Source organism: Nonomuraea sp. NPDC049504, from assembly GCF_040676845.1.
In the GTDB taxonomy this organism is placed as follows: Bacteria; Actinomycetota; Actinomycetes; order Streptosporangiales; family Streptosporangiaceae; genus Nonomuraea; species Nonomuraea salmonea.
Genome location: NZ_JBFAPT010000051.1, coordinates 1 through 43,036, shown reverse-complemented (window position 1 = coordinate 43,036; position 43,036 = coordinate 1). Strand labels below are relative to the sequence as shown.

The 43,036-nt window shown below is 72.0% G+C and carries 34 protein-coding genes; 18 read left to right on the top strand and 16 right to left on the bottom strand.

What is annotated here, in order from left to right; translation table 11 throughout:
• The first annotated feature begins 139 nt into the window (after positions 1–139).
• The 6 genes from AB0K28_RS49250 to AB0K28_RS49225 all read left to right on the top strand — a co-directional run bounded on the left by AB0K28_RS49250 (position 140) and on the right by AB0K28_RS49225 (position 8,453).
• On the top strand, positions 140–2,851 hold the full coding sequence (locus AB0K28_RS49250) for a sugar-binding protein (protein WP_364384911.1): 2,712 nt from the start codon (positions 140–142) through the stop codon (positions 2,849–2,851).
• Between the two features lie 128 nt (positions 2,852–2,979).
• A complete protein-coding gene (locus AB0K28_RS49245) occupies positions 2,980–3,906 on the top strand; it encodes a zinc metalloprotease (RefSeq protein ID WP_364384908.1) in 927 nt (308 codons plus the stop codon).
• 86 nt (positions 3,907–3,992) lie between these two features.
• Entirely contained in the window at positions 3,993–5,249 is a 1,257-nt protein-coding gene (locus AB0K28_RS49240; protein WP_364384905.1) for an FAD-dependent oxidoreductase, read from the top strand.
• A gap of 102 nt (positions 5,250–5,351) precedes the next feature.
• Positions 5,352–6,056 carry a DUF3152 domain-containing protein gene (locus AB0K28_RS49235; protein ID WP_364384902.1) on the top strand — a complete coding sequence of 235 codons (705 nt, stop codon included), beginning with the start codon at positions 5,352–5,354 and terminating at the stop codon, positions 6,054–6,056.
• 268 nt (positions 6,057–6,324) lie between these two features.
• A complete protein-coding gene (locus AB0K28_RS49230; protein ID WP_364384899.1) occupies positions 6,325–7,446 on the top strand; it encodes an MBL fold metallo-hydrolase in 1,122 nt (373 codons plus the stop codon).
• A gap of 38 nt (positions 7,447–7,484) precedes the next feature.
• Positions 7,485–8,453 (top strand): pirin family protein, encoded by a 969-nt coding sequence (locus tag AB0K28_RS49225; protein WP_364384896.1) that lies wholly within the window; start codon positions 7,485–7,487, stop codon positions 8,451–8,453.
• A 22-nt stretch (positions 8,454–8,475) separates the two neighbouring features.
• Here AB0K28_RS49225 and AB0K28_RS49220 read toward each other — a convergent pair whose 3' ends face one another.
• The 5 genes from AB0K28_RS49220 to AB0K28_RS49200 form a co-directional block, all read right to left on the bottom strand.
• On the bottom strand, positions 8,476–9,429 hold the full coding sequence (locus AB0K28_RS49220) for an ABC transporter permease (protein ID WP_345403258.1): 954 nt from the start codon (positions 9,427–9,429) through the stop codon (positions 8,476–8,478).
• Entirely contained in the window at positions 9,426–10,397 is a 972-nt protein-coding gene (locus AB0K28_RS49215; protein WP_364384893.1) for an ABC transporter permease, read from the bottom strand. Before AB0K28_RS49215 ends, AB0K28_RS49220 begins: the two co-directional genes overlap by 4 nt.
• Entirely contained in the window at positions 10,390–11,910 is a 1,521-nt protein-coding gene (locus tag AB0K28_RS49210) for a sugar ABC transporter ATP-binding protein (RefSeq protein ID WP_364384890.1), read from the bottom strand. The genes AB0K28_RS49215 and AB0K28_RS49210 overlap by 8 nt, the downstream gene beginning before the upstream one ends.
• A gap of 1 nt (position 11,911) precedes the next feature.
• On the bottom strand, positions 11,912–12,979 hold the full coding sequence (locus tag AB0K28_RS49205; RefSeq protein WP_364384887.1) for an ABC transporter substrate-binding protein: 1,068 nt from the start codon (positions 12,977–12,979) through the stop codon (positions 11,912–11,914).
• Between the two features lie 73 nt (positions 12,980–13,052).
• Positions 13,053–15,578, bottom strand: coding sequence for a PA14 domain-containing protein (locus AB0K28_RS49200; RefSeq protein ID WP_364384884.1), 2,526 nt, complete (start codon positions 15,576–15,578; stop codon positions 13,053–13,055).
• A 165-nt stretch (positions 15,579–15,743) separates the two neighbouring features.
• Between AB0K28_RS49200 and AB0K28_RS49195 the strand changes: the two genes are divergently transcribed.
• Together AB0K28_RS49195 and AB0K28_RS49190 are read left to right on the top strand one after the other, a co-directional pair.
• Positions 15,744–16,544, top strand: coding sequence for a DeoR/GlpR family DNA-binding transcription regulator (locus AB0K28_RS49195; protein WP_345403237.1), 801 nt, complete (start codon positions 15,744–15,746; stop codon positions 16,542–16,544).
• 77 nt (positions 16,545–16,621) lie between these two features.
• Positions 16,622–18,112, top strand: coding sequence for a sugar ABC transporter ATP-binding protein (locus tag AB0K28_RS49190; RefSeq protein ID WP_364384880.1), 1,491 nt, complete (start codon positions 16,622–16,624; stop codon positions 18,110–18,112).
• Positions 18,113–18,138: 26 nt separating this feature from the next.
• Here the strand turns inward: AB0K28_RS49190 and AB0K28_RS49185 are convergent, their stop codons facing one another.
• From AB0K28_RS49185 to AB0K28_RS49160, 6 genes are all read right to left on the bottom strand, one after another.
• The gene (locus AB0K28_RS49185; protein WP_345403234.1) at positions 18,139–19,128 is read right to left on the bottom strand and encodes a hypothetical protein; all 990 of its coding nucleotides are present in this window, start codon (positions 19,126–19,128) and stop codon (positions 18,139–18,141) included.
• Between the two features lie 112 nt (positions 19,129–19,240).
• On the bottom strand, positions 19,241–20,938 hold the full coding sequence (locus AB0K28_RS49180) for a serine/threonine-protein kinase (RefSeq protein ID WP_364384875.1): 1,698 nt from the start codon (positions 20,936–20,938) through the stop codon (positions 19,241–19,243).
• Between the two features lie 264 nt (positions 20,939–21,202).
• Positions 21,203–22,594, bottom strand: a complete 1,392-nt coding sequence (locus AB0K28_RS49175) for a DJ-1/PfpI family protein (RefSeq protein ID WP_364384873.1) — start codon at positions 22,592–22,594, stop codon at positions 21,203–21,205.
• Positions 22,595–22,706: 112 nt separating this feature from the next.
• Positions 22,707–23,864: an FAD-dependent oxidoreductase gene (locus AB0K28_RS49170; protein ID WP_364384870.1), complete on the bottom strand. Its 1,158-nt coding sequence runs from the start codon at positions 23,862–23,864 to the stop codon at positions 22,707–22,709.
• A 357-nt stretch (positions 23,865–24,221) separates the two neighbouring features.
• On the bottom strand, positions 24,222–25,244 hold the full coding sequence (locus AB0K28_RS49165; RefSeq protein ID WP_364384867.1) for a substrate-binding domain-containing protein: 1,023 nt from the start codon (positions 25,242–25,244) through the stop codon (positions 24,222–24,224).
• Positions 25,228–27,675: a glycoside hydrolase family 3 N-terminal domain-containing protein gene (locus tag AB0K28_RS49160; RefSeq protein WP_364384864.1), complete on the bottom strand. Its 2,448-nt coding sequence runs from the start codon at positions 27,673–27,675 to the stop codon at positions 25,228–25,230. Before AB0K28_RS49160 ends, AB0K28_RS49165 begins: the two co-directional genes overlap by 17 nt.
• A gap of 411 nt (positions 27,676–28,086) precedes the next feature.
• On the opposite strand from AB0K28_RS49160, the gene AB0K28_RS49155 reads away from it, so the two are divergent.
• Genes AB0K28_RS49155 through AB0K28_RS49145 form a run of 3 tightly spaced genes read left to right on the top strand, consistent with a single transcriptional unit; the run spans position 28,087 to position 31,220 of the window.
• Positions 28,087–29,409 carry an extracellular solute-binding protein gene (locus AB0K28_RS49155; protein ID WP_364384861.1) on the top strand — a complete coding sequence of 441 codons (1,323 nt, stop codon included), beginning with the start codon at positions 28,087–28,089 and terminating at the stop codon, positions 29,407–29,409.
• Between the two features lie 8 nt (positions 29,410–29,417).
• Entirely contained in the window at positions 29,418–30,317 is a 900-nt protein-coding gene (locus AB0K28_RS49150) for a sugar ABC transporter permease (protein ID WP_364384858.1), read from the top strand.
• 3 nt (positions 30,318–30,320) lie between these two features.
• Positions 30,321–31,220 carry a carbohydrate ABC transporter permease gene (locus AB0K28_RS49145; RefSeq protein ID WP_364384855.1) on the top strand — a complete coding sequence of 300 codons (900 nt, stop codon included), beginning with the start codon at positions 30,321–30,323 and terminating at the stop codon, positions 31,218–31,220.
• An 18-nt stretch (positions 31,221–31,238) separates the two neighbouring features.
• On the opposite strand, the gene AB0K28_RS49140 is transcribed toward AB0K28_RS49145, so the two are convergent.
• A complete protein-coding gene (locus AB0K28_RS49140; RefSeq protein ID WP_364384852.1) occupies positions 31,239–31,436 on the bottom strand; it encodes a hypothetical protein in 198 nt (65 codons plus the stop codon).
• Positions 31,437–31,550: 114 nt separating this feature from the next.
• Between AB0K28_RS49140 and AB0K28_RS49135 the strand changes: the two genes are divergently transcribed.
• Complete coding sequence (locus tag AB0K28_RS49135; protein WP_364384849.1) at positions 31,551–32,264, top strand: response regulator transcription factor; 714 nt, start codon at positions 31,551–31,553, stop codon at positions 32,262–32,264.
• Between the two features lie 59 nt (positions 32,265–32,323).
• Positions 32,324–33,901, top strand: a complete 1,578-nt coding sequence (locus tag AB0K28_RS49130; RefSeq protein ID WP_364384846.1) for an ATP-binding protein — start codon at positions 32,324–32,326, stop codon at positions 33,899–33,901.
• Here AB0K28_RS49130 and AB0K28_RS49125 read toward each other — a convergent pair.
• The gene (locus tag AB0K28_RS49125) at positions 33,856–34,494 is read right to left on the bottom strand and encodes a DNA alkylation repair protein (protein WP_364384914.1); all 639 of its coding nucleotides are present in this window, start codon (positions 34,492–34,494) and stop codon (positions 33,856–33,858) included. The two genes, AB0K28_RS49130 and AB0K28_RS49125, sit on opposite strands and share 46 nt — an antisense overlap.
• A gap of 145 nt (positions 34,495–34,639) precedes the next feature.
• Here AB0K28_RS49125 and AB0K28_RS49120 point away from each other — a divergent pair, with 145 nt between their 5' ends.
• Genes AB0K28_RS49120 through AB0K28_RS49110 form a run of 3 tightly spaced genes read left to right on the top strand, consistent with a single transcriptional unit; the run spans position 34,640 to position 37,814 of the window.
• Positions 34,640–35,536 (top strand): polyphosphate polymerase domain-containing protein, encoded by an 897-nt coding sequence (locus AB0K28_RS49120; RefSeq protein WP_364384843.1) that lies wholly within the window; start codon positions 34,640–34,642, stop codon positions 35,534–35,536.
• Between the two features lie 6 nt (positions 35,537–35,542).
• The gene (locus AB0K28_RS49115) at positions 35,543–36,220 is read left to right on the top strand and encodes a DUF4956 domain-containing protein (protein WP_364384840.1); all 678 of its coding nucleotides are present in this window, start codon (positions 35,543–35,545) and stop codon (positions 36,218–36,220) included.
• Positions 36,221–36,230: 10 nt separating this feature from the next.
• Positions 36,231–37,814 carry a CotH kinase family protein gene (locus AB0K28_RS49110; protein ID WP_364384837.1) on the top strand — a complete coding sequence of 528 codons (1,584 nt, stop codon included), beginning with the start codon at positions 36,231–36,233 and terminating at the stop codon, positions 37,812–37,814.
• 47 nt (positions 37,815–37,861) lie between these two features.
• Here AB0K28_RS49110 and AB0K28_RS49105 read toward each other — a convergent pair whose 3' ends face one another.
• Positions 37,862–38,788 carry a hypothetical protein gene (locus AB0K28_RS49105; protein ID WP_364384835.1) on the bottom strand — a complete coding sequence of 309 codons (927 nt, stop codon included), beginning with the start codon at positions 38,786–38,788 and terminating at the stop codon, positions 37,862–37,864.
• Between the two features lie 2 nt (positions 38,789–38,790).
• The gene (locus AB0K28_RS49100) at positions 38,791–39,555 is read right to left on the bottom strand and encodes a hypothetical protein (RefSeq protein ID WP_364384833.1); all 765 of its coding nucleotides are present in this window, start codon (positions 39,553–39,555) and stop codon (positions 38,791–38,793) included.
• 642 nt (positions 39,556–40,197) lie between these two features.
• Here AB0K28_RS49100 and AB0K28_RS49095 point away from each other — a divergent pair.
• Complete coding sequence (locus AB0K28_RS49095; protein ID WP_364384831.1) at positions 40,198–40,542, top strand: hypothetical protein; 345 nt, start codon at positions 40,198–40,200, stop codon at positions 40,540–40,542.
• Positions 40,543–40,603: 61 nt separating this feature from the next.
• Here the strand turns inward: AB0K28_RS49095 and AB0K28_RS49090 are convergent, their stop codons facing one another.
• Complete coding sequence (locus AB0K28_RS49090) at positions 40,604–41,242, bottom strand: Lrp/AsnC family transcriptional regulator (protein ID WP_345409755.1); 639 nt, start codon at positions 41,240–41,242, stop codon at positions 40,604–40,606.
• A 110-nt stretch (positions 41,243–41,352) separates the two neighbouring features.
• Here AB0K28_RS49090 and AB0K28_RS49085 point away from each other — a divergent pair, with 110 nt between their 5' ends.
• Positions 41,353–42,936, top strand: coding sequence for an ABC transporter substrate-binding protein (locus AB0K28_RS49085; RefSeq protein ID WP_345403172.1), 1,584 nt, complete (start codon positions 41,353–41,355; stop codon positions 42,934–42,936).
• Positions 42,937–43,036 lie beyond the last annotated feature (100 nt).

Below are 43,036 nucleotides of genomic sequence, written 5' to 3'. Positions count from 1 at the left end.
CGGGCCCACTGCCAGGCGGTCTGGTAGTGGACGCCGTTCCGCCTGGCCCACTCAGAGAGCTTCACACACTGATGACCTCACATAAAGACTGATGACAACTGATGATTCAGCTGACAGCTGAGAGCCCCCCGGAGGTTCGATGCCCATCAACGTATCCGCCGCGCGGCGGAGCGCGGCTCCGCTGGCCGCCGCCGTGCTCGTCCTCGGTCTTCTCCCCGCCCTTCCAGCGAGCGCCCTTCCGGCGAGCGCCGCGCCGGCTCCCGTCGATCTCGACGCGCTGTTCGTCGGCGCGCATCCCGACGACGAGTCGGGCACGCTGTCCACGCTCGGCCAGTGGAACGAGGACCACGGCGTGCGCGCCGGCGTGGTGACCGTGACCAGGGGCGAGGGCGGCGGCAACGCCGTCGGCCCCGAGGAGGGGCCCGCGCTCGGGCTGCTGCGCGAGTCGGAGGAGCGCGCGGCCGTCGGCAAGGCGGGCGTGCGCGAGGTGTTCAACCTCGACGACGTCGACTTCTACTACACGGTGAGCGCGCCGCTGACCGACCAGGTGTGGGGCGGCGACACGCTGGAGAAGGTGGTCAGGGTCGTCCGCCAGACCCGGCCGGAGATCATCCTCACCATGGATCCGGCTCCGACGCCGGGCAACCACGGCAACCACCAGGAGGCGGCCAGGCTGGCGGTCGCGGCGTTCTACGCGGCGGCCGACCCGAAGGCGTTCCCCGGCCAGATCACGAAGGAGGGGCTGCGGCCGTTCGCTCCGGCCCGGCTGTTCACCGGCGGGGCGCGCGGCACCGGGCAGGTCGGGCCGTCGTGCTCCTCGACGTACAAGCCGAACAATCCCGCGCAGAACGTGTTCGGCGTCTGGAGCGGGCGCACCTCGCCCAGCAGGGGCAGGACGTGGGCCGCCGTCGAGCGTGAGGCGCAGCGCACGTACGCCTCGCAGGGCTGGGCCGGCTTCCCCGACGTGCCGTCCGACCCCGCGCAGCTCGGCTGCGACTTCTTCACCCAGGTGGACGCGCGGGTGCCGTTCCCCGAGCCGGGCAGCCCGGCCGCCGCCGCGCCCACGAACATCCTCGACGGCGCGCTGACCAGGGCCAAGGGCGGCGTTCCGGTCGGCACGCGGTTCGCCCTGCGCACGGGCGAGTTCGACGTGCGGCCGGGGGCGGCGTTCACGGTCGAGGCCGAGGTGAGCGCGCCGCCGAAGGAGGAGCTCGGCCGCTCCGAGGTGGCGCTGCGGGTGCCGGACGGCTGGCAGGTCAGCGGCTCCGGCGACCTCGGCAGGCTGCGGGCCGGGCGCTCCGGGAAGGCCGCCTTCAAGGTGACGCCTCCCGCGCAGGCCGCGCCCGGCCGGGTACGCCTGGCCGCCACCCTCACCACCGAGCGCGGCGGCGGCTACACCGACCGGCAGGTCGAGGTGAGCCCGCCGGTCCGCGCCGCGCAGCAGCCGCTCCCCCAGGTCGCCCAGTACGAGAAGTGGACGGCCGAGGTGGGCGTGCCGCAGCTCGGCGGCATCGTCCCGCCCGTGCTCACGCTCCCCTCCGGCGGCGGCCGCGAGGTGGGCGTGGTCGTCACCAACGTCAGCGGGGAGACGCGGTCCGGCACCGTACGGCTCGGCCTGCCCGGCGGGTTCACCGCCGAGCAGACCGAGGCGCCCTTCGAGGATCTCGCCGCGGGCGAGTCCACGACCGTGCCGTTCGAGGTGACCAACTCCGACCCGTCGCTGAAGACGTCCAACGAGGGCGGCGACTACGCGTACACGATCACCACGACCGTCGACGGCGGCGGCTCCGCCACTGCCAGGCCCGCGCTCGAACTCGTGCCCGCCACCACGGTGCCGCAGGCCGAGACCGCGCCGGCGGTGGACGGCGCCGAGGGCGACGGCGAGTACGCCGGCGACCCGATCGACATCTCCCGCCTGTGGGAGGGCAGCGCGTGCGCGTCGGCGGCCGACTGCTCGGGCACGGCCCGGGCCGCCTGGCACGACGACACGCTCTACCTGCTGGTGCACGTGAAGGACGACGTGCTCGGCACGCCGCTCGCCGCCTCCGACTGCAAGCGGCACTGGCGTACCGACGCGGTGGAGGTCACCCTCGACCCGCGCGGCACGTCCGAGAACACCTCCACCACCTTCAAGGCCGCGGTCCTGCCGGTCACCGCCGAGGGGCCGCCGTGCTTCCTGCGCGACGCCGACAACCGCCAGGGCCCCGGCGAGGAGACCGCGCCCGGCATGAAGGTGGCGTCCACGACGGGCGACGGCGGGTACACGGTGGAGCTGTCCATCCCGATGGAGGTGCTGCCGGGCGCGGTCGATCCCGCGCACCTCGGGCTGAACATCCTCGTGTACGACTCCGACACCCAGGACAAGACCGGTCAGACCCGGATCGGCTGGTCCACGTGGGGCGGGGTGCAGGGTGACCCGTACCGGTGGGGCGTGGCCACGCTGCCCGGCTACCAGCCGCCCGCCGACCGGCCCACGACGCCGCCCGACCCGGTGATCCCCGACACGGCGCTGTCCTCCCTGGACTCGCCGCAGACGCTGGAGCAGGCGGTGCGCGTGCACGTGCCGCCCGCGGGCGCGCCGGCCGCCTCCTCGGCCGCGCGGGTACTGACCGCCTCGGCCGGGGGCGACGCCGTACGGGTGCGGCTGCAGGCCGGTGGGCCCGGCAAGGCGCACCTGTTCGTCCGTGACGCCGAGGGCACGGCCGGCAGCAAGGTCGTGACCGTCTCCCGCAAGGGCGTCACCACCGTCACCGTGCCGGTGACCCGCGCCCCGGGCGAGGGCGCGAACGTCCTGGCCGGATGGGAGGACCGCGGCGGCGGCACGGCCGCCTCGTCCGTCACGGTGCGCTGAGCGCAAGGGGGACGAAAGGCTCCTGTCATCACTCAGAGTGATTGTTCGACTACATTCTGGGTAGATGTGCAGGAGCCAACCGTCCCCCCTGTGCGGCTCTCCGCCGCGCGCACCGAAAGGGAACCCCCGTGCCCGACACCGACCGTTGCGCCACCATGCCCGTCCATCGCCGCCTGCTCGCCTCCTCGCCCCGCTACGCGCTGGCGCTGGCCGCGATCGAGAACGAGACGTTCGCCAGGAGGACCGCCAGGGCCGCCGCCCGGGACGAGGTCGTCACCATCCCCGTGGTGGTGCACGTCGTCCACCGCACCCCCGAGCAGGACATCGGCCAGGAGCAGATCGACAGCCAGCTCAAGGTGCTGAACGCCGACTTCCGCAAGGCCAACCCCGACGTGAGCAAGGTGCCGCAGGTGTGGCGGAACGTCGTGGCCGACGCCCGGCTGGAGTTCCGGCTGGCCTCGACCGGGCCCGACGGCGAGCCCACCTCCGGCGTCGTCCGCGTCTCCACCGATGCCGCCGGGTTCAGCACCGACGACAGGGTCAAGTTCAGCGCGCAGGGCGGCTCCGACGCCTGGCCCGCCGACCGCTACCTGAATGTCTGGGTGTGCGAGCTGACGGACGCGCTCGGGTACGCCGCCTTCCCCGGCGGGCCGCCCGAGCTCGACGGGGTGGTCATCCGGCACAGCGCGTTCGGCACCACCGGGACGGCGGCCGCCCCGTACGACGGGGGCCGGACCGCCACCCACGAGGTCGGCCACTGGCTGAACCTGCGCCACATCTGGGGCGACGACGGCGACGGCTGCTCGGGCAGCGACTTCGTCGACGACACCCCCAACCAGGCGGGGCCCAACCGCGGCTCCCCGTCCTTCCCGGCGGTGAGCTGCGGCAACGCGCCGAACGGCGACATGTTCATGAACTACATGGACTATGTCGAGGACGCCGCCATGTACATGTTCACCCTCGGCCAGGCCGAGCGCATGGACGCGGCCCTGGCCGGCCCTCGCTCGTCGTTCCTGACGCCGCAACTGCGGCAGAGCATGCGCGCCTCCGTGTAACGCCGGCCCAGACCCCGGCCCAGACGCCGGCCCAGACCCCGGCCCGGTCATCGGCCCTGCTCACCCCGGCTGCGAACATGGGGAGCATGCGTGTTGTGGTGATCGGAAGCGGCATCGTGGGGGCCGGCGCGGCCTACCACCTGAGCCGCAGGGGCGCGGCGGTGACCGTCGTGGACGGCGGCTACCCGGGCGAGGCGACGCAGGCGGGGGCCGGCATCGTCTGCCCGTGGGTGGACCACCCCGAGGACGACGACTGGTACCGCCTGACCCGCGAGGGCGCCCGCCACTACCCCGGCCTGGTGGAGGAGCTGGGCGAGGACATCGGCTACGCCAAGGTGGGCGCGCTGCTGGTGGCCGAGGACCCGGTGGACCTGGAGCCGGTGCGGGCGCTGCTGCGCCGCCGCTACGCCGGTGCGCCCGAGATGGGCGAGGTCGTGGACGTGGCGACCCCTGCCGAGCTGTTCCCGCCGCTGTCCGACACGCTGAGCGCGCTGCTGGTGCCGGGCGCGGCCAGGGTGGACGGCCGCTCGGTGCGCGACGCCCTGCTCGCGGCGGCGGTGGCGAGGGGCGCCGAGGTCCGTACGGGCACCGCCACCCTGACCCAGGACGGCCAGGTCCTCCTCCACCCCGCCGACCACCCGGAGACCTCGGCCCCCACCCCTCCCCCGCCCGCCCCCGCCGTCTCCGGAACGGCCCCCGCCGGGACCGGCTCCTCCGCGGCGGTCCCGGCCGGGGATGCCTCGTGGCGGCAGGCGGCGCCGCTTCACCCTGATGCGCCGGCGATGCCCGGCGTCCAGCAAGAGCCCATGGGTGAGGGGGTGCCGCTCGAGGCGGACGCGGTCATCGTGGCGGCCGGTGCGTGGACGGGTGAGGTGTGCCGGCCGCTGGGCGTCGAGCTGCCGGTCTTCCCCCGCCGGGGCCAGATCCTGCACGCCACGCTGGAGGGCGTGGACACCGCGTGGTGGCCGATCATCCTGCCCCGCATGGGGCCGTACCTGCTGGGCTTCCCCGACTCGCGGGTGGTGGTCGGCGCGACGGTCGAGGACGTCGGGTTCGCGCCGCGCGTCACCGTGGGCGGGCTCGACGAGGTCATCGAGGCCGGGCTGCGGGTGGCGCCGGGGCTGGCCAGCGCGACGGTCTCGGAGACGCGGGTCGGCCTGCGCCCGGTCTACGCTCCGGGCTCCGCCCTCATCGGGCCGGTGACGGACCGCGTGGTGGTGGCGACGGGGCTGAGCGCGTACGGGCTGACGGCGGGCCCGTTCACCGGTGAGCTCGCCGCCGCGCTGGCGCTCGGGGAGCGGCCGCCCATCGACCTCGCCCCGTACCGGCCGCCCACCGGCTGAATTCGGGCACCGAGCGCGATAAGCCACCCTGGCCGTCAAGTGCGACAAGCGGCAACGTAAGATCGGATACCTCCCCACCGGTGACGTCGTGGGGAGGCCGTCTTGCCGCTGCTCGCACTGCTCCTGCTGCTGCTCGCGGCGCTGGCCGGCTGCGCGGACCCGGAGGCCACCGCGCCCCCTTCCCCCTCGATCACACCTCCGCCCTCGCCTGCCCCCAGGCCGCTGGCGCCCCGCCACCGCGAGGAGGCGCCCGAGCAGGAGGAGGTACGGGTGCCGAACGCCGCCTCCGGCCGCTACGCGATCGTCCCAGGCTCGGCCCCCGCCAGGCCCGGCCGTGGCGCGGCGGTGCGGTACCTGGTGGAGGTGGAGCGCGGGCTGCCGTTCGAGCCGCGCGCGTTCGCCGCCGAGGTGCACAGGACGCTCAACGACGTCCGCGGCTGGGCCCGCTTCCACCGCGTGGACCACGGCCCCGTACGGGTGCGCGTCGCACTGTCCAGCCCGCGCATGACCATCCGCCAGTGCCTGCCGCTGCGCACCGGCGGCGAACTGTCCTGCTGGAACGGCCGCCGCTCGGTCATCAACGCCCTGCGCTGGGCGAAGGGCGTCCCCCAGTACGACGGCGACCTGGTGGCGTACCGGCACTACCTGATCAACCACGAGGTCGGCCACGCCCTCGGACACGACCACCGCCACTGCCCGGGCCACGGCCGCCTGGCCCCCGTCATGGTCCAGCAGTCGAAGTCCCTCGGCCGCTGCCGCCCGAACCCATGGCCCCACCCCCACCGCGGCCGCGACCAACGCCGCTGACGCGGACGATGGGGGTGGCGTTCCGGGGGTTCGGGGCGACCGATAGGTTTCCTTCAACCGGACGAGGTCGCCGCTTCGGTGACGGGGCCCGGCATCGCCGCGCACGCCGCCCCTACGCGGGCGCGCCCCGGCGGTGGCCGGATTCGGTCAACGCCGGTGGAGCGATCACGCCCGTCTGACCTATCGCGATATATCGTAGGTGTAGAACACCGGGGAGTCCCGTTCACACCGATCGGGACGTGAGAGATCTTCCAGGGGAGTGTGAGCGATGGCAGGGATGCGGACGGCACGGCGGATCCTCGCGGGCGGCGCGGTCCTGGCCGCGGCCGGCTGGGCGCTGCGCGAGGTTCCCGCCGAGCTGGGCATGCGGCCGCTGCGGTCGGGGCCCGACCGGGTGGCGCGGATCAGGCGCTCGGCGCAGTTCAGGGACGGCGCGTTCGTCAATCCGATGCCCGGGGCGGCGACCGTGCCGTCCGGGCCGCCCGTCAGCATGCTCGGCGAGTTCGCCCAGGACCGCGAGCAGCGGCACCCGGCAGGTCCCATCCCGCTGCGCATCCCGCCGGCCGACGCGCCGCCCGCCGACGGCGTGCGCGCGGTCTGGTACGGCCACGCCTCCACGCTGGTGGAGATCGAGGGCAGGCGGGTGCTGTTCGACCCGGTGTGGAGCCGCCGGGTCTCCCCCACGCGGTTCGTCGGCCCCAAGCGGCACCACCCGGTGCCGGTGGAGCTGAACGAGCTGCCCGAGGTGGACGCGATCGCCATCTCCCACGACCACTACGACCACCTCGACATGGAGACCGTGCGCAGGCTCAACAGGACGCAGAAGGCGCCGTTCATCGTGCCGCTGGGCATCGGGGCGCACCTGGAGCGGTGGGGCGTGGCGGCGTACCGCATCATCGAGCTGGACTGGGACGAGGAGGCCGAGGTGGCGGGGCTGCGCTTCGCCGCCACGGCGGCCCGCCACTTCTCCGGCCGCACCCTGAGCCGCAACGACACGCTGTGGGGCTCCTGGGTGGTGGCCGGGCCCACCAAGCGGGTGTTCTACGCGGGTGACTCCGGCTACTTCGAGGGCTACCGGGGCATCGGGAGCAAGCACGGCCCGTTCGACCTGACGCTGATGCCGATCGGCGCCTACAGCCCGGCCTGGCCGGACATCCACATGAACCCGGAGGAGGCCGTCAACGCCCACCTCGACCTGGGCGGAAAGCTGCTGCTGCCGGTGCACTGGGCCACGTTCACGCTCGCCCTGCACCCCTGGGCCGAGCCGGTGGACCGGCTGTGGCGCGAGGCCAAGGCCCGCGACGTCCGCATCGCGGTCCCGCGTCCCGGCGAGGCCGTGGACGCCTCCGCCGCCCCCACGGTCGAGGGCTGGTGGGAGATGCTCACCTGAGTCGTCGCCCGCGCAGCGCCACGACGTAGAGTTCGGGCGTGAGCAACCTGGAACGGGACCCCCGCGAGATCCGCTGCACCGCCGGCCCGGCCGGCGGGCCCGCCATCGAGGCGGAAGGGGCGGCCGTCCCGGCGCCTGACGCGCCGGACGAGCGGGAGGTCCTGATCGGGCGGGAGGTGCCGCTGGGCGGGCCCCGGGCGATGACGGTCAGCAGGACCCTGCCGGGCGTGCACCGCCGCATGATCGGCGCGTGGTGCTTCGTCGACGCGTACGGGCCGCAGCACGCCACCATGCGGGTGCCGCCCCACCCGCACACCGGCCTGCAGACCGTGAGCTGGCTGGTCGAGGGCGAGGTGCTGCACCGCGACAGCCTGGGCACGCTGCAGGAGGTCCGGCCGGGCCAGCTCAACCTCATGACGGCCGGCCGCGGCATCTCCCATTCGGAGGAGTCGCCGCAGACCGTGCTGCACGGCGTCCAGCTGTGGGTGGCGCTGCCCGGCGAGCACCGCCACACCGCGCCCGCCTTCGAGCACCACCCCGAGCCGCCCGTGCTGGACGGCACCGGCCACCGGGCCCGCGTCCTCATGGGCACGCTCGGCGGGGTGACCTCGCCCGCCACCGCCTACACCCCGCTCGTGGGAGCCGAGCTGGCGATCGACGGCACCGCCGAGGTGCCGCTGGAGCCGGGCTTCGAGCACGGGCTGCTGCTGCTCGACGGCGAGGTGGCCGGGGTGGAGCGGGGCCCGCTGGTGTACGTGCCGCCGGGCCGCACCTCGATACGCCTGCCGGGCCGCGGCCGGGTGCTGCTCATCGGCGGCGAGCCGTTCGCCGAGGAGATCGTCATGTGGTGGAACTTCGTCGGCCGCTCCCACGAGGAGGTGGCCGCGTACCGCAAGGAGTGGATGGACGGCGAGGGCTTCGGCGTCGTCGAGGGCTTCGACGGCGCGCCCCTGCCCGCGCCGGTCCTCCCCGGCACCCGCCTCAAGCCCCGCGGCCGCGTCCGCTGACCGCCCCCGATCAGGTGGGGGGTCAGGTGAGGCGCTGGGCCTTGCTGAGGAGGCGTTGGGCCACCACCACCAGAGCCAGGAAGAGGCCGCTGACCACCTGCTGGAACGCCGACGTCAGGTTGCCCACCTGGTTGATGAGGCTCTGGATGACGCCCAGCAGCAGCACCCCGGCCACGGAGCCGGTGATGCCGCCGGCGCCGCCGGTCAGCAGGGTGCCGCCGATCACGACGGCCGCGATGGCGTCGAGTTCGAGGCCGATGCCGAGGATGGTGACGCCGGAGGAGAGCCGGGCGGCGTTGAGCGCGCCGGCCAGCCCGGCCAGCAGGCCGGACATGACGTACACGTACACCTTGGTCCGCACGACCGGCACGCCCATCAGGGCCGCCGCCTGCTCGTTGCCGCCGATGGCGTAGACGTTCTGGCCGAATCCGGTGCGCTGCAGCAGCACCATGGCGAGCAGCGCGAGGGCGGCGGTGAGGTAGACGGGGTAGGACAGGCCGAGGATCTCGCCCTGGCCGAGCGTGGCGAAGGCGCGGTCCTCGACGAGGTACGTGGTGGCGCCCTCGTCGGAGATGGCCAGCATCAGCCCGCGCACACCGAGCAGCCCGGCCAGCGTCACGATGAACGGCGCCATCCCGGTACGCGCGATGACCAGCCCCTGCAGCAGCCCGACGACCCCGCACACGGCGAGCGGCAGCAGCAGCGCCACGAGCAGGCCGTACTGGGAGCCGTAGGCGGCCAGCACGCCGCCGAGGACGAACAGCGACCCGACGGACAGATCGATGCCGCCGCTGATGATCACGAACGTCATCCCGACGGCGATGATCGCGAGGAACGACGAGGAGACGACCACGCTGGCGGCGTTGGCGGTGGTGGCGAAGGAGTCGAAGGCCAGGCTGCCCACGACGACCAGCAGGCCGAGCACCATGACGGCGCCGTGCTGCTGGAGCAGCCTGCTCACCTGTTCGCGGTTCATCGGGTCCCCCGCTTCCTGGTGGCGTAGACGGCGGCCAGGATGATGACCGCCTGGACCATCTGGGTCCATGACTGCGGGAGGTTGTGCTTGATCAGCGTGGCGGCCAGGAGCTGCATGAGCAGCGCGCCCATGACCGTGCTGAGCACCCTGATCCGGCCGCCGGTCAGCGGCGTGCCGCCGACCACGACGGCGGTGATCGCCGACAGCTCGATGAACAGGCCGAGCGAGGTGGGGTCGCTGGCCTGCAACCGGGCCGTGGCCAGGACGCCGGCCAGGGCGGCGAGCAGGCCGCAGATCACGTACACGATCAGCAGCACCCGCTTGACGGGCAGGCCGGACAGCTCGCTGGCCGAGCGGTTGCCGCCGATGGCGACGACCTGCCGGCCGAACGTGGTGCGCCGCACCACGAACAGCACGATCACGGTGAGCGCCGCCGCGATGAGCACGATGACCGGGATCCCGGCCACGGAGCTGCTGCCGAGCGCGATGAGGTCGGGGTTGCGGAACTCGACGAGCTGCGGCACCAGCACGTTGGCCAGGCCGCGCACGCCGACCAGCAGCGCGAGCGTGGCGACGATGGGCTGCACGCCGACGTACGCGACCAGCGCCCCGCCCGCCGCGCCCACCACGGCGCCGCCGATGACGGCCACGATGACCGCGGGCAGCCAGCCGTAACCGAGGTAGAGCACGGTCAGCGCGGCGGCCAGCGCCATCACGGACCCGACGGACAGGTCGATGCCCTGGGTGCCGATGACCAGCGCCATGCCCAGCGAGACGATCACGATGGGGGTGACCTGGACGAGCTGGGTGCGGAAGTTGGAGGCGTCGAGGAAGTGCGGGGTGAACAGCACGTTGAACAGCAGCAGCACGAGGACGGCCGCGTACACGCCGTAGTCCTGCACCCACGCGTACACCTGGGGTTTGAGCACGGCGACCCGGGCGCTCCCCCTGGAGGTCAGCTCAGCCATCGGCCTGCTCCGCGATCGTCGCCATGATCCTCTCCTCGGTCACCTCGTCGCCGGACAGCTCGCCCACGACCGTGCCCTCGCGCAGCACGAGGATCCGGTCGGCGCCCTCGACCAGCTCCTCCAGGTCGGAGGAGATGAGCAGCACGCCCAGCCCTTCCTGGGCCAGCTCGTCGATCAGCGCCTGCACCTCGGCCTTGGCGCCGACGTCGATGCCGCGGGTGGGCTCGTCCAGCAGCAGCACCTTGGGCCGGACGGCGAGCCAGCGGGCCAGCAGCACCTTCTGCTGGTTGCCGCCGGACAGCTCGGAGACGAGCTGGTGCTGCGAGGCGGCCTTGATCCTCAGCCTCCGCATGAAGATCTCGACCACCCGGTCGATCTTCGCCTCGGACACCACGCCGGCCCGGCCGAGCGCGGGCAGGGCGGCCAGGGCGATGTTCTCGCGGACGGACAGCGTCGGGATGATGCCCTCGGCCTTGCGGTCCTCGGGCAGCAGGCTGACGCCGGCCTTGATGGCGGCGGCGGTGGAGCCGCCGCGCAGCGGCAGCCCGGCGACGAGCACCTGACCGCCGTCGAGCGGCAGCGCGCCGACGATGGCCTTGGCGGTCTCGGTACGTCCCGCGCCGAGCAGGCCGCCGAGCCCGACGACCTCGCCGGGCTCGACGCTGACGTTCACCCCGTCGAGCACGTGCCTGCGGGTCAGGCCGCGGGCCTCGACCACGGGAGCGTCCGCGCCGGAGCCGTGGCGGTCGCGGCTGAAGCGGGTCACGCCCTGGGCGCGGACCTCGTCGAGGTCGCGGCCCAGCATGAGGGCGATGAGCTTCAGCCGGTCGAGCGCGGCCAGCGGCCCGGTGTGCGCGAGCCGGCCGTCGCGCAGCACGGTGACCTGGTCGCACACCTGGTAGAGCTCGTCGAGGCGGTGGCTGACGTACATGACGGCGATGCCGCTGTCGCGCAGCCGCCTGATCACGCCGAACAGCGTCTCGACCTCGCGCGGCTCCAGGGAGGAGGTGGGCTCGTCCATGATGACGACGCGGGCGTCCACGGAGACGGCGCGGGCCAGGGCCACCATCTGCTGGGCGCCGACGCCGAGCGTGCGCAGCGGGCGGCGGACGTCGGTCTCGACGCCGTAGCCGGCCAGCACCCGCTCGGCCTCGCTGTACAGGGCGGCGGCGTCGATGACGCCGAACCTGCCGCGCGGCTCGCGGCCGAGCAGCAGGTTGCGGGCCACCGACATCATGGGGACGAGGTTGACCTCCTGGTAGATGGTGGAGATGCCGGCCCGCTGCGCCTCCATGGGGCTGCCGAAGGCGGCGGTGCCGCCCTGATAGCGCAGCTCGCCCTCGTCGGGGCGGTAGACGCCGGTGAACACCTTGATCAAGGTGGACTTGCCGGCGCCGTTCTCGCCGACGAGGGCGTGCACCTCGCCAGGACGCAGGGCGAGGGACACGCCGTCGAGCGCGAGGACGCCGGGGAAGCGTTTGCTGACGGCGCGGGCCTCGAGAACCGCTTCCACCTCAGTACGCCTCTCCGAGGGAGTCCTTGGCGTTGGTGGTGTCGTAGTCACGGTCGGAGATGATCACCTTGTCGGGGATGGCCTCGCCGTCGAGGAACTTCTGCGCGGTCTCGAAGGCCAGCGGCCCGAAGCGCGGGTTGGACTCGATGACCGCGTGCAGCCAGCCGTCCACGATGCCCTGGACGGCGCTGCGGGTGCCGTCGACCGAGACGATCTTGATGTCGCCCGGCTCCTTGCCCGCGCCCTTGAGCGCGGTGACCGCGCCGAGCGCCATCTCGTCGTTCTCGGCGTAGATGCCGTTGATGTCGGGGTTGGACTGGATGAGCTGCTCGGTGACCTGCTGGCCCTTCTCGCGGGCGAACTCGCCGGTCTGCTCGAACGAGATCGTGATGTCCGGCGCCTTCTCCTTGACGCGGTCCTTGAAGCCGTTGGTGCGCTCGGTGGTGACGTTGTTGCCGGGGGCGCCGAGGAGGATGGCGACCTTGCCCTTGCCGCCGAGCGCGTCGATCATCCGGTCGGCGGCGCGCTTGCCCTGCTCGTAGAAGTCGGAGCCGATGAAGGTCAGGTAGTCGCTGCACGGCTTGGCGTTGATCTTGCGGTCGACCGTGATGATGGGGATCTTCTTGGCCGCGGCCTGCTGGAGCACCGGCTCCCAGCCGTCGGAGTTGAGCGGCGCGATGACCAGGAGCTGCACGCCCTGGGCGATGAGCTGCTGCACGTCGGTGATCTGCTTGGAGAACTGCGACTGGGCGTTGGTCACCTTGAGGTCGCCGATGCCGAGCTCGGCCGCCTCGTCCCTGATCGACTTGGTCTCCGCGATGCGGAACGGGTTGGCCTCCTTCTCCGACTGGGAGAAGCCCACGGTGGCCGTCTTCAGGTCGAACTTCGTGCCGCCGAACTGCTCCAGCGTGCAGGTCGGGCCGGCCGTGCCCGCAGGTGTCTGGACGACCTGCCGCCCCGCGGTGCCGGTGGGGGCGGGCGCGCCCTGCGGCTCCTCCGCCTTGGCGCAGGCCGTCGCGGTGAGGAGGACGGCCAGGGTCAGGGCGGCCGTCCGGAGATGGGGGGTCATCGCGGTTCCCTTCTTATCAGGTCCTGCCGGTGCGCGCCCCGGCCCTCGCGCAGGGCCGGGGCGCGGCGGTGGTTCAGTCGCAGGTGGGGTTGATCGCGCTGGTCAGCGCCTTGTGGGCGTCGTGGAGGCGCTTGACGTCGGGCTTGGTGATCGCCCTGTCGTACGTCATGAGGCCGTTGATCTCGGTCTCGACGTCCGTCGTCTGGGTGTAGATGGCGGCGCTGAGCTGCTCGCAGGCGTGCAGCCGCGCCAGCTCCTCGACCATGCCCACGTAGCGGTTCGTGAGGGCCTCGGGGTCGGGCTCTACCGCGTAGCCCCAGCCGCCGCCCGACCAGGTGTGGCCGACGAGCGGCAGGGCCAGGCCGCCGTACTCGCCGATCACGGTCGCGCGGTCGCCCTCGGGCTTGCCGGGGTTGCCGGGGCCCGGGTAGATGTGGAAGTCCTTGACGTCGCCGTTGCCGCCGTCCACGGCGCCGCAGCAGTTGACGCCGCTCATGTTGTTCACCAGGCGGCTCGGGTCCCAGCTCTTGACGAGGTCGGCGATGCGGGCCTGGTCGTACTGGCCCCAGCCCTCGTTGAACGGCACCCACATGACGATCGACGGGCTGCTCCTGTGCTGGTCGATCATCGCGCGCAGCTCGGTCTCGAACTGCTGCCTGTCGTCGGTCCTGAAGGCCGACGGCATGTCCTGCCAGACCAGCAGGCCGAGCTTGTCGGCGTAGTGGTACCAGCGGTCGGGCTCGACCTTGACGTGCTTGCGCACCGCGTTGAAGCCGAGCGCCTTGGTCTGCTCCAGGTCGTGGCGCAGGGCCTCGTCGGTGGGCGCGGTGTAGATGCCGTCCGGCCAGAAGCCCTGGTCGAGCGGGCCGATCTGGAAGACCGGCTTGCCGTTGAGCAGCATCCGGTTGCCGGACAGGGTGATCTCGCGCATCCCGAAGTACGACTCGACCTTGTCGCCCTTGAGCCTGACCTCCAGGTCGTACAGGTGGGGGCTGTCCGGCGACCAGAGCTTGGGCTTGCGCACGGGGACGCGCAGCTTCTTGCCGGTCTTGCCGTGCGCGGTGCCGATGACGCGGCGGCCGTCCCTGACGATCACGGTGGCGGTGCCCGGGGTGCCGTGCACGGTGACGTCCACGGCCTGGCCGCGCACGTCGGGGGTGGTGTCGACGCGGTCGACGCGGTCCCTGCCGACCGGCTCGATCCAGACGGTCTGCCAGATGCCGGACACGGGGGTGTACCAGATGTTGCCGGCTTCCAGCCGCTGCTTGCCGACGGGCTGGGCGCCGCGGTCGGTCGGGTCGTACACGCCGACGACCAGCTCCTGCGGGCCCTTGCGCTTGAGCGCGCCGGTGACGTCCACGCTGATGCGGTCGTAGCCGCCCTTGTGGGTGGTGACGCGCTTGCCGTTGACGTAGACGGCGGCGTCCCAGTCGACGGCGTCGAGGTGCAGCATCAGCCGCTCGCCGCTCCAGGAGCGCGGCACCTCGAACGTGCGCCGGTACCACATGCGCTCCTCGTGCCGGCCGATGCCGGACAGCTGCGACTCGACCGGGTACGGCACGGTGATCCGCTCGGGCAGGGTGCGGCCGATGGGCGCGGCCTCGCCCTCCTTGGCCGTGGCGAACTGCCAGACGCCGTTGAGGCTGCGCCAGCGGTCGCGGACGAGCTGCGGCCGCGGGTACTCGGGCAGCGGGTCGTTCTTGTCGACCTCGTCGGTCCAGCGGGTCTTGAGCACGTACGCGGACAGGTTGACCACGCTCGCGAACGGATAGGCGGCCAGCGGGGTGCCGTCGGCGTAGGTGATGCCGCCGCTGCCGTCGTAGGAGGTGCGCACGGTGCCGCCGGCCTTGGCCGGGACCGGGTACTTGAGCGTGAGCTCCAGGGTCTCCGGGCTCTTCTGCTCGACCGAGGTGACCGGCCAGGCGGCGGCCCCGACGGTCAGCGCGAGCTTCTCCGCCGCGCCGCCGGGCAGCGGGGCGAGGGGCTGCGGGTAGGTGAGCGTCACGACGTCGCCGGTGGTGTTGAGCCGGGCGTCGTACGGGCCGTCCGGCTGGAAGTCGGCCGGGACGGTGAGCGCCTCGGTGGGCACGATGGCCTTCGGCTGGCTCGGGCTCTGCCAGCGCAGGCGCAGGTTGGCGCCGCCGTAGTGCTCGAAGTACTCGACCTTGATGTCGTACTCGCGGCCGGCTTCGAGGGCGATCGGGGTGCCGGTCTGCTCGATGTCCCAGTCGTCCACCCAGTGATCGATGATCACCTGGCCGTCCACCCAGAGGCGGAAGCCGTTGTCACCGATGATCGAGAAAGTGTAGGTCTCGGAGAACTCCGGGGTGATCTGCCCGGTCCAGCGGACCGAGACGTCGTCCTCCCTGCCGGTCAGCAGCTGGAAGACGGGGTTGAGGTCGGTCAGCTCCAGCTTCGGGTCGATGATGCTCGCCTTGAGCTCGGCGAAGTCGAATTTTCCCGCCCCTGAGGCGAGGTAGTAGTCGCCGCGCAGCCCGTTCCGCTCGGGAAGGGCCGCCGTTCCGGCGGAGGCGGGTGCCGGCAGCTGCCATAACACGGACATCAGTACGGCCAGCAGCAACGCGAGGCGCTTACGCACGGGGAGTGTCCTTTCGGAAGGCGCCGATCAGGTTCGGACAGCTTTTGACCCTGACACGCTCCAAAGTAAGCACCGCCGGACCGAGCCGGTCAAGATTTCCGATCAAATTCGTTCTCGTTCGGTCAGAGGTGAACTCATGTTGGCCTGTCGACTATGATCGGCCCCGTGAGCGACACGCAGAGCGACGGACGCAGGCCCGTGTTCGCCGCCGAACGCCGCCAGCGCATCCTCGAGCTGGTACGTGCCAACGGCGCCGTGTCGCTGCGCGAGCTGGCCCAGGCCGTCCACTCCTCCGAGGTCACCGTCCGCCGCGACCTGCGCGCGCTCGAGTCCGAGGGCCTGCTCAACCGCCACCACGGCGGCGCCACGCTGCCCGGCGAGCTGTCCCGCGAGGCCGGCTACGCGCACAAGGTGTCACTGGAGTCGGCCGAGAAGGCCGCCATCGCCGACCTCGCCGCCGCGCTCGTCGAGGACGGCGACGCCATCGTGGTCGGGCCGGGCACCACCACGCAGGAGTTCGCCCGCCGCCTGACCAGGCATTCCGAGCTGGCCGTGGTGACCAGCTCGCTGCTGGTCGCGCAGGTGCTGGCCGGCTCGCCGCGCGTCGAGGTGATGCTGACCGGCGGCACGCTGCGCGGCTCCATCCTCGCCCTGGTCGGCAGCGCGGCCGAGCACTCGCTGGCCGGGCTGCGGGTGCGCAGGGCGTTCATCTCGGGCAACGGCCTGACCGCCGAGCGCGGCCTGTCCACGCCCAACATGCAGGTCGCGGGCGTCGACCGGGCCCTGGCCGCCGCCGCCGAGGAGGTCGTGGTGCTGGCCGACCACACCAAGGTCGGCGTCGACACCATGGTGCAGACCGTGCCGCCCGACCGCATCGACCACCTGGTCACCGACGACTCCGCGCCCCGCGACGTGCTCGACGAGCTGAGCGCGCGCGGCGTACGGCTGCACGTCGCCCAGTTCTGATCGGCGCACTGATCGAATGTGACAAGCCCGTTACTATATTGTTTCCTTCCTCGACCACCATCGAGGCGGAGGCAACCGTGCTGCAGGTGGCTGGCGTTCTCAAGGCGTTCCAGGGTGTCACCGCCCTCGACCACGTCACCCTGTCCGTACGCGCCGGCGAGGTGCACGCCCTCATCGGCGGCAACGGCGCGGGCAAGTCCACCCTGGTGAAAGTGCTCTCCGGCGTCTACCCGCCCGACGCGGGCGAGCTGCGCTTCCTCGGCGAGCCGGTGCGCTTCGCCGGGCCCGCCGACGCCAGGAAGGCCGGCATCGCCACCATCCACCAGGAGACCAACCTCGTCCCCACCATGAGCGTGGCCCGCAACCTGCTGCTCGGCAGGGAGCCGCGGGGGCGGCTCGGGCTGATCGACTCCGCCGCCGTGCACGCCAGGGCCGCGGAGGTGCTGGCGGCGTACGGGCTGGAGGTGGACGTCCGCCGCCCGCTCGGCTCGCTCGGCGAGGGCGCGCGGCAGATCGTCGCGCTCGCGCGGGCCGCCTCCGCCGACGCCCGCCTGGTCATCATGGACGAGCCCACCACCGCGCTCGACCACGGCGAGCTCGAGGTGCTGTTCGGCGCGGTGACCCGGCTGCGCGAGCAGGGCCGCTCGGTCATCTACGTCACCCACCGCCTCGAGGAGCTCTACGGCATCTGCGACCGGGTCACCGTGCTGCGCGACGGCCGGGTCGTGCACACCGGGCCGCTGGCCGGGCTCGACCGGCTGCGGCTGGTCTCGCTCATGCTGGGCCGCCCCTTCCACCCCGCCGCGCCGCCCCTGCCCGCCGGCGAGCCCGACCCGCCCGGTGACGCGCCCGTCCTGGAGGCCAAGGGCCTGACCAGGCACCACATGCTCGACGGCGTGTCGCTCGCCATGCGGGCCGGCGAGGTCGTCGGCCTCGGCGGGCTGCTCGGCGCCGGACGCAGCGAGACGGCCCGCGCCATCGCCGGAGTGCTGCCGGTGGACGCCGGTCAGCTCACCGTCGCGGGCGCGCCGGTGCGCAAGTGGTCGATCAGGAGCGCCGTACGCGCCGGGATCGGCCTGGTGCCGGAGAACCGCAGGACCGAGGGCATCGTGCCCACCCTGTCGGTGCGCGACAACATCGCTCTGGCCGCGCTCCCCCGCCTGTCGCGGGCCGGCATCGTGTCCGACGCGCAGGTGGACAACATCGTCGCGACCTTCATGCGGCGGCTCGGCATCAAGGCCGTCTCTCCCCGCCAGCCGGCCGGCGAGCTGTCCGGCGGCAACCAGCAGAAGGTGCTGCTGGCCAGGTGGCTGGCCATGCACCCCAAGGTGCTGCTGCTCGACGAGCCCACCAGGGGCGTCGACGTCGCCACCAAGGTCGAGATGCAGGCCCTGCTGGACGAGCTGGCCGTGGACGGGCTGGCCATCCTGCTCATCTCCTCCGACGTGAGCGAGCTGGTGGAGAACTGCGACAGCGTCGTCGTGCTGCGCGACGGGGCCATCACCGAGCAGCTCAACGGCCCCGAGGTCACCGAGGACCGCCTGCTCGCCGCCCTCGCCAAGGACTAGCAGGCCAGGGATTAGTAGACCAGGGACTAGTAGACCGAGACGTGCGGGTGGTCGTAGTGGTTGGCCGTCGTGCCGCCGCGGTCCGACATCACCCGCCACACGCCCGTCCTGGCGTGCCAGATGCGCTGGCGGTAGATGACGTACATGATGCCGAGCCGCTTCGCGTTCTTGATCACCCAGGCGGCGATCTCGTCGCCGCGCTTCAGCTCCTCCCCTGACGGCATCGCGCCGCCGCGGCTCAGCATGAAGTCGCAGGCCCGCCCGAGCGGATGCTCGCCGCCGTCCTGGATCGGCCGGTAACACCCGATCCCGTACGGCACCTCGAACCGCTCCTGGATGAGCTGCCTGACCAGCCGCATCCTGGGCGTGATGTTGTCGGGCCCGTCCGGCAGCTGCGGCACCCACGTGCCGTCGGGACGCCGCACCCCCGGCGCCGTGTAGAGCAGGTCGATCCTGTCCTTGATCTTCTCGATCTGCTTCTCGGCCTTCTTCTTGCGCCGCTCCAGCTCGCCGACCGTGCGCTTCAGCTCCTCGGCCTTGGCCGCCGCCTCCTCCTCGGCCCGCGCGCGGGCGTCCCTGACCTGAGCGTGGCCGCGCAGCCTGGCGTCCTGGCCGTCGATGAGGTGCTGGGAGAGCGCCATCCTGTTCAGCAGTCGCGCGGGGTCGCCGCCGCTCTGCCCGCTGACGAGGATGGCGAGCGGTCCCGGCGTGCCGCCCATGTACTCCGCCGTCGCGATGGCCCGCAGCTCCGTCGAGTGGCGGTCGTAGGTCTCCTGCGCCTCTGCCAGCCGCTCGCTCGCCTTCTTCGCCTCCTTGTCCGCCTGCTGCTGGGCGACGCGGGAGGCGTAGTAGTCGGTGATGAGCTTGTCGGCGTCCTTCTGCATCGTGGCCAGCTCCTTCTTGAGCTGCTTGGCCGTCGGCTTGGGCGCGGCGTGCGCGGGGACCGCGGTGACCAGCAGCAGCTGGGCGAGGACGATGCAGAGCAGGGACGTACGGACGGGGGAGGCTTCCGCCACGCTTCTCCTTACCCCGGGCCACAGGGCAGGATCCGGGCATGAGCGGTTCAGGCCGGGGGGCGCCCTCTATTCGACGCACGATAGTAGAGGATCAAGCCTCCCCACCCGCAAGTCACAATATTTCGTGATCACGGCCTTTTCGTACTCTGCGGACCACGATGTGCCGTCCGAGCAGCACCGAGCCCGGCACCACCACGAACCCCAGCAGGCTGGTGCCCAGGCCGAGCCCGATGTCGGCGTCCACGAGCCGGTCGCCGCCTCTCAGCACCGGCAGGCCGAGCGAGACGCTCACCGAGACCGACAGCAGCGGCTCCCGTTCGCGGGGCGGGTCCGGCTGGTTCGTCGCGGGCGGCGGCTCCTGATTGCCCGGCGGGTCGGGCGGGTCGCCGGCAGGGGGCGGCGGGGTCGGCCGGACGGTGGTGGGCGCCGCGGTCGTCGGGGGCCTCCTGGTGGGGCCGCTCGTCGTGGTCGGCCTGCGGGTCGGCTCTCTGGTGGGCCTCGTGGTCGTGGGGCGCTGCGTGGGCCGGGAAGCCGTACTGGTCGGCTGGGCGGTCGGCCTGCTGGCCCGGGGAGGCGCGCTGCCCGCCGGGCGGCCCGCCGGCGGCGTCACCACGGCCGGCTCACTCGCAAGAGGGAGCTCCTCGGTGCGCGTCGGCTCCGTGCTCGGCCCCGTCGTCGGTGTCGTCGTCGGGGTCGTCGTCGGGGTCGTCGTCGGGGTCGCGGCCTGCTCCGGCGGCTCAGGCGAGGAGGGCGCCGGCGTGACCGGCGGGGCCACGCTGGGCGGCGGCACGGCCACGCTGCGCGGCGCGGGCGCGTCGCCCAGGATCGCGAACGCCGACACCACCGCGGCGGCCGTCGCCACCACCAGGCCGCCGGTCATGGCGAGCTTCCCGGCCGGCGACAGCGCGTTGTGGAACAGGCTCGTGCCCGTGCCAGGCTCGGGGGCGGGCGGCGGGTTGGGCAGCAGCCCGGCCAGCGGCACGGCCAGTAACGCCAGGGTCGCGCGGCCACGGGCCTCCCAGTCGTCCCCGTACGCGGTGCGCGCCGTCTCCTCCAGCTCCTCCAGGAACGACAGCGCCGACTCCGGCCGCCGTGCCGGCTCCTTGGCCAGGCCGTGCTCGATCAGCGGGCGCAGCGGCGCCGCGATGTCGTCGATCGGCGGCGGCAGGTGCTGGTGCTGGTAGGCGAGGGCGGCGATGTTCTCGCCGTGGAAGGCGCGGTGGCCGGTCAGGCACTCGTAGAAGACGAGGGTGGCGGCGTAGACGTCGGTGGCGGGCCCGGCCGGGGCCTCGTCCCACTGCTCGGGCGCCATGTACGACGGCGTGCCCGCCAGCGCGGCCGTCTCCCCGACCTTGGCCGCCACGCCGAAGTCGACGAGCTTGCTGTCGCCGTCCTGGGTGATCATCACGTTCTCTGGCTTGAAGTCGCGGTGCACGACGCCGTGCCGGTGCGCCTCCGCCAGGCCGAGCAGCGAGCCCTTCAGCACCGCCAGCGCCGCCTGCGGGCCCGTCGCGCCCTCGCCGGCCAGCAGCCGCCGCAGCGTGAGACCGTCGACCAGCTCCATCACGATGACCGCGTCGTCGTCGCCCTCGACGTAGTCGAGCACGCGCGCGGTGTGCGGGCTGTCGATCTCCCGGATGAGCCGCGCCTCTTCCCTGAACCGCGCCACGAACGCCTCATCGTCGCGCAGCGGCTCGGCGAGGTGCTTGATCGCGACCTGTGAGCCGTCGGAGTCTCGGACGGCGAGCATCACGCGGCCGGTCCCGCCGTGACCCAGTTCCCGGATCTCCGTGTAGCCGGGAACCTCCATGGAGCCCTCCTGACCGGATAAAGATCCTTATAGGGGGACGCTAACCTGACGTCACCGGACGTGTCGACCCCCTTCACCACAGTGATCGGATCGGTATGGACACTATGCCGCGTAGTAGCCCACGGACCCCTCGGCGGACGGCGCCGGGGCCCGTGCCCGCCGAACCTTCTGTGCGGCGGTCCCACCTTGCGCGCCGGCTCTCCTGTGGCTCGGCGAACCCATCGCGTAGTAGGTCGCGTCGCGCCAGGAGCGCATGAGGACGCTTCAGGTGCGCAGGCGGCGGGCCACCGCGCCCGTGCCCAGGGCGAGGGCCACGCCCAGCAGGATGAGCAGGGCGAAGACCAGCGTCTCGCGCCACGGCCAGGCGCCGCCGCGCAGCTCGACGTCCATCACCGGGTACTCCAGCGTCTTGGCGGCGAAGCGGGCGGTCGGCACGTCGTAGGTGCGGGCGATGTCGCGGATCACCGCGTCGAAGGCGAACTCGTCGGCCGGGTGGACGTACTCCGGCCTTCCCGTGCCCGCCGCCTGGGCGCGGGCGGCTTCGTGGCCCGGGACGAGGAGCCGGTCGAGGTCGCCGGACGCGGCGGCCAGGGTCCTGCGGGGGACGAACGTCAGGCCGTGCTCGGAGCGGATGGGGCCGTCGCCCACCGCGATCGTGTGCCCGACCACGGACTGCTCGGTGTAGCCGTTGAACACCGACGCCAGCTCCAGCTCCCCGGCGCCCTCGACGAGCTGGACGCCGATGGCCGACGGGCGGGTCTGGTAGGAGGAGTTGAGCGGGGCCACCAGATCCGCCAGGTCCAGCCCCTGGACGGGCATGCGCGCGGGCGCTCCCGGCGAGTAGTGCCGCCAGTGCACGGCGTCGGCCGCCTGGCGGGCCGTGTCCATGTCGGCCAGGCGTTCGACGATGCGCAGGGCGCCGTCGATGGCCGACAGCACGCCGGCCGCGGTGATCACGTCGCCGTCGTCCACGTACCGCAGGCCGCTCTGCCACTTCACCGCCGGGAAGTCCGCGCGCAGGCCGCGCATGCGCAGCCAGTGCGAGGTGGCGGGGCGGCCGTCCAGCAGGCCGCTGCGGGCCAGCGCACGCGCGCCGTTGCAGACGCTGACGGTCAGCGCGCCGGCCGCCGACTGCTGCCTGAGCCAGGCGTTGATGGCGGCGAGCTCGGCGGGCTCCGGCTGCTCCATGGCGGGGACGAGCACGGCGTCGAGCGTGTCGCCGCGCCCGGTGAGGAGCTGCCGTAACTCCTCGAACGTCAGGTCGGGGACGACGTCCAGCCCGCCGGTCAGGGTGATCAGCCGGGGGCCCGCGGAGACGACGTAGGTGTTGAAGCGGCCGGTGCTCGCCAGCACCTCGTACGGGCCCAGCAGGTCGGCGGCGTTGGTGCCGTTGCCGCCGGTGAGGAAGGCGACGGTGGGCTTGGCCGGGTCGTGGGGCTTGGCGGCGGGCTCGGCGGAGACGGCGTCGGGGCGTGCCCGGTAGATGTCGCCGAACCTGCCGATCGTGCTGGCCGCCGACACCCCGGCCGGCACCAGCAGCGCGACCAGGACGACCGCCGCCGTTCTGACCCACCTGCCCCGGACGGTGAACCGGCGCCTACGGACCTTCTCGTCGCGCCGCCCGCCGCGCGCGTCCCCCGGCGCAACCCCTCGCATGATCGCCCCTCTTCCCGGCGCCTATGAGCCTCACCCGAGATGGTGTTCGACCAGTGCCTTGGGGACAAGGACATGAACCGGACATCCAGCGGACATTTCCGCTGGTACGACCTCAGGCAGCCGGAAGCGCAGAGGAGGCCGCCGCCTCAGGTGCGGGGGTGGCGGGTGGATGCGCGAAGGTAACCGCCGAAGGCGCGAGCGCGGCGGCCGGAGGGGCGGGGGTGGTGGTGAGAAGGCGGTGGACTTCGCGGGCGGCCATGCGGCCGGCGCGGTTGGCGCCGATCGTGCTGGCCGAGGGGCCGTAGCCGACCAGCTGCACCCTGGGGTCGCGGACGACCCGCGTGCCGTCGACGCGGATGCCGCCGCCCGGCTCCCGCAGGCGCAGGGGTGCGAGGTGGTCGAGCGCCGAGCGGAACCCGGTGGCCCAGACGATGGTGTCGCAGGCCAGGAACGTGCCGTCGTCCCACTCCACGCCGGTCTCGGTGATGCGGCGGAACATCGGGCGCCGGTGCAGAGCCCCCTTGGCCAGCGACTCACGGACGACCGTGCTGTAGGTGAGCCCGGTCACGGCGACGACGCTCTGCGGCGGCAGCCCGGCGCGTACGCGGTCCTCCACCATGGCGACGGCTTCGCGCCTGGCGTCCTCGCCGAAGTCGTCGTCACGGAAGACGGGTGGCCGCCGCGTCACCCACGCGGTCGCGGCGGCCACCCCCGCGATCTCCGACAGGACGTGCGCCGCCGATGTCCCGCCGCCCACCACGACCACCCGCCGCCCCGCGAACTCCGCCGGCCCCCGATAGTCGGCGTAGTGCAGCCGGCGGCCGGCGAACGTGGCGGCCCCCGGGTAGTACGGCCAGTAGGGACGGGTCCACGTACCGGTCGCGTTGACCAGCGCGGCGGCGGACCACTCCCCCGCGTCCGTCGCGACGAGCAACCGCCCCCTGGCGCCCTCGCGCACGGACGTGACCCGCACAGGACGCACGACGTGCAGCCCGGCCGCCCGCTCGTAGGCGTCGAAGTACGCGGGCACGACCTCGGCGGCGGGCCGCACCCCGCCGCCGTCCGCGGGCTTGGGGTGGCCCGGCAGGTCGAAGATGCCGTGCACCTTGTCCATCGTCAGCGAGGGCGACCGGTGCCGCCACGCCCCGCCGGGCCCGTCCTCCGCGTCGAGCACGACGGCCTCGACCCCGAACCGCCGCAGAAAGTACGCACTGGACAGGCCGGCCTGCCCAGCCCCGATGACGACGACCGCACTCTCCTCCACGCTCACCCTCAACCACCCCCACCCGGTCCCTCTTCCCGCCACCGGCGAAAACCCGAAACGGTTTCGCCAGGCGCAGCCCGTCCGCGAATCCCGGAGCAGTGTGGCCGGGCGCAGAATCACCAGGTCAGAAGAGCCGAGACGGTATGGGAAGAAGTTCTGGAGGACCGAAACTTTTCGGCGGAAGAGTCAGAGGTGACCCTGCCAAGAAAGCAGGGTCGATCTCGCCAAGGAGCGGAGGCGAACCACCGCCGCCCGGCAACCGCCGAAATCGGCGTCTGGTAGCGGGCGGGAAGGGGATTCGAGACGAACATCTACCCCCTACACCTCTCCCCGGCCAAAGCCGGGGAGAGGTGGGACGGTGGGTCAGAGGCGGTGGGGGACGGGGGCGGTGGAGCCGCGGACCACCAGTTCGGTGGCCAGCTCCACGTGGTGGGAGTCCACGCGTTCGCCTTCCGCCAGCCGCAGGGCCGTGCGGAGGGCCGCCTGGCCCATCTCGCGGAGCGGCTGCCGGATGGTGGTCAGCGGGGGCGAGGTGACCTTGGCGATCTGGGTGTCGTCGAAGCCGACGATGCTCAGATCCTCCGGGATGCGCAGCCCGCGCTCCCGCGCCGCCTCCATGATGCCGACGGCCATCTCGTCGCTGCCGGCGAAGATGGCGGTCGGCGCGTGGGGCAGGTCGAGCACGGCGGCTCCGCCCTCGACGCCGTCCTGGTAGTGGAAGTGGCTGGAGCGCACGTAGCCGGGCAGCACGGGCGCCCCCTCGGCCTCCATGGCGGCCCGGTAGCCGTGCAGCCGCGCCTGGTTGCACGCGGCGGTGGCGGGCCCGCCGACGTAGGCGATGCGCCGGTGGCCGAGCGAGAGCAGGTGCTGGGTGGCGGCCAGCCCGCCGGCGAAGTTGGTGGAGCCGATGCTGGTCACCCGGGTGCGCGGCAGGTTGAGCGGGTCGATGAGGACGAGCGGCAGCCGCGCCCGGTTGAGCGCGGCGGGCTGCCCGGCGGTCAGCTCGCTGGTGACGGCGATCAGCGCGCGCCGCCCTGCGGCGACCAGGCCGCGCGCCCAGGCGGTGGTGCGGGCCTGGCCGCCCCTGATGCTGACCACGATGCCGACCCCGGCCTCGGCCCCGGCCTCGACGGCGCCCTGGATGATCTCCGTGGAGTAGGCGTTGAGGTCGGTGTCGAACTGCACCTCGACGATGCCGAGCCCGGCCTGCTCGCGGCGCGGCGCCGGGGCGACGTAGTCGTGCTGCTGCAGCAGCGACTGCACGAGCGAGCGGGTGGCCGGCGAGACGTCGCTGCGGCCGTTGAGCACCTTGGAGACGGTCGCGACCGACACCCCTGCGGACGCCGCGACCGTCGCGAGCGTGGCACGTCTAGGACTGGGCGGCATCTGCACCCCCTTGCCGAGACTGTCCGGCGGCCGCGCCGGCGCTCACCTCCGCGGGTGTGACGAGCCGGCGGTCGTGGCCGACGTGGCGGGTCCGGCCGGTCAATCGTACGACGGCGCGGCACGGCAGGTCGGCGGCCGACGTGCCGGCCAGCACCTCGATGTCGCCTGGTTCGACGACGCGGCGCAGGTCGCGCCCGGTGAAGGCGGTGCGGTCGGCGTGTATGCGGAAGGTGACGTCGGCGCTTTCGCCGGGTTCGAGCGGAACTCTGGCGTAGCCGGTGAGCTGCTGGACGGGTCTGGTGACCTGGGCGACGAGGTCGTTGAGGTAGAGCTGGACGACCTCCTCGCCGGCCCGCCCGCCGGTGTTGCGCACGGTGACGGTGGCGGTGAACTCGCCGTCGGTGGGCACCTCGGTGGCGCTGAGCCGCAGGCCGGTCACCTCGAAGGTGGTGTAGGAGGCGCCGTGGCCGAAGGGGAACAGCGGCGTGGGGTCGAGGTTGCTGATGCCGTGGCTGTCGGTGCCGAGTGGCGGCTGCAGGTAGGTGCCGGGCTGGCCGCCCGGTACGCGCGGGATCTGCACGGGCAGCCGCCCGGTGGGCTGGACGCGGCCTGACAGCACGCCGGCGATGGCGGCGCCGCCCTCCTCGCCGGGCATGAACGCCTGGACGAGCGCGGCGGCGCCGTCACGAATCTCGCCCAGCGCGTACGGCCGTCCGGAGACCACGACGACGACCACGGACGTGCCGGTGGCGGCCAGCTCGGCGAGCAGGTCGGCCTGCATGCCGGGCAGCCGCAGGTCCTCGGCGTCGCAGCCCTCGCCGGAGGTGCCCTGCCCGAACAGCCCGGCCAGGTCGCCGACCACGGCCACGCACACGTCGGCGTCGCGGGCGGCTTCGACGGCGGCGGCGAAGCCGGAGCGGTCGTCGCCGCGCACCTCGCAGCCCTTCTCGTAGCGCAGCTCGGCGCCGGGCAGCTCGGCGGTGAGCGCGTCGAGCACGGTGGGCGCCTCGATGCCGAGGCCGAGTCCGGGGTGGCGGGGCAGCACGTGGTTGGGGAAGGCGTAGCAGCCCATGAACGTGCGGGGGTCGTGGGCGGCGGGCCCGACGACGGCGACGCGGCGCGGCGCGGCGCGGCCCTCACCGAGCAGCGGCAGCGCGGTGCCGGCGTCGAGCAGGATGATCGAGCGCTCGGCCAGCTCTCTGGCGAGTGCGCGGTTGGCGGGCGAGTCGAGGTCGACGTCCGCGGCGCCGGCGACGGACTGCTCGGGCGTCCACCCGGGGTCGAGCAGCCCGAGCTCGACCTTCTGGGTGAGCAGGCGGCGCACGGCCCGGTCGATGAGCTCCTCGTCCAGTTCGCCGCGGCGTACCCGGTCGGCGAGGTCCTGGCCGAAGCCGAGGGTGTCGGGCAGCTCGACGTCGATGCCGGCGGTGAGCGCCTGCACGCCGGCCTCGCCGGTGTCGGCGGCGACGCGGTGCATGGTGGTCAGGAACGGAACCGCCCAGTAGTCGGAGACGACGGTGCCGGTGAAGCCCCAGTCGTCGCGCAGCACCTCGGTGAGCAGCCACGGGTCGGCGCCGGCGGGGACGCCGTCGACGTCGGAGTAGGAGTTCATCACCGAGCGGGCGCCGCCGAGCGCGATCGCGGTCTCGAAGGTGGGCAGGATCATGTCGAGCAGCTCGCGCCTGCCCATCGGCACGGGCCCGTGGTTGCGCGCGGCGCGGGAGGCGGAGTAGCCGGCGAAGTGTTTGAGCGTGGCGATGATCCCGGCGTTCTCCAGCCCGCGTACGTAGGCGGCGCCGAGCGTCGCGACCAGGTACGGGTCCTCGCCCATGGTCTCCTCGACCCGCCCCCATCGGTAGTCGCGCACGACGTCGAGCACCGGCGAGAGCCCCTGGTGCACGCCGACGGCCCGCATGTCGCGGCCGATGGCGGCGGCCATGCGCTCGACCAGGCCGGGGTCGAACGTGGCGGCCCAGGCGATGGCGGCCGGGTAGACGGTGGCGCCGTAGGCGGTGAAGCCGGTCAGGCACTCCTCGTGGACGATGGCGGGGATGCCGAGCCGGGAGCGTTCGATCACGATCCGCTGCTGGCGGACGACCTCGGCCGCGCCTTCTTCCGGCGTGACGGGGACGCTGCCGTGGACGCGGGTCAGGTGGCCGAGCCCGTGCCGGGCGGCCTCCTCCAGCGGGATGGTGCCGGAGGCGGCGAAGACGTCCTGCATGGGGGCCACGTTGAGCGGCTCTGCGCCCGGCTCCGGCTCCTCGGCCTGGCTCATGTCGTTGCCGACCCACCTGCTGCCGAGCTGGCCGATCTTCTCCTCCAGGGTCAGCTCGGCAAGGAGGGCTTCGACTCGGTCGGCCACGGCGAGCGCCGGGTCCTGCCACGGGCGCAGCGCCCGGTTCGCCGTGGGGGTCCGATCTAGAGCCGTCATGTACTGCGCTCCTTAAAGAGGTGCGGTCTTTTCGTAACTTTTCGAAGACGTTTCGCCAGCGGTGCCGACCTCGGCGCGTGACCGTCGCTGTCCCAGACCTCCAGCTAAGAGCACGCGCGGTAGTACCTTACACGCGCCTCATCAGAACGCCAGATGTTTGTCTGATCGACAACCTCTTGACACCACTATTCCCGAAACCTAGATTGGCGACCCCCGCGGTCATGTCGAAAATGTTTCGATGAGCTGACACTAGGAGGAGTGGAAGAGTGGCACTAAGGTGCCAATCCACGACCGCCGGCCATCGCATCCGATGATCAACGAGCCGCGACCCCCAGCCCGCGGCACTCACGTACGGAGATCAGCGTGGAGTCCAGGACTACCTCTCGCCGCAACTTTCTCAGCCTCGTCTCCATGGGTGTCCCCCTAGGAGCAGCGCTTGCCGCCTGTGGCGGCACGGGTCCCACCCAGACGGGCGCCGGTGGCGACCCCGGCGCCGGCGCGACCGCCGGTGGCGGCGGCGCCAACAGCGCCACGTACTGGTACCTGTCGACGCAGCCCCAGGAGGGCGTGCGCACCAGGACGATCGAACGGCACAACAAGGCCAACGCCAACGGGACGATCACCGGCACGACGTTCCAGAACGACGCCTTCAAGACCAAGATCAAGACGGCCATCGGCGCCGGCCAGGCCCCCACCCTCATCTGGGGCTGGGGTGGCGGCACCCTGCGCAGCTACGTGCAGGCCGGCCAGGTGGACGACCTGACCGACTGGTTCGAGCAGAACCCGGCCGTCAAGGACAAGCTGTTCCCGTCCTCCTTCGGCGCCGCGACCATCGACGGCAAGATCTACGCGATGCCGTGCGAGACCCTGCAGCCGATCGTCCTCTACTACGACAAGCGGGCCTTCGACAAGATCGGCGCGCAGCCGCCCCAGACGTGGGGCGACATCCTCGACCTGGTGCCCAAGTTCAACGCCAAGGGCATCGCGCCGTTCTCGCTGGGCGGCCAGTCGCGCTGGACGAACATGATGTGGCTGGAGTTCCTCTTCGACCGCATCGGCGGCCCCGAGGTCTTCCAGGCCGTGTTCGACGGTGAGAAGGACGCCTGGTCCAACCCGGTCGCGATCCAGGCGCTGGGCGAGATGCAGAAGCTGATCAAGGCCGACGGCTTCGTCAAGGGCTTCTCCTCCATCACCGCCGACTCCAACGCCGACCAGGCCCTGCTCTACACCGGCAAGGCCGCCATGATGCTGCACGGCGGCTGGACGTACGGCAGCATGAAGGCCGACGGCGGCGACTTCGTCTCCGGCGGCAACCTGGGCTACATGAACTTCCCGCCGGTCGACGGCGGCAAGGGCGACCCCGGCAACACCGTGGGCAACCCCGGCCAGTACATCTCCATCTCCTCCAAGGCCACGCCGGAGCAGAAGGAGATCGCCAAGAAGTTCTTCGCCGGCGCGCTGATCGACGACACCGCGGTCAAGGAGTGGGTCGGCACGGGCGCCGTCCCGATCATCAAGGGCGCGGACAAGGAGTTCGCGAACTCCGAGGACAAGGACTTCCTGGGCTTCGTCTACAACATCGCGGTCAACGCCAAGACCTTCGGTCAGTCCTGGGACCAGGCGCTCAGCCCGACGGCCGCCGAGGTGCTGCTGGACAACATCGCCAAGCTGTTCCAGCTGTCCATCTCGCCCGAGGAGTTCGCCACGAACATGAACGCGGTCATCGGCAAGTGAGCGCCGTCATGACCACCGCCAGGCCCGCCCGCAGGGCGGGCCGTGGCGGCTCCATCAAATGGATGACCATTCCGGCGCTGGTGTTCTTCGTCGGGTTCGCCCTCATCCCGCTGGTAGGGGTGCTCGCCCTCAGCTTCGCGCAGTGGGACGGGCTCGGAGAGATCGGTATCGCCGGGTTCAGTAACTGGAGCGCCATCCTCGCCGATCCCGGCCTGCCGCACGCGCTGTGGATCACCTTCCTCGTCATGGCCGTCTCGTGGGCGGTGCAGACGCCCGCGAGCATCCTGATGGGGGCCTTCCTGGCCGGGCAGCAGAAGTACCGCGCGATCCTGTCGGTGGTGTTCTTCATCCCGCTGCTGCTCAGCTCCGCCGCGCTGGCGATCACCTACAAGGCGCTGCTCGACCCGAACTTCGGTCTCGGCGCCGGGCTGAACATCCCGTTCCTGGTCCAGGACTGGCTGGGCGAGCCGGTGCTCGCCTTCGGCGTAGTGATCTTCGTGGTGTCGTGGCAGTACATCCCGTTCCACTCGCTGATCTACCAGGGCGGCATCCGGCAGATCCCGCGCTCGATGTACGAGGCCGCCGAGCTCGACGGCGCGGGCCGGGTGCGCAGGTTCTTCAGCATCACGCTGCCGCAGCTCAAGTACACGATCATCACGTCGTCCACGCTGATGGTCGTCGGGTCGCTGACCCTCTTCGACCTGATCTTCGTGCTGACCGCCGGCGGCCCCGGCGACGCCACCCGGGTGCTCGCGCTCGACATGTACAAGCGCGGTTTCCAGGCCAACCTCATGGGTCCGGCCAGCGTGATCGCGGTCATCCTCGTCCTCGTCGGCCTCGGCCTGTCGCTGCTCCTGCGCCGGCTCGGCGGCCGAGACCAAAGCCACAGCCAGCTTGAAGGGGCCTGACGCATGACGACCGCCCCCACCAGGGCTCCCCAGCGCGACACCATCTCCGCCGGCCCTTCGCACCGCCGCAAGGTCGGCCGCAGCCAGGAGCGCCCCAACTGGATGGCCGGCGTGACCAGCGTCATCTGGCTGGTCATCGTCGCCGTGCCGATCTACTGGATCGTCATCACCAGCTTCAAGTCGCAGTCGAACTACTACCAGGAGAACCCGTTCGCCCCGCCGGGAGAGCCGACGCTGGCGAACTACCGCCTGGTCATCGAGTCCGACTTCATCCAGTACTTCATCAACAGCGTGATCGCGACCCTCGGCGCCGTGGTGCCGGCCGTGCTGGTCAGCTTCATGGCGGCGTACGCGATCGTGCGCGGCGGCAGAAGCAGGTCGCTGCGCTGGACGAACTCGCTGTTCCTGATGGGTCTCGCGATCCCGCTGCAGGCCGTGGTGATCCCGATCTACCTGATCATCATCCAGCTCGGCCTGTACGACTCGCTGATGGCGCTGATCCTGCCCTCGATCGCGTTCGCGATCCCGCTGTCGGTGCTCGTCCTGTCGAACTTCATCAGGGACGTGCCCAAGGAGCTGTTCGACTCCATGCGGATCGACGGCGCCTCCGAGACCGAGATGCTCTGGAAGCTGGCCTTCCCGCTCACCCGCCCCGCCGTGGTGACGGTGACGATCTACAACGCGCTGCAGATCTGGAACGGCTTCCTGCTGCCTCTGGTGCTCACCCAGAGTCCCGACAAGCGCACGCTGCCGCTGGCACTCTGGTCGTTCCAGGGCCAGTACAGCATCAACGTGCCCGCGGTGCTCGCCTCCGTCGTGCTCACCACGCTGCCCATTCTGGTGCTGTACGTGGTGGGCCGCCGCCAGCTCCTTGCCGGTCTCACCGCGGGGTTCGGCAAGTGAGCCGGCCGGCGTGCCGCCTCAGGTGCGCCATGTCCGTCTCGTAGCAGCGGTCGTCCCCGCGGGCGACGTGACCGGCGAAGGCCGCGTCGCCCGCGGCGGCCGATGCGCGGTGTCGAAGTCGATGAACGCGGCCGGCAGGCCGTCCCAGAACACACAGGTGGGGCGGCGTACGGTGCCGGCCACCTTCACCACGTGGTTGACGCCCCCGCCTGTCAAGATCTCCTCGTCCGGCGCTCCTCCCTTCTACGGGTCGTGCCGCGCACCGCACCACTGGTTTTCTGACCGGTGGTTTTATGACCGGCTTCTCGGCGGCGCGATAGAACAAAGCGCATGGACCCGGCACCGGTGGTACTCGTCGTGGACGACGAGCGCAACATCCGCGAGCTGCTGCTCGACGCCCTGGAGCTCAACGGCTTCCGTGTCCGCACGGCCGCGTCGGGCTCCCAGGCGCTGCTGAGCGTCGGCCGGCAGCGGCCCGACCTCATCCTGCTCGACGTGATGCTGCCCGACCTCGACGGCTTCGCGGTGGCGCAGCGGCTGCGGCCGGACGGCGGGGGGCCGCCGGTGCTGTTCCTGACCGCGCGCGACACGGTCGCCGACCGCATCGCGGGGCTGACAGCGGGCGGCGACGACTACGTGACGAAGCCGTTCAGCCTGGAGGAGGTGGTGCTGCGCATCCGCGCCATCCTGCGCCGCACGGGCGCGCGCGAGGCGCCCTGCGACGACGGCCTGCTCCGCTACGCCGACCTGGAGCTGGACGAGGAGACCCACGCCGTACGCCGCTCCGGCCGGCACATCCACCTGTCGCCGACGGAGTTCGCGCTGCTGCGTTACCTGATGATCAACGCCGAGCGGGTGGTGAGCAAGCCGCAGATCCTCGACCGCGTGTGGTGCCACGGCTTCGGCGCCGACAGCCGCATCGTGGAGTCGTACATCAGCTACCTCCGCCGCAAGATCGACGCCGAGGGGCGGCCGCTGATCCACACGCTGCGCGGCGTGGGCTACTCCCTGCGCGACCAGACCCTGCTGGACCGGGCCCGATGACGCGGCGGAATCCCGACATACCGATGGCCCCAACCCTCTCCGGCGAACGACCGGACCCGATGACGGGCCGTTCCCTTCCCCGTGCGCGGGCGTGGCCGCTGCGGCACCGGCTGCTCGCGGCGCTGCTCGCGTTGTCGGCGGCGGCGCTGGCGGTCTTCGCGGCGGCCGGGGTGCTGCTGCTCGACCGCTCGCTGCTGGCGCGCGTGGACACCCAGCTCACCGGGTTCGCCGCGACGTTCCGCCAGGGACCGCCGCCGGGCGCTCCCGTGCCGCCGCCCCGGCCGCGGGGCGAGGTGGAGCTGCCCACCCTGTTCCGGGTCACCGTGTTCACCGGGTCGGGCGCGGTCGTACGGCGGCTGCCCGGCGGCGGCGACGGCCCCGACGTGTCCGCCGGCCTGCTCGCCCACCCGCCGCGCGGCCCCTTCACCGTGCCCGACATGGCGGGCGGCGCCGAGTGGCGGACCATGATCGTGCGCCTGCCCGACGGCGACAGGGCCGCCATCTCGCTCTCCCTGGAGTCCAACCGCAGCACCGTACGCCGGCTCCTGCTCATCGAGGCGGCGGCCGGCGTCCTCGTGCTGGCGCTGCTGGGCGCGGTGGCGCTGGCCGTGGTCCGCCTCGGCCTGCGCCCGCTCACCCGCATGGAACGCACGGCCACCGCCATCGCGGCGGGCGAGCTGGACCGGCGGGTCTCCGACAGCGACCCGCGCACCGAGACAGGCCGGCTGGGCCGGGCGCTGAACGTCATGCTCGGCCGCCTGGGCGAGGCCCTGCACCAGCGCGAACGCTCCGAGCAGCGCCTGCGCCGCTTCCTCGCCGACGCCTCGCACGAGCTGCGCACCCCGCTCACCTCCATCAGGGGGTACGCCGAGCTGTACCGGCACGGCCGGCCCGGCCCCGATCCCGTCGTGGCCCGCATCCTCGGCCGCATCGAAGGGGAAGCCGAGCGGATGGGCGTCCTGGTGGAGGACCTGCTGCTGCTCGCCCGTCTGGACGAGGAGCGCGCCCTGGACCTGACGGAGGTGGACCTGCACGTCATCGCGGCCGACGTGGTGCACGCGGCGCGGGCGCGTGACCCCGGCCGTGCGGTGGAGCTGGTCCTGGGCGACGATCCGGTACGGGTGACCGGCGACGAGCACCGCCTGCACCGCGTCCTCGCCAACCTGGTCGGCAACGCCCTCACCCACACCCCGGAAGGCACCACCGTCCACGTCCTCCTCGGCAACCGGGATCCCGGCGATCACGGCACGGCGGCCGCCCGGGCCGGAGGTGATGACATGCGGGGGCCGGACGCCGGCGATCGCCCCGCGGCGGCGGTCACCTGGGCGGGGGCCGAAGAGGTGCGGGGGCCGGTGGCCGTGGTCGAGGTGTGCGACGACGGGCCGGGGATCGATCCCGGGCACCTGCCGCACGTCTTCGACCGCTTCTACCGCGCCGACCCCGCCCGCTCCCGCGAGAGCGGCAGCACCGGCCTGGGGCTCGCCATCGCGGCGGCGCTGGTGGCCGCGCACGACGGCCGCATCGAGGCGCGCAGCGCGCCGGGCCACGGCACCGCGTTCCGCGTCCTGCTGCCCGTGGAGGGCCCGCCGGGTCAGCCCGAGCGGCGCACCATCTCCTCGATCCAGACGGGCGCGTAAGGGGACGTGCAGCCCGGCGAGGTCGGGTAGTCCTTCAGCACCTCCAGGCGCTCGCCGATGGCGACGGCGCGGGCGCGGTGCCCGGGGTGGTCGATGCCGATCTGGGCCAGGCAGTGGTTCATCGCCCACTGGAGGCGTTCATGGGCGTCCTTCATCTCCGCCTCGATGACGTCCAGCAGCCCCGCCAGGTCGAGACCCTCAGGCTTCCTGGACACCCGTTCGACGGTCAGCGCCCAGCCCGCGCTCGCCACCACCGGGTGGGGGTCGGCGAACCAGGTCACCCGCAGCCCCTCGGCGTGCGGGCTCTTCTTCACCACGTAGTTGACCAGCCAGTCCTGCACCTTGGGCGTGCGGGCCTCGCGCAGCATGCGGTCCAGCTCGTCCGCCTCGAACGCCTTCGGCCGGCAGACCAGCAGCGCCAGCAGCCGCGCCGCGCTGTCACCCGTCTCCCACAGCTCGCGGGCGAGGTCCTGCCGTGTCTTGAGCCGCTTGGCGATGGCGCGCAGCTTGCCCAGGTTTACGGCGTGGTCGTCGCCATGCCGCTCGTTCACCTCGCGGATCTTCGGGTCCGCGAGTGCGGCCAGCTCGGCCATCACCTCTGCCAGCTCGTCGGCCGGTGTCCCGGTCGTCGCCGTCTCGGCCACGTCCACCTCCCTGTCGGGCTTCAGCGTAAGCGGGAGTTCACACACTATTCCCAGCTTGTTGCGATCCCATATGGACTGACACGGAAGGAGAGACATGCTGCGCAGATTCCGCAGGCGTACCATCTCCGCAGATCAGCCCGCCGCCCCAGGCTCTCCCCCAGGCGAGGCGGGGCACGCCCTGCGCGCTCCCAGCAGGCTGCACGCGTTCAACCGGTACGAGATCAAGTACCTGGTCGACGCCGCCACGGCCGGCGAGCTGCGGGCCGAGATGGAGCGCCTGCTCGACCGCGACGAGCACAGCGGCGAGAACGGCTACGGCATCTGGAGCGTCTACTACGACACCCGGGCGCTGCGCTTCTACTGGGAGAAGATCGAGGGCCTGAAGTTCCGCAGGAAGCTGCGGATCCGCCACTACGGCGACCGGTTCCAGGTCACCGGCGACACCCCGGTCTTCGTGGAGATCAAGCAGCGGGTCAACCGGGTCACGCAGAAGCGGCGGGTGCGGCTGCCGTACCGGGACGCCGTCGCGCTGTGCGACGGGCGCGCGATGGTCGCGCACGGGCCGTCCGAGCGGGCCTTCCTGGAGGAGGTGCTCGACCTGGTCTGCCGCCTCGACCTGCGGGCGACCGCGATGACCGGCTACCAGCGGCACGCGTACGTGGGCCGCGGTGCCGACGTGGGCCTGCGGGTGACCTTCGACCAGCGGGTACGCGGGCGTGACAGGGACTTCCACCTGGGCGCCGACGCCGAGAACCGGTTCATCGTCCCGCCCGGCAAAGTGATCATGGAGGTCAAGGCCGACGAGTGGGTGCCGTACTGGCTGACCGACCTCACCGCCGAGCGGAACCTCCAGGTGGTCCGGGTCTCCAAGTACTGCCAGAGCGTGGAGGCGTACGGGCGGGCGCCCCGCTCCCTGTTCCACATCCCCGGCCACGATCTCGACCCCATCCCCGGCCGCCCGCCGGCCATGACCACCGCCAAGGAGGCGTGACCCCCCATGGACTTCTCGTTCCAGGACCTGTCGGGCACGTTCAGCGTCGCCGACATCGCGATCGCGATGTCCCTGTCGTTCGTGCTCAGCGCCATGATCGGCTGGGTCTACCGGGCGACCCACCGCAACGTCTCCTACAGCCAGTCGTACGTGCAGACGCTGGTCGTCCTCGGCATGCTGATCTCGCTCATCATGCTCGTCGTCGGCTCGAACATCGCCCGCGCCTTCGCCCTGGTCGGCGCGCTGTCGGTGGTGCGGTTCCGCAACGCGATCAAGGAGACCAGGGACGTCGGGTTCATCTTCCTGGTGATGGGCGTCGGGATGGCCGTCGGCACCCGGTTCTACCTGCTGGCCGTGGTCGCCGCCGTGGCGATCTCGCTGATCGTCATGATCATGCACCGGTTCAACTGGTTCCAGCTGAACGTGCGGCGGCAGGTCGTCAAGGTGCAGGTGCCCTCCGACGACGACTACACGCACGCCATCCAGGACGTGCTGGTCCGGCACACCGACGAGTTCGAGCTGGTCAGCATGGAGTCGATCAGGGCCGGGGCGCTCATCGAGCTGATGTACACGGTCAAGATCAAGAAGGGCAGCGAGCCCGCGGACGTGATCGCCGCGCTGCGCGAGCGCAACCACGGCCAGAACGTCACGGTCCTGACCGGGTACGACCAGACCGACCTGTGAGGGCCCCGTCATGGCACTCAAGCACCGCATCCCCGTCAAACTCCGGCAGAACTGGAAGCTGGTCGCGCTGTGCGCGGTGTTCCTGATGGCGTGCTGGGGGGTGTTCGGCAGCGGGACCATCCGCCCGTATGTCACCACCTCCGGCACCGCCCAGGCCGACACCGTCGTCCAGAACCTCACCGGCACCCGCGAGCTGTTCGACGCGGCCACGCCGCACGAGGTGACGCTGACGTTCCGGGACGAGGGCTACCAGGACATGCTGTCCGAGTACTTCAAGGACGGCGACAAGAAGTACGTCGAGGCGGATCTCACCATCGACGGGACCCGCATCCCGAGCGTGGGGATCCGGCTCAAGGGCAACTCGACCTTGCAGGGCTTCACCTGGAAGGGACAGTCCAGGCCACGCGTCCGGCCGGGCGGCGGCGGACCGCCGGAGGGCTTCCGGCCCCCGGCCGACGGCCGCCCTCCGGGCAACGCGCAGCCCCCTGGGGACGGACAGCGACCCGGCAACGGGCAACCCCCTGGGGACGGGCGGCCGCCCGGGGCGGGACGGCCGCCGGGCGGCGGGCGGGCCGGCTTCGGGCAGCTCAAGGCCGAGGAGCCGGAGAACCTGCCGTGGCTGATCAGCTTCGACGAGTTCGTGGCGGGCCGCCGCTACCAGGGCCACAGCCAGATCGCCGTACGCCCGGCCGCGCAGCAGTCCTCGACCCTGCTCAACGAGGCGCTGGCCATCGCCATGGTGGGGGCGGCCGGCGAGCCGACCCAGCGCTCGGCCTACTCCTCCTTCTCCGTCAACGGCCGCACGTCCAAGCCGCGGCTGCTCGTCGAGTACCTGGACGAGGGGTACGCCGAGCGGCTCGGTGACGGCGTGCTGTACAAGTCGCTGGCCTCCAGCAGCTTCGCCTACCAGGGCGAGGACCAGACCGCGTACGTGGACGACTTCAAGCAGGTCAACCTGAAGGGCGAGCGGGACCTGCAGCCGGTCATCGGCTTCATCAAGTGGGTGGAGGAGGCGTCGGACGAGGAGTTCGCGAAGGGCCTGGCCGAGCGGCTGGACGTCGAGTCGTTCGCCCGCTACGCCGCTCTGCAGAACCTGCTGCTGAACTTCGACGACATGTCCGGGCCCGGCCGCAACTACTACCTCTGGTACGACCTCGGCACCCGCAGGTTCCGCGTGATCAGCTGGGACCTCAACTTCGCGTTCAGCGGCGACGCCACGGCCGGGCCGGAGGAGACGATCAGCCGGGGCTTCGGCGCCCGCCCGCAACGAGCGGCCCAGCGCGATCAGCAGGCCCAGCCGCCCGCCGGGGGCGGGCCACGGATGACGGGACACGCGCTGAAGGACCGCTTCTTGAAGGACGCCGGCTTCAAGAAGCTCTATGAGCGCGAGTACGCCACCCTGTACCGCGAGCTCCTGGCCGGCGGCACCGCCACGAAGCTGCTGGACGAGGCGCTGGCGGCGTACGGGCGGAATGCCGGAGCCGACACCGCGAGGGCGACCGGGGAGGCGACCGGGGAGGCGACCGAGGAGGCGACCGCCCTCCGCGAAACCCTCCAGACCCGCACCAAGGCCCTGAGCTCCCTGGCCTCCTGAGCCCCTGCGCCGTCCACCGGCCTGGAACCGGTGGACGGCGGGCGCGGTCAGCGGCGGGCGCGGAAGGCGACGGCGGTGGTCGAGGTGATCGCCGTCACCAGGACGACGGTGAGCAGGACGCTGCTCAACGGGTTGCGCCGCCGCTCCGCCGGCTCGGCCCGGATGACGTGCGACCGCGAGGACGGCGTCGGGGACGGCGTGGGCGTGGGCGTGAGCGTCGGCGTGGGCGGCAGGACCACCTCAGCCGGTACGAGCGGCGGCACGCCCCGCTGCACCTGCCGGGGCCGCCCGCGCGGACACTCCCCCAGCTGGACGTCACCCGCGCACAGCCCGTCCGGATAGACGGTCACCTGAGGCACCGTCACCTTGGGCGCGGCATGCCGCTTCGCATCCGGCATCGCGATCGACACCCTGGGCCGAGGCGAACTCTGCACCCACACCCGCGGCACCCGCACGTCCCGCCCGACTCTGACCCGCTTGGGCGGCGCCGGCGCCCGCACGGACACCTTGGGCACGGGCCGCGGCTTGGGCACCGCACGAGGCTTGGGCACCGCGCCGGGCTTGGGCACCGCGCCGGGCTTGGGCACCGGCCGCTGCTTGACGACCGGCCGAGCCGGCTTACGAGGCGCCGGCACCCGCCCCGGCTCCGTCACACGAGCCGCCATCCGCACCCGCCGCGAGGCCACCCGCACCACCCCTGCCCGCCCACCACCGGGCTGCGCGCGCGCCGATCCCGCCACGCCCCGCGCCGCCGCCATCGGCACGTGCGACGCGACCGGCGCGTACCGCGACAGCTGCTGTGCGCTGGGCGGGAGCGGTGCCGCGGCCGGAGTGTGCGCCTGGTGGGCGGCCCGGTCGGCTGCGGTCAGCGCGCCACGTTGCGGAGGAGGGCCGAGGTCGGTGGTGGCGGGGCCGGTGACCGTGGCGGTGATCAGGGCGGTGGCCAGCAGGAGCGGGCCGCGCCTTGCTCCCACGGTCACACCTTTCCGGTGATCCGGGCGAACTCGTCCAGGGCTCCCCTGAACGCCTCCGGCCCCACGGCCAGGGGTCCGTCGAAGGCGCGGGAGATGTCCCACGTCAGGTACGTGCCGAACCCGATGAGCGCGGCGGTCGCCACCAGCGGCAGGATCGCGAGCCCGCGCGGCCTGGCACCGGCGAGGAAGGGGAAGATGACGACCAGCACCCCGGTGAGGACGGTCAGGAAGAGCAGGCCGTCCGGGGGCCGGGCGGCGGCGTCGGCGGTGCGCTGGGCGCGGGCGGTGGAGATGGCGCGGAGGTGTTCGAGCACCTGCGCCTTGGCGTCCTCCTCATCGTCGTTGGCCGCCGGCAGCGCGGTGACGCGGGCGCGGATGTCGTCCATGCGCTCGGCCCCGACGGGGTGCATGCGGCCCTCCTTCATCAGCGGCCACTCGTCCCTGACCACGAACGCCACATATTCCCGCAGCGACCTGCGCACCTCTTCGGAGGCGCTGCCGGGCAGCTCGGCGGCGGCCCAGTAGGCGTCGACGGCGGCCTGGCTCTCGGCGTGGGTGTTGAGCCTCGCGGCGTCGGCCGTCGTCCAGGGGACGATGATCGCGATGGCGAACACCAGCAGGAACATCGCCGACAGCATCGCCCCGGCGTGCGCGGCGGACGGGCCGCTCGGATCACGATCCTCGCCTGCTCTCTTGACCCGTCTGAACACCAGCGCGGTGAGCGCCACCGCGCCCACCGCCGCCAAGATCGAGAGCGTGTACGCCATGAAGATCTCCCGGACCTCTTTCGGATACGCAGTGTCACATTACTATCACACAGTGCAATGTTGGCGTCAGGCGCCCAAAGGTAAAGTCCCGGGCAAGCCCATACCTCCGGCGAGCCGCCGCGAAGATCACTACGTTAAGGGACCCGGGCCCTACCCCGGGGTAATCCCTGGGCCGGACCCTGAGGCGCAATCGTACGAAAAATCGCAATATGTGAGCGTCCACCGTGGGAGGGGCGCGGGTGAGGACGTCCAGGCCGTTCGCGGAGGGACGGCCGGTGTCCTCGCCGGCGCAGGGGATGGTGCCCGCAGGACCCCGATGGAGCAGTTGCCACGTCGCAGCGCCGGTCCTCGCCAGACCGGCACCGGGTCCCCGCGGTCACTCCGGGGCGGTCGCCGCACGTAGCCATGCGCCACCGCCCCGGACCCACACCGCCTCCCGCACCACCCCACCACCCGGAGGGCAGCCGGGAGCGCATGCGCCGCGTACCGCCTCCATGACGCGCCACCGTCTGAGGGCGGGTGGACTAGCCGTGTGGCGGCGCGGTGGAGAGGCGGTGGCGGACTGGACGGATTGCCGGGAAGTTGACGTGATGTCTCGCAAGATGTCCAGCCGAATGATGAAATTTCGGGATTGTCGGGACCATGGACCGCGTGAATCTCAACGGTCGTAAATTCGTCATGGTCAGCTCGACGGCGAGCAAGGTCAACCCCGATGGTCCCACACGGTTCGAGTACTGGGAGGACGACGGGCTCGTGTGGGGCAGCTACACCGGCGACACCGTGACGCAGGGCCGCTTCGTGGGGACGCGCGACGGCGCCGAGGTGACGATCTCCTACGTGCACGCCCTGGTGGCCGGCGGCAAGGCGGCGGGGAAGAGCACCAGCCGCATCGAGACCGGCGACGACGGACGGCTGCGGCTGGTGGAGGAGTTCAGCTTCGAGGGCGACGACACGCCGCACGTCAGCGTCTGCGCCGAACTCCCCTGACCGTCCGGAAGCCGGGGTGAGCTTCCAGGGAGGGGCGGCTCACCCCGGCGAGCCAGCGAGGTCAGGTGTCCTTGCGGAGGGCGGCGCGGCCCTCGGCGGCGCCGACGAAGCGCATCTTGCCCAGCGGCACGTCGCCCTGGGTCTCCGGGGTGGGGCGGCGCTGGGCGCGGGCGGCCTGGTCGCGGTCGCTGGGCAGCACGTACGGCCGCTTGAGCACCTCGTCCAGGATGAACACCGTCTCGGTGGCCTTGACGGCCGGGATGTTGGCGAGCCGGTCGGTCACCATGGTGTGCACGGCGGCCACGTCGGAGACCCGCACCTGGATCATCGCGTCGTGCTGCCCGGTGGTGATCGCGCAGTACTCGACCTCCGGCATCCGCGCCAGCTCGGCCCTGAACTGCTTCCACATCTGCTGCCGTACGGTGACGAAGATGAGCGCGGTGATGCCGAGCCCGGTCCTGACGTGGTCGATCTCGGCGGTGAAGCGCTTGATGGCGCCGTCGGCGCGCAGCGCCTCGAAGCGGGTGTAGGCGTTGGCGCGGGAGATGCCGACGCGTTCGGCGAGGGCGGCGACGGAGATGCGGCCGTTCTCCCTGAGCACCTCGAGGATCTTCATGTGGATCTCGTCCAGCTCGAGACCGATTCCGATCCGTCCAGGTTGACCGCCACCCGTGGCACCATTTCTGGAAATTTCACTCATCATTACCTCACCGCTCTTTATATCCGTCTCGCCGACCGCACGGAGCCTGGACGTTCTGCCGCACAATCCTCGACATCCTTCTGCCGAACGTCCAACCTTGGAGGACCTACATGGCGACCCGCTCGCAGACGGCGGCTGTGCTGCTCGCCGGTGCACTCGCCCTCGCCGCCTGCGGAAGCGGCGGCACCACTCCCACCTCCGGGGCATCGGGTGCCGCCGGGGGCAAGACCCTCGTCATCGACACCTCCTTCGACCTGAAGACCGCTGACCCCGGCCGCACGTACGAGCCGACGGGGCTCATCGTGGGCAAGGCGATCTATGAGACGCTGCTGACGTTCGACGGGGCCGACGTGACCAAGCCGGTGCCGGCGCTGGCCGAGTCGTACGAGCTGTCGGAGGACGGCAAGACGCTGACGCTCAAGCTGAAGCAGGGGGCCACGTTCGCCGACGGGTCTCCGCTGACGGCCGACGACGTGGTGTTCTCGCTCACGCGGGTGCGTGACATGAAGGGTACGCCGTCGTTCCTGCTGGACGGCGTCGAGGTGGCCAAGGAGGGCGACTCGACGATCACGCTGACGTCGAAGACGCCGAACCCGGCGCTGCCGTACATCCTGCCGAACCCGGCGCTCGGCATCATCAACAGCAAGGTCGCCAAGGAGCACGGCGCCACCACGGACCCGCAGGACAAGGCCGAGCAGTACCTCAACTCGACGTCGGCCGGGTCGGGCCCGTACGAGATCGAGTCGTTCAACGTCAGCAGCCAGGTCACGCTGAAGGCGAACCCCAAGTACCACGGCACGAAGCCCGCCTACGACAAGGTCGTCATCCGCAACGTCGAGGCCGCCACCCAGAAGCTGAACGTGCAGCGCGGCGACAGCCAGGTGGCGCTCAACCTGTCGGGCGACCAGGTCACCGGCATGCCGCCGACGCTGCAGGTGAAGAAGACGCCCTCGGCGAACGTGCTCTTCCTGCTCGCCAACCAGGACTCCGCGGTCAGCAAGACCACCACGAACCCGAAGTTCGTCGAGGCCGTGCGCAAGGGCGTGGACTACGCGGGCCTGCTCGAGCTGGCCGGCGAGGGCTCGACGCAGGCGCCGGGCATCATCCCGTCGCAGCTGCTCGGCGCGCTGCCGCCCGACCAGGGCGCCAAGCGGGACGTCGAGGGCGCCAAGGCGGCGCTGGCCGAGAGCGGGCTGTCGAACCCGACCGTGAAGCTGGAGTACCCGAGCGAGCTGACCGTGAACGGCCTGTCGTTCCAGCCGCTGGCCGAGCGCATCCAGGCCAACCTCAAGGAGGTCGGCATCACGGTGGACCTGCAGCCCGCGCCGGTCACGACGGCACTGGACAACTACCGCAACGGCAAGGAGGAGATGGGGCTGTGGTACTGGGGCCCCGACTACCCCGACCCGAGCGACTACCTGGCGTTCCTGCCCGGCAAGACCGTGGGGCTGCGGGCCGGCTGGAAGGAGGGGGCGTCGAAGGAGCTGGAGTCCGCCGGTGAGCAGGCCGCCGCGGCCATCGGCGACGACGCCCGCAAGGCCGCGTACGTGGACGTCCAGACGAAGCTGAACGCCTCGGGGCCGTTCGTCCCGCTGATCCAGCCGAGCCAGAACATCGTGACGGCCGCGTCGGTGACCGGGCTCGAGTACCACCCGGTGTGGACGGTGGACGTCGCCGACCTCGGCGTGAAGTAGGGGACGTCCCAAGTGTCGGAGACCCAGGAACCGGCGGCGGGCCGGCCCGCCGCCGCCGGCCCCGCCCAGAAGAAGGCGGGGCGGCGGGGCGGGCCTCCGC

Excerpts from the sequence above, each read along its gene's own strand:
- AB0K28_RS49250 (WP_364384911.1), top strand. The coding sequence starts at position 140 with ATGCCCATCAACGTATCCGCCGCGCGGCGGAGCGCGGCTCCGCTGGCC.
- AB0K28_RS49240 (WP_364384905.1), top strand. The coding sequence starts at position 3,993 with ATGCGTGTTGTGGTGATCGGAAGCGGCATCGTGGGGGCCGGCGCGGCC.
- AB0K28_RS49230 (WP_364384899.1), top strand. The coding sequence starts at position 6,325 with ATGGCAGGGATGCGGACGGCACGGCGGATCCTCGCGGGCGGCGCGGTC.
- AB0K28_RS49220 (WP_345403258.1), bottom strand. The coding sequence starts at position 9,429 with ATGAACCGCGAACAGGTGAGCAGGCTGCTCCAGCAGCACGGCGCCGTC.
- AB0K28_RS49215 (WP_364384893.1), bottom strand. The coding sequence starts at position 10,397 with ATGGCTGAGCTGACCTCCAGGGGGAGCGCCCGGGTCGCCGTGCTCAAA.
- AB0K28_RS49205 (WP_364384887.1), bottom strand. The coding sequence starts at position 12,979 with ATGACCCCCCATCTCCGGACGGCCGCCCTGACCCTGGCCGTCCTCCTC.
- AB0K28_RS49180 (WP_364384875.1), bottom strand. The coding sequence starts at position 20,938 with ATGGAGGTTCCCGGCTACACGGAGATCCGGGAACTGGGTCACGGCGGG.
- AB0K28_RS49175 (WP_364384873.1), bottom strand. The coding sequence starts at position 22,594 with ATGCGAGGGGTTGCGCCGGGGGACGCGCGCGGCGGGCGGCGCGACGAG.
- AB0K28_RS49165 (WP_364384867.1), bottom strand. The coding sequence starts at position 25,244 with ATGCCGCCCAGTCCTAGACGTGCCACGCTCGCGACGGTCGCGGCGTCC.
- AB0K28_RS49160 (WP_364384864.1), bottom strand. The coding sequence starts at position 27,675 with ATGACGGCTCTAGATCGGACCCCCACGGCGAACCGGGCGCTGCGCCCG.
- AB0K28_RS49155 (WP_364384861.1), top strand. The coding sequence starts at position 28,087 with ATGGGTGTCCCCCTAGGAGCAGCGCTTGCCGCCTGTGGCGGCACGGGT.
- AB0K28_RS49150 (WP_364384858.1), top strand. The coding sequence starts at position 29,418 with ATGACCACCGCCAGGCCCGCCCGCAGGGCGGGCCGTGGCGGCTCCATC.
- AB0K28_RS49145 (WP_364384855.1), top strand. The coding sequence starts at position 30,321 with ATGACGACCGCCCCCACCAGGGCTCCCCAGCGCGACACCATCTCCGCC.
- AB0K28_RS49135 (WP_364384849.1), top strand. The coding sequence starts at position 31,551 with ATGGACCCGGCACCGGTGGTACTCGTCGTGGACGACGAGCGCAACATC.
- AB0K28_RS49130 (WP_364384846.1), top strand. The coding sequence starts at position 32,324 with ATGACGGGCCGTTCCCTTCCCCGTGCGCGGGCGTGGCCGCTGCGGCAC.
- AB0K28_RS49125 (WP_364384914.1), bottom strand. The coding sequence starts at position 34,494 with ATGGCCGAGCTGGCCGCACTCGCGGACCCGAAGATCCGCGAGGTGAAC.
- AB0K28_RS49120 (WP_364384843.1), top strand. The coding sequence starts at position 34,640 with ATGCTGCGCAGATTCCGCAGGCGTACCATCTCCGCAGATCAGCCCGCC.
- AB0K28_RS49115 (WP_364384840.1), top strand. The coding sequence starts at position 35,543 with ATGGACTTCTCGTTCCAGGACCTGTCGGGCACGTTCAGCGTCGCCGAC.
- AB0K28_RS49110 (WP_364384837.1), top strand. The coding sequence starts at position 36,231 with ATGGCACTCAAGCACCGCATCCCCGTCAAACTCCGGCAGAACTGGAAG.
- AB0K28_RS49100 (WP_364384833.1), bottom strand. The coding sequence starts at position 39,555 with ATGGCGTACACGCTCTCGATCTTGGCGGCGGTGGGCGCGGTGGCGCTC.
- AB0K28_RS49095 (WP_364384831.1), top strand. The coding sequence starts at position 40,198 with ATGGACCGCGTGAATCTCAACGGTCGTAAATTCGTCATGGTCAGCTCG.
- AB0K28_RS49090 (WP_345409755.1), bottom strand. The coding sequence starts at position 41,242 with ATGAGTGAAATTTCCAGAAATGGTGCCACGGGTGGCGGTCAACCTGGA.
- AB0K28_RS49085 (WP_345403172.1), top strand. The coding sequence starts at position 41,353 with ATGGCGACCCGCTCGCAGACGGCGGCTGTGCTGCTCGCCGGTGCACTC.